The sequence below is a fragment of the Actinoplanes sp. NPDC051851 genome, assembly GCF_040681165.1.
Classification (GTDB): domain Bacteria; phylum Actinomycetota; class Actinomycetes; order Mycobacteriales; family Micromonosporaceae; genus Actinoplanes.
In genome coordinates this window covers 57,672-115,342 of sequence record NZ_JBFAYF010000028.1, presented here as the reverse complement: position 1 = coordinate 115,342, position 57,671 = coordinate 57,672, and the positions used below count along the sequence as shown (strand labels likewise).

General features: G+C 72.0%; 49 protein-coding genes (2 of these 49 cut by a window edge). 14 read left to right on the top strand and 35 right to left on the bottom strand.

The features are described from left to right. Positions 1-4,065, bottom strand: the 5' portion of a protein-coding gene (gltB, locus tag AB0M08_RS25610; protein WP_364497974.1) for a glutamate synthase large subunit. The gene continues 489 nt to the left of window position 1, outside the view; the window shows 4,065 of its 4,554 coding nt (coding positions 1-4,065); the start codon lies at positions 4,063-4,065; its stop codon lies beyond the left edge, outside the window. A 210-nt stretch (positions 4,066-4,275) separates the two neighbouring features. Between gltB and AB0M08_RS25605 the strand changes: the two genes are divergently transcribed. After that, positions 4,276-5,142, top strand: a complete 867-nt coding sequence (locus AB0M08_RS25605) for a GNAT family N-acetyltransferase (RefSeq protein WP_364497971.1) — start codon at positions 4,276-4,278, stop codon at positions 5,140-5,142. 286 nt (positions 5,143-5,428) lie between these two features. Here AB0M08_RS25605 and AB0M08_RS25600 read toward each other — a convergent pair whose 3' ends face one another. Genes AB0M08_RS25600 through trpC form a run of 6 tightly spaced genes read right to left on the bottom strand, consistent with a single transcriptional unit; the run spans position 5,429 to position 11,575 of the window. Then, the gene (locus AB0M08_RS25600; protein WP_364497968.1) at positions 5,429-6,619 is read right to left on the bottom strand and encodes an NAD(P)/FAD-dependent oxidoreductase; all 1,191 of its coding nucleotides are present in this window, start codon (positions 6,617-6,619) and stop codon (positions 5,429-5,431) included. A 33-nt stretch (positions 6,620-6,652) separates the two neighbouring features. Next, complete coding sequence (lgt, locus tag AB0M08_RS25595; RefSeq protein ID WP_364497965.1) at positions 6,653-7,984, bottom strand: prolipoprotein diacylglyceryl transferase; 1,332 nt, start codon at positions 7,982-7,984, stop codon at positions 6,653-6,655. A 51-nt stretch (positions 7,985-8,035) separates the two neighbouring features. Beyond that, the gene (locus AB0M08_RS25590; protein WP_364497963.1) at positions 8,036-8,686 is read right to left on the bottom strand and encodes a pyridoxal 5'-phosphate synthase; all 651 of its coding nucleotides are present in this window, start codon (positions 8,684-8,686) and stop codon (positions 8,036-8,038) included. Further along, positions 8,686-9,483, bottom strand: coding sequence for a tryptophan synthase subunit alpha (gene trpA / locus AB0M08_RS25585; protein ID WP_364497960.1), 798 nt, complete (start codon positions 9,481-9,483; stop codon positions 8,686-8,688). The genes AB0M08_RS25590 and trpA overlap by 1 nt, the downstream gene beginning before the upstream one ends. After that, a complete protein-coding gene (trpB, locus tag AB0M08_RS25580; RefSeq protein WP_364497957.1) occupies positions 9,480-10,721 on the bottom strand; it encodes a tryptophan synthase subunit beta in 1,242 nt (413 codons plus the stop codon). The genes trpA and trpB overlap by 4 nt, the downstream gene beginning before the upstream one ends. Continuing rightward, positions 10,718-11,575, bottom strand: a complete 858-nt coding sequence (trpC, locus tag AB0M08_RS25575) for an indole-3-glycerol phosphate synthase TrpC (RefSeq protein WP_364497954.1) — start codon at positions 11,573-11,575, stop codon at positions 10,718-10,720. The genes trpB and trpC overlap by 4 nt, the downstream gene beginning before the upstream one ends. Positions 11,576-11,895: 320 nt before the next feature. On the opposite strand from trpC, the gene AB0M08_RS25570 reads away from it, so the two are divergent. Further along, positions 11,896-12,183 (top strand): hypothetical protein, encoded by a 288-nt coding sequence (locus tag AB0M08_RS25570; protein WP_364497951.1) that lies wholly within the window; start codon positions 11,896-11,898, stop codon positions 12,181-12,183. Positions 12,184-12,325: 142 nt separating this feature from the next. Here the strand turns inward: AB0M08_RS25570 and AB0M08_RS25565 are convergent, their stop codons facing one another. Genes AB0M08_RS25565 through hisI form a run of 3 tightly spaced genes read right to left on the bottom strand, consistent with a single transcriptional unit; the run spans position 12,326 to position 14,909 of the window. Then, positions 12,326-13,048 carry a Trp biosynthesis-associated membrane protein gene (locus AB0M08_RS25565; RefSeq protein WP_364497948.1) on the bottom strand — a complete coding sequence of 241 codons (723 nt, stop codon included), beginning with the start codon at positions 13,046-13,048 and terminating at the stop codon, positions 12,326-12,328. Next, the gene (locus AB0M08_RS25560) at positions 13,045-14,553 is read right to left on the bottom strand and encodes an anthranilate synthase component I (RefSeq protein ID WP_364497945.1); all 1,509 of its coding nucleotides are present in this window, start codon (positions 14,551-14,553) and stop codon (positions 13,045-13,047) included. The genes AB0M08_RS25565 and AB0M08_RS25560 overlap by 4 nt, the downstream gene beginning before the upstream one ends. Then, positions 14,550-14,909, bottom strand: coding sequence for a phosphoribosyl-AMP cyclohydrolase (hisI, locus tag AB0M08_RS25555; protein ID WP_364497942.1), 360 nt, complete (start codon positions 14,907-14,909; stop codon positions 14,550-14,552). The genes AB0M08_RS25560 and hisI overlap by 4 nt, the downstream gene beginning before the upstream one ends. Positions 14,910-15,118: 209 nt before the next feature. Here hisI and AB0M08_RS25550 point away from each other — a divergent pair, with 209 nt between their 5' ends. Then, a complete protein-coding gene (locus tag AB0M08_RS25550; RefSeq protein WP_364497939.1) occupies positions 15,119-17,209 on the top strand; it encodes a hypothetical protein in 2,091 nt (696 codons plus the stop codon). A 156-nt stretch (positions 17,210-17,365) separates the two neighbouring features. Here the strand turns inward: AB0M08_RS25550 and AB0M08_RS25545 are convergent, their stop codons facing one another. Further along, positions 17,366-18,091 carry a DUF2470 domain-containing protein gene (locus AB0M08_RS25545; protein WP_364497936.1) on the bottom strand — a complete coding sequence of 242 codons (726 nt, stop codon included), beginning with the start codon at positions 18,089-18,091 and terminating at the stop codon, positions 17,366-17,368. 70 nt (positions 18,092-18,161) lie between these two features. On the opposite strand from AB0M08_RS25545, the gene rpsD reads away from it, so the two are divergent. After that, positions 18,162-18,770 carry a 30S ribosomal protein S4 gene (rpsD, locus tag AB0M08_RS25540; RefSeq protein ID WP_364497933.1) on the top strand — a complete coding sequence of 203 codons (609 nt, stop codon included), beginning with the start codon at positions 18,162-18,164 and terminating at the stop codon, positions 18,768-18,770. A gap of 131 nt (positions 18,771-18,901) precedes the next feature. Here rpsD and AB0M08_RS25535 read toward each other — a convergent pair whose 3' ends face one another. Together AB0M08_RS25535 and AB0M08_RS25530 are read right to left on the bottom strand one after the other, a co-directional pair. Continuing rightward, positions 18,902-20,662 carry an ABC transporter ATP-binding protein gene (locus AB0M08_RS25535; RefSeq protein ID WP_364497930.1) on the bottom strand — a complete coding sequence of 587 codons (1,761 nt, stop codon included), beginning with the start codon at positions 20,660-20,662 and terminating at the stop codon, positions 18,902-18,904. Then, complete coding sequence (locus AB0M08_RS25530) at positions 20,659-22,428, bottom strand: ABC transporter ATP-binding protein (protein WP_364497927.1); 1,770 nt, start codon at positions 22,426-22,428, stop codon at positions 20,659-20,661. The genes AB0M08_RS25535 and AB0M08_RS25530 overlap by 4 nt, the downstream gene beginning before the upstream one ends. Before the next feature lie 135 nt (positions 22,429-22,563). Here AB0M08_RS25530 and AB0M08_RS25525 point away from each other — a divergent pair, with 135 nt between their 5' ends. Both AB0M08_RS25525 and AB0M08_RS25520 read left to right on the top strand, forming a co-directional pair. Then, entirely contained in the window at positions 22,564-23,175 is a 612-nt protein-coding gene (locus AB0M08_RS25525) for a TIGR03085 family metal-binding protein (RefSeq protein WP_364497924.1), read from the top strand. Between the two features lie 65 nt (positions 23,176-23,240). Next, entirely contained in the window at positions 23,241-24,524 is a 1,284-nt protein-coding gene (locus tag AB0M08_RS25520; protein ID WP_364497922.1) for an amino acid permease, read from the top strand. On the opposite strand, the gene AB0M08_RS25515 is transcribed toward AB0M08_RS25520, so the two are convergent. Beyond that, the gene (locus tag AB0M08_RS25515; protein WP_364497919.1) at positions 24,426-25,826 is read right to left on the bottom strand and encodes a PLP-dependent aminotransferase family protein; all 1,401 of its coding nucleotides are present in this window, start codon (positions 25,824-25,826) and stop codon (positions 24,426-24,428) included. The two genes, AB0M08_RS25520 and AB0M08_RS25515, sit on opposite strands and share 99 nt — an antisense overlap. Positions 25,827-25,917: 91 nt before the next feature. On the opposite strand from AB0M08_RS25515, the gene AB0M08_RS25510 reads away from it, so the two are divergent. The 4 genes from AB0M08_RS25510 to AB0M08_RS25495 all read left to right on the top strand — a co-directional run bounded on the left by AB0M08_RS25510 (position 25,918) and on the right by AB0M08_RS25495 (position 29,879). Continuing rightward, a complete protein-coding gene (locus AB0M08_RS25510; protein WP_364497917.1) occupies positions 25,918-26,133 on the top strand; it encodes a hypothetical protein in 216 nt (71 codons plus the stop codon). A 78-nt stretch (positions 26,134-26,211) separates the two neighbouring features. Further along, positions 26,212-27,423 (top strand): MFS transporter, encoded by a 1,212-nt coding sequence (locus AB0M08_RS25505; protein ID WP_364497914.1) that lies wholly within the window; start codon positions 26,212-26,214, stop codon positions 27,421-27,423. Positions 27,424-27,573: 150 nt separating this feature from the next. Next, positions 27,574-29,397 carry a long-chain fatty acid--CoA ligase gene (locus AB0M08_RS25500; RefSeq protein ID WP_364497911.1) on the top strand — a complete coding sequence of 608 codons (1,824 nt, stop codon included), beginning with the start codon at positions 27,574-27,576 and terminating at the stop codon, positions 29,395-29,397. A gap of 32 nt (positions 29,398-29,429) precedes the next feature. After that, on the top strand, positions 29,430-29,879 hold the full coding sequence (locus tag AB0M08_RS25495) for a pyridoxamine 5'-phosphate oxidase family protein (protein WP_364497908.1): 450 nt from the start codon (positions 29,430-29,432) through the stop codon (positions 29,877-29,879). A gap of 20 nt (positions 29,880-29,899) precedes the next feature. Here AB0M08_RS25495 and AB0M08_RS25490 read toward each other — a convergent pair whose 3' ends face one another. The 4 genes from AB0M08_RS25490 to AB0M08_RS25475 form a co-directional block, all read right to left on the bottom strand. Beyond that, complete coding sequence (locus tag AB0M08_RS25490) at positions 29,900-32,842, bottom strand: hypothetical protein (RefSeq protein ID WP_364497905.1); 2,943 nt, start codon at positions 32,840-32,842, stop codon at positions 29,900-29,902. Then, positions 32,830-33,828: a hypothetical protein gene (locus tag AB0M08_RS25485; protein ID WP_364497902.1), complete on the bottom strand. Its 999-nt coding sequence runs from the start codon at positions 33,826-33,828 to the stop codon at positions 32,830-32,832. The genes AB0M08_RS25490 and AB0M08_RS25485 overlap by 13 nt, the downstream gene beginning before the upstream one ends. Before the next feature lie 35 nt (positions 33,829-33,863). Continuing rightward, a complete protein-coding gene (locus AB0M08_RS25480; protein WP_364497899.1) occupies positions 33,864-34,844 on the bottom strand; it encodes a hypothetical protein in 981 nt (326 codons plus the stop codon). A 152-nt stretch (positions 34,845-34,996) separates the two neighbouring features. Beyond that, the gene (locus AB0M08_RS25475) at positions 34,997-36,451 is read right to left on the bottom strand and encodes a PLP-dependent aminotransferase family protein (protein WP_364497896.1); all 1,455 of its coding nucleotides are present in this window, start codon (positions 36,449-36,451) and stop codon (positions 34,997-34,999) included. A 243-nt stretch (positions 36,452-36,694) separates the two neighbouring features. Between AB0M08_RS25475 and AB0M08_RS25470 the strand changes: the two genes are divergently transcribed. The 3 genes from AB0M08_RS25470 (at position 36,695) to AB0M08_RS25460 (ending at position 39,937) form a co-directional block, all read left to right on the top strand. Further along, positions 36,695-37,123 (top strand): hypothetical protein, encoded by a 429-nt coding sequence (locus AB0M08_RS25470; protein WP_364497894.1) that lies wholly within the window; start codon positions 36,695-36,697, stop codon positions 37,121-37,123. 92 nt (positions 37,124-37,215) lie between these two features. After that, complete coding sequence (locus AB0M08_RS25465) at positions 37,216-38,721, top strand: DUF262 domain-containing protein (RefSeq protein WP_364497891.1); 1,506 nt, start codon at positions 37,216-37,218, stop codon at positions 38,719-38,721. Then, complete coding sequence (locus AB0M08_RS25460) at positions 38,711-39,937, top strand: type II toxin-antitoxin system HipA family toxin (RefSeq protein ID WP_364497889.1); 1,227 nt, start codon at positions 38,711-38,713, stop codon at positions 39,935-39,937. The genes AB0M08_RS25465 and AB0M08_RS25460 overlap by 11 nt, the downstream gene beginning before the upstream one ends. Positions 39,938-39,976: 39 nt before the next feature. On the opposite strand, the gene hisF is transcribed toward AB0M08_RS25460, so the two are convergent. The 8 genes from hisF to hisD form a co-directional block, all read right to left on the bottom strand. Further along, entirely contained in the window at positions 39,977-40,738 is a 762-nt protein-coding gene (hisF, locus tag AB0M08_RS25455) for an imidazole glycerol phosphate synthase subunit HisF (RefSeq protein WP_364497886.1), read from the bottom strand. Continuing rightward, a complete protein-coding gene (locus tag AB0M08_RS25450) occupies positions 40,735-41,619 on the bottom strand; it encodes an EamA family transporter (RefSeq protein ID WP_364497883.1) in 885 nt (294 codons plus the stop codon). Before AB0M08_RS25450 ends, hisF begins: the two co-directional genes overlap by 4 nt. Before the next feature lie 76 nt (positions 41,620-41,695). Further along, the gene (priA, locus tag AB0M08_RS25445; RefSeq protein ID WP_364497880.1) at positions 41,696-42,421 is read right to left on the bottom strand and encodes a bifunctional 1-(5-phosphoribosyl)-5-((5-phosphoribosylamino)methylideneamino)imidazole-4-carboxamide isomerase/phosphoribosylanthranilate isomerase PriA; all 726 of its coding nucleotides are present in this window, start codon (positions 42,419-42,421) and stop codon (positions 41,696-41,698) included. Positions 42,422-42,514: 93 nt separating this feature from the next. Continuing rightward, complete coding sequence (locus AB0M08_RS25440) at positions 42,515-42,832, bottom strand: hypothetical protein (RefSeq protein WP_364497877.1); 318 nt, start codon at positions 42,830-42,832, stop codon at positions 42,515-42,517. Beyond that, positions 42,829-43,452 (bottom strand): imidazole glycerol phosphate synthase subunit HisH, encoded by a 624-nt coding sequence (hisH, locus tag AB0M08_RS25435; protein ID WP_364497874.1) that lies wholly within the window; start codon positions 43,450-43,452, stop codon positions 42,829-42,831. The genes AB0M08_RS25440 and hisH overlap by 4 nt, the downstream gene beginning before the upstream one ends. Beyond that, positions 43,452-44,063: an imidazoleglycerol-phosphate dehydratase HisB gene (hisB, locus tag AB0M08_RS25430; protein WP_364497872.1), complete on the bottom strand. Its 612-nt coding sequence runs from the start codon at positions 44,061-44,063 to the stop codon at positions 43,452-43,454. The genes hisH and hisB overlap by 1 nt, the downstream gene beginning before the upstream one ends. Further along, a complete protein-coding gene (locus AB0M08_RS25425; protein WP_364497869.1) occupies positions 44,060-45,136 on the bottom strand; it encodes a histidinol-phosphate transaminase in 1,077 nt (358 codons plus the stop codon). The genes hisB and AB0M08_RS25425 overlap by 4 nt, the downstream gene beginning before the upstream one ends. 1 nt (position 45,137) lies before the next feature. Next, the gene (gene hisD / locus AB0M08_RS25420) at positions 45,138-46,442 is read right to left on the bottom strand and encodes a histidinol dehydrogenase (protein ID WP_364497867.1); all 1,305 of its coding nucleotides are present in this window, start codon (positions 46,440-46,442) and stop codon (positions 45,138-45,140) included. Between the two features lie 146 nt (positions 46,443-46,588). On the opposite strand from hisD, the gene AB0M08_RS25415 reads away from it, so the two are divergent. Next, positions 46,589-47,293 (top strand): LON peptidase substrate-binding domain-containing protein, encoded by a 705-nt coding sequence (locus AB0M08_RS25415; RefSeq protein WP_364497864.1) that lies wholly within the window; start codon positions 46,589-46,591, stop codon positions 47,291-47,293. Here the strand turns inward: AB0M08_RS25415 and AB0M08_RS25410 are convergent. The 9 genes from AB0M08_RS25410 to AB0M08_RS25370 all read right to left on the bottom strand — a co-directional run. After that, complete coding sequence (locus AB0M08_RS25410) at positions 47,208-48,092, bottom strand: hypothetical protein (RefSeq protein WP_364497861.1); 885 nt, start codon at positions 48,090-48,092, stop codon at positions 47,208-47,210. The genes AB0M08_RS25415 and AB0M08_RS25410 overlap by 86 nt on opposite strands. Before the next feature lie 30 nt (positions 48,093-48,122). Next, positions 48,123-51,662 (bottom strand): DNA polymerase III subunit alpha, encoded by a 3,540-nt coding sequence (gene dnaE, locus AB0M08_RS25405; protein WP_364497858.1) that lies wholly within the window; start codon positions 51,660-51,662, stop codon positions 48,123-48,125. A 36-nt stretch (positions 51,663-51,698) separates the two neighbouring features. Beyond that, complete coding sequence (locus AB0M08_RS25400) at positions 51,699-53,180, bottom strand: AAA family ATPase (RefSeq protein ID WP_364497855.1); 1,482 nt, start codon at positions 53,178-53,180, stop codon at positions 51,699-51,701. A 187-nt stretch (positions 53,181-53,367) separates the two neighbouring features. Continuing rightward, a complete protein-coding gene (locus tag AB0M08_RS25395) occupies positions 53,368-54,375 on the bottom strand; it encodes a hypothetical protein (RefSeq protein WP_364497853.1) in 1,008 nt (335 codons plus the stop codon). A gap of 17 nt (positions 54,376-54,392) precedes the next feature. Next, a complete protein-coding gene (locus AB0M08_RS25390) occupies positions 54,393-55,277 on the bottom strand; it encodes an RluA family pseudouridine synthase (RefSeq protein WP_364498028.1) in 885 nt (294 codons plus the stop codon). Between the two features lie 41 nt (positions 55,278-55,318). Beyond that, positions 55,319-55,843, bottom strand: coding sequence for a signal peptidase II (gene lspA, locus AB0M08_RS25385; RefSeq protein WP_364497851.1), 525 nt, complete (start codon positions 55,841-55,843; stop codon positions 55,319-55,321). 41 nt (positions 55,844-55,884) lie between these two features. Beyond that, complete coding sequence (locus tag AB0M08_RS25380) at positions 55,885-56,301, bottom strand: TraR/DksA family transcriptional regulator (protein WP_364497848.1); 417 nt, start codon at positions 56,299-56,301, stop codon at positions 55,885-55,887. Positions 56,302-56,585: 284 nt separating this feature from the next. Next, a complete protein-coding gene (locus tag AB0M08_RS25375) occupies positions 56,586-56,906 on the bottom strand; it encodes a DUF167 domain-containing protein (RefSeq protein ID WP_364497845.1) in 321 nt (106 codons plus the stop codon). Between the two features lie 13 nt (positions 56,907-56,919). After that, positions 56,920-57,671, bottom strand: the 3' portion of a protein-coding gene (locus AB0M08_RS25370) for a hypothetical protein (RefSeq protein ID WP_364498031.1). The gene runs 268 nt beyond the window's last position; only the last 752 of its 1,020 coding nucleotides appear in the window; the start codon falls outside the window, past its right edge — the gene reads right to left on this strand; the stop codon is at positions 56,920-56,922.

Genomic DNA, 57,671 nt, shown 5'->3' with positions numbered 1-57,671 from the left:
GGCGATGATGTTCTCCTCGGCGACGAACGGCGCGTCCTCGGCCGGGCGGACGATCACCCGCCCGCCGGAGAGGCCCTTCGCGACGTAGTCGTTGGTGTCGCCGATCAGCCGCAGGGTCACACCGCGCGGCAGGAACGCGCCGAACGACTGGCCACCCGTACCCCGCAGGGTGAAGGAGATGGTGTCGTCGGGCAGGCCGTTGCCGCCGTACCGCCGGCTCACCTCGCCGCCCAGCATCGCGCCGACGCTGCGCTGGTCGTTGCGGGTGCGCAGCTCGCCGCGGACCGGGACGCCCTCGGTCAGGGCCGGCTGAGCAAGCGCGATCAGCTCGTTGTCGAGCGCCAGGTGCAGGCCGTGGTCCTGCGCCACCACGCCGCGCCGGGACGCGCCCTCGGGCAGCTCGGGGACGTAGAGCACCGGGGCAAGGTCGAGGCCCTTGGCCTTCCAGTGGTCCACCGCCGCCGCCACGTCGAGGATCTCGGCGTGGCCGATCGCCTCCTCGATGGTGCGGAAGCCCAGCTCGGCGAGGAGCTCGCGGACCTCCTCGGCGAGGAAGAGGAAGAAGTTCTCCACGAACTCCGGGCGGCCGGTGAAGCGCTCGCGCAGCACCGGGTTCTGGGTGGCGATACCGACCGGGCAGGTGTCCAGGTGACAGACGCGCATCATCACGCAGCCCGAGACGATCAGCGGCGCGGTGGCGAAGCCGAACTCCTCGGCACCGAGCAGGGCCGCGATGACCACGTCCCGGCCGGTCTTGAGCTGGCCGTCGACCTGCACGGTGACCCGGTCCCGGAGCTTGTTGAGCAGCAGCGTCTGCTGCGCCTCGGCCAGGCCCAGCTCCCACGGGGTGCCGGCGTGCTTGAGCGAGTTCAGCGGGGACGCGCCGGTGCCGCCGTCGTGGCCGGAGATCAGGATGACGTCGGCCTTGAGCTTGGCGACGCCCGCCGCCACCGTGCCGACGCCGATCTCGGAGACCAGCTTGACGTGCACCCGGGAGGCCGGGTTGACCATCTTCAGGTCGTGGACCAGCTGCGCGAGGTCCTCGATCGAGTAGATGTCGTGGTGCGGCGGCGGGGAGATCAGGCCGACGCCCGGGGTGGCGTGCCGGGTCTTGGCGATCCACGGCCACACCTTGTTGCCGGGCAGCTGGCCGCCCTCGCCGGGCTTCGCGCCCTGCGCCATCTTGATCTGCAGGTCGTCCGCGTTGACCAGGTATTCGCTGGTCACGCCGAAGCGGCCGGAGGCGATCTGCTTGACCGCGGAGCGGCGCTCCGGGTCGTACAGCCGCTCCACGTCCTCGCCGCCCTCGCCGGTGTTCGACTTGCCGCCGAGACGGTTCATCGCGATGGCCAGCGTCTCGTGCGACTCGGCGGAGATCGAGCCGTAGCTCATCGCGCCGGTGGCGAACCGCTTGACGATCTCGCTCGCCGGCTCCACCTCGTCGAGGGGGATCGGCTCGCGGTCGGGGGTGAAGCGGAACAGGCCGCGCAGCGAGCCCGCCGCGCCGGCCAGCTCGTCGACCTTGCTGGTGTACCGCTTGAAGACGTCGTACTGCTTGCTGCGGGTGGCGTGCTGCAGCAGGAAGACGGTCTCCGGGTTGAAGAGGTGGATCTCGCCCTCGCGGCGCCACTGGTACTCGCCGCCGACCTCGAGCCGGCGGTGCGCCCGCTCGGCCTGGTTCGCCGGGTACGCCTTCTCGTGCCGCGCCTTGACCTCGGCGTGGATCCCGTCGAGACCGACGCCGCCGATCCGCCCCGAGGTGCCCGCGAAGTAGCGCTGGAGCAGCTTGTTGTCCAGGCCGACGGCCTCGAACACCTGCGCGCCGCAGTACGAGGAGACGGTCGAGATGCCCATCTTCGACATGATCTTCAGGACGCCCTTGCCGAGCGCCTTGACGTAGTTGCGGACCGCCTTGTGCGGGTCGAGCCCGGTGAGCGGGCCGGTCGCGATCAGGTCGTCCACGCTCTCGAACGCGAGGTACGGGTTGACCGCCGCCGCGCCGAAACCGATCAGCGTCGCGGCGTGGTGCACCTCGCGGCAGTCCCCGGCCTCGACGATCAGCGCGACCTGGGTCCGCGTCTGCTCCCGGACCAGGTGCTGGTGCACCGCGGCGGTGAGCAGCAGCGACGGGATCGGCGCCAGGTTCGCGTTGGAGTCGCGGTCGGACAGCACGAGGATGCGTACGCCGTCCTCGATCGCCTCCGAGACGTGCCGGCAGATCTGGGTGAGCCGGGCCTTGATACCGGCCGCGCCGTCCCGCAGCGGGTAGAGGCCGGAGACCCGGACCGCCTTGAAGCCGGGCAGGTCGCCGTCGTCGTCGATGGAGAGCAGCTTGGCCAGCTCGTCGTTGTCGATCACCGGGTACGGCAGCACGATCTGCCGGCAGCTCGCCGGACCCGGCTTGAGCAGGTTGCCCTCCGGGCCGATGGTGGCGGCCAGGCTGGTGACCATCTCCTCCCGGATGGCGTCCAGCGGCGGGTTGGTGACCTGCGCGAACAGCTGGTGGAAGTAGTCGAAGAGCAGCCGCGGGCGGGTGGAGAGCGGCGAGATCGGGGTGTCCGTGCCCATCGAGCCGAGCGGCTCGGCACCGGTCCGCGCCATCGGCGCCACCAGGATCTTCAGCTCCTCCTCGGAGTACCCGAACACCTGCTGGCGGCGCGTCACCGAGTCGTGCGTGTAGATCACGTGCTCGCGCGGGGGCAGGTCGGCCAGCTCGATCAGCCCGGCGTGCAGCCAGTCCGCGTACGGCTCGGCGGCGGCCAGCTCGGCCTTGATCTCGGCGTCGTGCGCGATCCGCCCGGCGGCCGTGTCGACCAGGAACATCTTGCCCGGCTGCAGGCGGCCCTTGGCGACGATCCGGCCCGGCTCGAAGTCGATCACGCCGGCCTCGGAGCCGAGCACGACCAGGCCGTCCTCGGTCTGCCACCAGCGGCCGGGGCGCAGGCCGTTGCGGTCCAGCACCGCGCCGATCAGGGTGCCGTCGGTGAACGCGACCGCGGCCGGCCCGTCCCACGGCTCCATCATGCTGGCGTGGAAGCGGTAGAAGGCACGCCGCGCCGGGTCCATGCCCGGGTCGTTCTCCCACGCCTCCGGGATCATCATCAGCACCGCGTGCGGCAGGCTGCGGCCCGCCATGTGCAGCAGTTCGAGGACCTCGTCGAAGCTCGCCGAGTCGGACGCCTCCGGCGAGTTGATCGGGAAGAGCCGCTTGATGTTGCCGGGGATGTTCGGCGACTGCAGCAGCGCCTCGCGGGCGGCCATCCAGTTCTTGTTGCCGCGGATGGTGTTGATCTCGCCGTTGTGGGCGATCATCCGGTACGGGTGCGCCAGCGGCCACGACGGGAAGGTGTTCGTCGAGAAGCGGGAGTGCACCAGGGCGATCGCGCTGCTCACGCGCTCGTCGGTCAGGTCAGGGAAGAACTCCGGCAGCTGCTCCGGGGTGAGCATGCCCTTGAAGGTGATGGTCCGCGAGGAGAGCGAGGGGAAGTAGGCCGGGACGCCGCGCTGCGACGTCTCCCGCTCCGCCTGCTTGCGGATGCAGAACGCCACCCGGTCCAGCTCGAGGCCGGAGAGCTGCTCGCCGGCCGGTCCGGCCGGGGAGTCCACGAGGCGGTGCGCGGCCAGGAACACCTGGCGGACCGCGGGACGGGCGTCCTCCGCGGTGGCGCCGAGGTCCGCCGGGTTCACCGGGACGTCGCGCCAGCCGAGCACCTCGCCACCCTCGACGAGGGCGTACTTCTCGAAGACCTTGACCGCGCGGGCGGCCTCGTCCTCGTCGGTCGGCAGGAAGACCAGACCGGTCGCGTAGTGGCCCGCCGCGGGCAGCTCGAAGCCGGTGACGGCGCGGTAGAACTCGTCCGGGACCTGAATCATGATCCCGGCGCCGTCGCCGGTGTTCTGCTCGGCGCCACGCGCGCCCCGGTGATCCAGCCGGATCAGTGCCGACAGGCCCTTCGCCACCACGTCGTGGCTTCGACGGCCGTGAATGTCGGCGACAAAGGCCACGCCGCAGGCGTCACGTTCGTACGCCGGGTCGTACAACCCCTGGGGGTGCGGATATGCCACCGGGCCTCCTGTCGTCTCTGGTGTTTCATTTCAAGGTCGGGACGACGTCGGCCCTGCAAAGTCTCTTGAGTCTACGTTAAGAGACACCGATCTCCGCCAGGTGCGGATTGATCACACCTGGCTACGGGGCCACTCACTGTCACGTCGGACTCGGCTTCGCGTGGACGAACTGAATAGCACAGCCGAGACGGTGCCCGGTAGTCTCGCGCGATGGCGCGAGCGGATTTTGACCTCTTCGACCGGCTCGAACGGTTCTACGACACTTTGCCCCGCCGGTGGTCACGGACCGAGGAGATCGGTTCGCTGGTGCTCTTCATTCGCGAGGGCGAGGGTTGGCCCTACTATGCCCGCCCCCGGCCCGGTTCACCCACGCCGACCGCCGCGGATCTGATCGAGACCCGCAGACGGCAGCGTGAGCTGGGCGTTCCCGAGGCGTTCGAGTGGGTGCACGAGAACAGCCCGGACCTGCTCGCGGTGGCCCGGTCGGCCGGCCTCGAGGTGCTGCTCGCGCCGCTGCTGACCCTCGATCCCGCCGCGCTCCTCCCGGAGTTGCCGATCCCGGACGCCGCCATCCGTCCCGTCGATCCCACCGGCCCCACGTTCGCCGCCGACCTGGCCGCCGCCCGCGCCGTCGCCCGGCTCGGGTTCGCCGCGCCCGCGTACGCCTCCCCGATGGAATCCGCCCTGGTCATCGACGTGGCTGGCCCCACCGAGCGGGATGCCGCGACCGCGCCGGGCATCGCCGGGCCGGACCTGGAGGCGGCCCGGCGGCAGCTCACGTCCGGCGACTACGAGACGCTGATCGCGGCATCGCCGGAGGCGGGCGTGCTGGCGGCGGGGACCAGTCAGCGCGCCGGGGACGTCGCCGAGATCGCCGGGGTGGCCACGCTCCCCTCGGCCCGGCGCCGGGGTTACGCCTCCCAGCTCACCGCGACGCTCGCCCGCCGGGTCCTGGCCAGGGGCGCCCACCTGGTCTTCCTCTCCGCCGGAGACGACGATGTGGCGCGCCTCTACACCCGTGTCGGGTTCCGCCGGGTGGGCACCGCGTGCATCGCCGAACCGGCCGCGACCCTCTGAGAGGCGTCCGCCGCCTGCGGCGCGATCTGCTCACACTTCCCAGATTATGGTACGCGGTAAGGAGCTCTTCGCCGAGCATCCATTACCGAATCGGGGCCCTCGGCTAGTGGAGTAGGCCCTCCGCACGGGGTAGTCACGTGTATCGAACGGGTGAAATCACCGTGAAGAACGATCACGGATCCCCGACCAGACCGATTTCGCACACTGAACGTGCACGCGTATTCGCTCGGCCGTGGCATTTCTTACTCACCCGTCTTCGTCACACGGCTCTCTTTCCCCGCCGTCCCTACTCCGGCGGTGTCCAATCCGAGACCGGGTCCAGGGTGCGGCCGAGCATCCGCGGGCGCATGTGGTTGAGCGCCGCGTCCCGGGCCCGCAACGCCAGCCGCCCACGGGCCTGCACCACCGCCGACATCCGCCGGTTCTGCCGCACCACGCTGGTCGTCCGCGGGTGCCGGGTCCGGCTGTAGGTCTCGACCGCCGCGGTCAGCGCGTCACCCGGCGCCGCGCCGGCCATCAGCGCACGGAGCGTCGCCGCGTCCTCGAAGGCCAGGCAGGCGCCCTGACCGAGATGGTGCGGCATGGCGTGCGCCGCGTCGCCGAGCAGCACCACGCCACCCGGACCGGACGGGAACCCGAAGCTCCGGGGCAGCGGCCGCAGCTCACGGACGCCCTGCGGGACCAGCTCCTCGGGCCGGGTCACCGCGAGCAGCTCGCCGACCGGCTCGTGCCAGCCGTCGAACCAGCGCCGCAGCAGGGCGAGCTGGGTGGCCGGCGGCTCGGGCCGGGCGGCACCGGCGGCGGTAGCCACCCAGTAGACGCCGCCCTTGCCCGCCGCGTGCGGGCCGAGTGGGATGGAGACGAAGCGGTACCCGGCGCCGAGCGTCTCGCCGCCGAGCGCCGCCTCCGCGGAGAGATCCGGTACCCGGTAGCCGGGGATCACCGCCTGCCAGGCCGCGAACCCGGAGCTCACCGGCGCTGCCTCGGGTGCCAGCGCGGCGCGGATCCGGCTGTCGATGCCGTCCGCCGCGACCAGCAGATCGGCCTCCAGCACGGTACGGCCGTCGCTGACCGCGGGACGCCGGCGGGCGCCGGTGCGGACGGTGGCCGCCTCGAAGCCGGTGCGGACCTCGGTGTCGCCGAGGCCCGCGACCAACGCGTCGTACAGATCCTCCAGGTGCACCACGGCCGGGACCGGGCCGTTACCGCCGGACCGCGTCCGGGGCGCGACCAGCCACTGGCCGTCCGGGCGGCGGATGCCACCGTCGGGCAGCGGTGAGGCGATCGCCGACCAGCCGCCGTCCGGGTCGAGCGAGTCGAGCGCGCGACGGCCGTTCGGCCAGAGCACCACCGCGGTGGGCGGCGCGACGATCCGCTCGGCGCGTTCCAGCAGCGTCACCCGCCAGCCGGTCCGTGCCAGCCCGCCCGCCGCGGCCAGTCCGGCCATCCCGGCGCCGACGACTATGGCTGTCCGCATGATCCGCCCGCCTCCCCGTCCCGGGCCCTCGCGTCAGCGCTCGTCGGACGGCCGGACGGCACCGGCCTGCTCGGCGGCGTCGCCCTCGGCACCGGCCGGCGTGGTCACGCTCTCTCCGGCCTCGGCCTTCTCCTCGGCCTTCTCCTCGGCCTTCGCCGTGTTCTCCGACTTCTCCGGCTCGGCCTCGGTCTCCACCGGCTCGGTCTCCACCGGCGCGGTCTCCTCCACAGCCGCCACCGGCTCGGGCTCAGGCGCGGCCTCGGGCTCGGCCGTCACCGGCTCGGCCTCGGGCTCGGTCTCCTCCTCGACGGCAGGCGTCTCCACGACCGCCGGGGGTTCGACGACGGCGGGTGCCGCGGCGGCCACCGGGGCCAGGATGCCGGTGCGCTGGTAGTCCAGGAACTGTTTCTCGCTGACCACCTGGTACGCCGTCGGCATCGCCCGCCCGGTCTCCTCGCCGCCGGTCACGTCGACCTTCGACACGTCGCTCTCGGCCGCCGGCTCCGGCGCGGTCTCCGGCGCGTCGACCGGGACCACGTACTCCCGGGGGCCGCGGACCACGACGAAGTAGATCGCCGAGGCCACGAACAGGATGATCGCGGTGAAGACGTTGAGCCGGATGCCGAAGAAGTGGTTCGCCTCGTCGGTGCGGAGCATCTCGATCCAGGTGCGGCCCGCCGTGTACGCCATGATGTACAGCGCGAACGCCCGCCCCTTGCCGAACTTGAACTTCCGGTCCAGCGCCCAGACCAGCCCGGCCGCGCCGAGGTCCCAGATCGCCTCGTAGAGGAAGGTCGGGTGGTACAGGTCCGGGCGGGTCACCGGCTCGCCGTCGATCATCGTGGCGTGGCCCGGGTTGGACGAGTCCATCTCGTGCACCTGGAGACCCCAGGGCAGCGTGGTGACCTTGCCGTACAGCTCGTTGTTGAACCAGTTGCCGAACCGGCCGATCGCCTGGGCCACCGGGAGCGCCGGGGCCAGGGCGTCGGCGAAGACGCTCAGCGGCAGTCCGATCTGCCGGGCCGCGATCCACGCGCCCACCGCGCCGCCGGCTACCGCGCCCCAGATGCCGAGGCCGCCCTCCCAGATGTAGAAGGCGCGGATCGGCTCACCACCCGCGCCGAAGTAGTCCTGCGGTGAGGTGATCAGGTGGTAGATCCGGGCGCCGATGATGCCGGACGGCACCGCCCACACCACGATGTCCAGCGACACCCACGGCGCCACTCCCCGGTGACGCAGCCGTTGCTCCATCAGGAGGGTGGCCGCCACCATGCCGGCGATGATGCAGAGCGCGTACGCACGGATCGGGAACGGACCCAGGTGCCACACCGAAGTGGTGGGGCTGGGGATGAGGGCGAAGTTCACGGGTGCACACGCTACCGTCGCCGGGCGAGTTCGCAATGCCCAGGTTGGCCCTCAGGGCCAGAGGCGTTCCCGGATCCATCCGGCGCCGTCGCGGCGGTACCGCAGGCGCACGTGCCGGCGGGACGCGTCGCCCTGCCAGAACTCGGCGCCGACCGGCTCGACCAGGTAGACCGTGTGGCCGGGCGCGACCGCCTCCGGGTGCTCGCGGAGCGTCTCGGCGGCCTTCAGGAGTGCCCGTTCGAGGTCCTCGGGATCGCCCAGGACGGCGCTCTGCGGGCTGGCCAGCGAATTGATCCGGGAGGCGTCGGAGCGGGCCAGGAACTCGGCGGCCGAGAACTCCGCGGTCTCCGCTCGCACCACACCGCGGATCCGTACCTGGCGCCCCTGCTCGCGCCAGTGGAAACCGAGCGAGGCGACCGGGTTCGCGGCCAGCTGACGGCCCTTCTCGCTGGTCCGGTCGGTGGCGAACCACCAGCCGCGACCGTCCGCCTCCGTCAGCATCAGCACCCGCTGGTCCGGCAGGCCGTCCGCGTCGACCGTGGCCAGGCTCATCACGTGCGGCTCGCGGACACCCGCCGCGACGGCCTCGGCGAACCAGGTCAGGAAGAGCTCGTGCGGCGTGGCCGGGGCATCCGTGGGATCGAAGCGCGGTAGCTCGCCGGCGAGGACCGGGAGGCCGCGCGTCAGCCCACGGATGCTCATCAGCGCTGCCGGACGCCCTCGGCGAGTTCGGCGCTGAGCGCGCGCAGTCGGTCCAGCCCGGTGGACCGGTCGGGCGCCTCCAGCACGCAGCGGATCAGGGCGCTGCCCACGATCACGCCGTCGGCGAAGGAGGCCACCTCGGCGGCCTGCGCGCCGGTGCCGACGCCCAGCCCGACACCGATCGGGATCGACGGGTCGGCCTTGCGGATCCGTTCGACCAGCTCGGGCGCCTGCGAGGAGACCGCAGTACGGGCACCGGTGACGCCCATCAGCGCGGTCGCGTACACGAAGCCCCGGCAGTTGGCGAGGGTCATCGCGAGCCGCTCGTCGGTGGAGCTCGGCGCGACCAGGAAGGTCCGGTCGATCCGGTGCCGCTCCGACGCCTCGATCCACTCGGCGGCCTCGTCCGGGATCAGGTCGGGCGTGATCAGCCCGGTGGCCCCGGCCGCGGCGAGGTCGCGGGCGAACGCGTCGACGCCGTACTTCTCGATCGGGTTCCAGTAGGTCATCAGCACGACCGTGGCCCCCGCGGAGGCCACCGCCTCGATGATCTTCAGGGTGTCCCGGGTACGGACCCCGGCGGCGAGCGCGATGTCGCTCGCCTTCTGGATCACCGGGCCGTCCATCACCGGGTCGGAGTAGGGCAGCTCGACCTCGATCACGTCACAGCCGGCCTCGTGCATCGCGATCATCTGCTCGATGCTGTGGTCGACCGTCGGGAAGCCGGCCGGCATGCAGCCGACCAGCACCGACCGGTTCTCCGCCTTCGCCTTCGCGAAGGTGTCCGCGATACTCACGTGTTCTCCCCGGGGACGACGGCCTCGACCTGGTCCAGGATCCCGAAGTACGCGCCCGCCGTGTGCACGTCCTTGTCGCCGCGCCCGGACAGGTTCACCACGATGGTCGGGGTCCGGCCCAGCTCCTCGCGCAGCCGCGGGGCGATCTTCGCGACGCCGGCGAGGGCGTGCGAGCTCTCGATCGCCGGGATGATCCCCTCGGTCCGGCAGAGCAGCTGGAACGCCGCCATCGCCTCGTCGTCGGTGACCGGCTCGTAGGAGGCCCGCCCGGTGTCGTGCAGCCAGGCGTGCTCCGGGCCGACACCCGGGTAGTCCAGGCCGGCCGAGATCGAGTGCGACTCGATGGTCTGGCCGTCCTCGTCCTGCAGCAGGTAGGTCCGGTTGCCGTGCAGCACGCCGACCGAGCCGCCGGTGATCGACGCCGCGTGCCGGCCGGTCTCCACGCCGTCGCCGCCCGCCTCGAAGCCGTACAGCCGTACGCCCTCGTCCGGGACGAACGCGTGGAAGATGCCGATCGCGTTGGAGCCGCCGCCCACACAGGCCGCGACCGCGTCCGGCAGCCGGCCGATCTGGTCCAGGCACTGCTGCCGGGCCTCGACGCCGATGCCGCCCACGAAGTCCCGGACCAGCTCCGGGAACGGGTGCGGACCGGCCGCGGTGCCGAGCAGGTAGTGCGTGGAGTCCACGGTGGAGACCCAGTCGCGCAGGGCCTCGTTCAGCGCGTCCTTCAGCGTCCGCGACCCGTTGGTGACCGGCACGACGGTGGCGCCGAGCATCCGCATCCGCGCCACGTTCAGCGCCTGGCGCTCGGTGTCCATCTCACCCATGTAGACCACGCACTCGAGGTCCAGCAGGGCGGCCGCGGTCGCGCTGGCCACACCGTGCTGGCCGGCGCCGGTCTCGGCGATCACCCGCGGTTTGCCCATCCGCTTGGCGAGCAGGGCCTGTCCCAGCACGTTGCGCACCTTGTGGGCGCCGGTGTGGTTCAGGTCCTCCCGCTTGAGCAGGATCTCGGCGCCGAGCTTCGCGGAGAGCCGCCTCGCCGGATAGAGCAGCGACGGGGTACCCGCGTAGTTCAGCAGCAGGTCCTGGAACTCCGCCTGGAACGCGGGGTCCGCCTTGGCCGACCGGTACGCCGCCTCCAGCTCGTCCAGCGCCTTGATCAGCGCCTCCGGGACGAACCGGCCGCCGTAGCGCCCGAAATGCCCGGCCAGGTCGGGCAGGGTGGGCGCAGTCATCGGACCGGCCTCGGCGTCGCCGGGTGGTTACCGGCGTTGACCAGCTCGGCGACGGCGTCCCGCGGCGACTTCTGGGTCACCAGGCCCTCGCCGACCAGCACCGCGTCGGCACCCGCCGAGGCGTACCGGATCAGGTCGTGCGGCCCGCGCACCCCGGACTCGGCGATCTTCACGACGTTCTGCGGCAGCCCCGGGGCGATCCGCTCGAAGACCGACCGGTCGACCTCGAGGGTGCGCAGGTCACGGGCGTTGACGCCGATCACCTTCGCGTTCGCCTCCAGGGCGCGGTCCGCCTCCTCCTCGTTGTGCACCTCGACGAGGGCGGTCATGCCCAGCGACTCGATGCGCTCCAGGAGGCCGACGAGCGCGTTCTGCTCCAGCGCCGCCACGATCAGCAGCACCATGTCCGCGCCGTGCGCCCGGGCCTCGTGCACCTGGTAGCTGGAGACCACGAAGTCCTTGCGGAGCACCGGGATCTTGACCGCGGCGCGCACGGCGACCAGGTCGTCCAGCGAACCGCCGAACCAGCGGCCCTCGGTGAGCACGCTGATGCAGCGGGCACCGCCCGCCGCGTACTCCCCGGCCAGCTCGGACGGGTCGGGGATGTCGGCGATCGCGCCCTTCGACGGCGACGCCCGCTTGACCTCGGCGATCACCGCCACGCCCGGCTTGCGCAACGCCGCGTACGCGTCGATGGCCGGCGGCGCGGCCGCCGCCAGTTCACGCACCTTCTCCAGCGGCGTCTTCGCCTGACGCGCCGCTACGTCCTCGCGCACTCCGGCGAGGATCTCTTCGAGAACGTTCTGCGGCCGTGCGGGTCCGCCACTGCCCGCTTCCGCCTGATCGGATGTCACGTAATGACTCCCCTCTCCGGGTGTCTTCGGCCCGATGCTAGGAGGTCCGGCCGGTCTCCCGCCTCCCGGGGGTATGGCGCGCCTCACGAGGTGGACTGGGGCATAATGCCAGGCTGCCCGGTCCGGCTGTCACCTCGCTCACAGCGGCTGACCCCATCCTCCCCGTGCGAGCAGGGGTCCTTCCACCGATCGGCCGATACCACTACGCGTTGACGGTCACGTCACCGTGCGGAAATACGACTCGGCCATGCTGTGCCTCGGGCAGACTTGTCCACGGCGTCGACGACGCCGCCACCCGGACGATGATGCGGAGTCGACCAATGGCCACTTCTCAGCTCAACCAACCGGTGGGTTTCGCCGAGGTCTCCCGGACCCTGGTCGCCATCGCCGCCGAGGTCGTCACCGGCGTGCAGCGCGCGGTGGTCGGTCCCTCGAACGTCCGTACCGCCCGGGACAACGCCTGGTCCGCCATCCTCGCCGACCGGGCCCGCGCCGCCGCCCGCGAGGAGACCAGCCGCGCCGTCGCCGCCATCGTCGCGACGACCCCGCACCGCCCGGCCCCGATGGCCCGCCACGCCCACAAGCGCGCCATCGCCACCGCGGCCTGACCGGCCCGCACTCCGGAGCGGCTCAGATCCCTCCTCGGCACCCCGGCCGCGCCGCGCACGCTTCTTGGCTGGCGTTCAGGGGTGTGTCCGGGGCCCCCAGACACCCCTGAGGACCAGCCAGGAAGCGTGCGGCGGGGCAGTCTCAGGCGGTGGGGTCGTCGCCGCGGTCGAGGGCGTCCCACGTCGAGCGGTTGTCGGGGGGACGCAGATTCACCGGGGGCACCCCCGTCGTCTCGCGCGGGTGGCCGCTCTCCCGGGACACGTCGAAGGGGACCGGGGTGGCGACGTCGGGGCGGGCGGAGGACGGGGTCGCCGGGGCCCGGTCGTACCGGGAGGACATGCCGGACCAGAGATGGCCGTGACGCGCGGCGAGGAGACCGCCCGCCGCCACGGCCGCGCCGCCCAGGACCGTCGCGAACGGCCAGAAGTACGCGCCGGCGCCCGCCGAGCCGGCGTCGAGGGAGACGCGGGCCAGCACGGCGCCCGCGATGATCCCGGCGCCGGCCAGCGTGAGCAGGACGCCCAGGACGCGCCGCAGCAGTCCCTGGGTGGCGAGCAGCGCGCCCGCGCCGGCCAGCGCCACCACGGCTATCCCGACCAGCCAGGGCTGGTTGTCCGCCCCGGTCTGCGGGGTGTCCAGGTCGGTGAGGCCGGTGCGGTGCTCGACGGTGAGGGACCACGTCCGGGTGACCGCGTAGAACGCCAGCCCCGCCCCCACGAGGCAGCCCAGCACCGCCGTGGCGTGCGCCCGGCGCGCGCCCGGGCCGCCCGCCGCCGGCGGAACGGAGCCGGACGCGGCGGCGAGGCCGGGGTCCGCGGCGGGACCGGGTGCCGGGGTGTGGCCGGGGCGCGGGGGGACGGTCATCGGGCCGCGCGCAGGGTCTCGGCGGAGGCGATGGCGGCCAGGACCGCGGCGGCCTTGTTGCGGGTCTCCTGCTCCTCGGCGGCCGGGTCGGAGTCGGCGACGATGCCCGCGCCGGCGCCGACGTACGCCACGCCGTCCTTGATCAGGGCGGTGCGGATGGCGATCGCCATGTCCATGTCGCCGGCGAAACCGAAGTAGCCGACCGTGCCGCCGTAGAGGCCGCGGCGGGTCGGCTCCAGCTCCTCGATGATCTCCATGGCGCGGACCTTGGGCGCGCCGGAGAGGGTGCCCGCCGGGAAGGTCGCGGCCAGGGCGTCGAAGGCGGTGCGGTCCGCGCGGAGCTCGCCGACCACCGTCGACACGATGTGCATGACGTGGCTGTAGCGCTCGATCCGGGCGAACTCCGGCACCTCGACGCTGCCCGGCTCGCAGACCCGGCCCAGGTCGTTGCGGCCCAGGTCGACCAGCATGACGTGCTCGGAACGCTCCTTCGGGTCGGCGAGCAGCTCGGCGGCGAGCGCGGCGTCCTGCTCCGGGGTCGCGCCCCGCCAGCGGGTGCCGGCGATCGGGTGCAGCAGCGCGGTCCGGTTGGCGCTCACCTTGAGGTGCGCCTCCGGCGAGGAGCCGACGATGTCGAAGTCGTCGAAGCGGAGCAGGTACATGTACGGGCTCGGGTTGGTCGCCCGCAGCACCCGGTAGACGTCGAGCGCGTTCGCGTCGGTGGGGCGCTCGAAGCGCTGGCCGACCACGATCTGGAAGCACTCGCCGGCCCGGATCGCCTCCTTGGCCTGCTCGACCGACTTCTGGAAGTCGCCGGGGGCGGTCCGGCTGACCGGCTCGCCGGCCGTGAGGCGCTCGACCGTGGAGATCATCGGCGGGGTGGGGCGGGAGAGTGCGGTGGTCATCGCGTCCAGCCGGCCGACCGCGTGGTGGTACGCCGCCCGGCGCGCCGTCTCGTCCGCGCCCTCGGCGAGCACGGCGTTGGCGACCAGCAGCGCCGAGCCCTCGTGGTGGTCGAGGACGACCAGGTCGGTGGCGAGCATCATGCCGAGCTCGGGCAGCGGCACGTCGTCCGCCGTGGTGGCCGGCAGGCGCTCGAAACGGCGGACCAGGTCGTAGCTGAGGTAGCCGACCATGCCGCCGGTCAGCGGGGGCAGTCCCGCGTCCGGCTCGCCGCCGCCGGTGAGCGCCGCGACCGTCTCGCGGAGCGCCACCACCGGGTCGCCGTCGAGCGGTACGCCGTCCGGCGGGGTGCCGAGCCAGGCGGCCTCGCCGTCCCGCTCGACCAGGGTGGCGGCGCTGCGGACCCCGATGAACGAGTAGCGCGACCAGGCCAGGCCCTGCTCGGCGGACTCCAGCAGGAACGTGCCGGGTCCACCGGCCAGCTTGGTGTAGACCCCGACCGGCGTCTCGCCGTCGGCCAGCAGTTTGCGGGTGACCGGGACGACCCGCCGGGTGGCGGCGACGAACTCGGCCTCGCTGGGGAAGGTCGCTCCGCTGGTCACTTCGCCTCCACGGGCAGCTCGTCGGTGAAGCAGGTGTGGGTGCCGTTGTGGCAGGCGGCACCGGTCTGCACCACGGTGACCAGCAGCGCGTCGCCGTCGCAGTCCAGCGCGACGCTCGTGACGTGCTGGTGGTGACCGGAGGTCTCGCCCTTCACCCAGTACTCCTGGCGGCTGCGCGACCAGTAGGTGGCACGGCCGGTGCTGAGCGTACGCCGCAGCGCCTCGTCGTCCATCCAGCCGAGCATGAGCACGTCGCCGGTGCCGGCCTCCTGCACGACGGCGGCGACGAGTCCGTCGGGGGTGCGCTTGAGGCGGGCGGCGATCGCGGGGTCGAGGGTCGTTCCTGGTTCGGGCACGGTGTCAGATTCTCGCGCATCGCCGGGCGGCTCTGCCACGACCCGGCCCGCGGCGCCGTCCAAGACCCACTTCGCGCGGGGGTCCCCGATCCGGTAACCGGGGATGTGCCGGGACAGATCTGCCGGTACCGTCGGCGGGGCGCCGCCGTACCACCGCACTTTTCGGCGCCCGCCGTCCGTGGGCGCGCTCGCGACGGGAGTGGTTGACCATGGACCCGACGTCCAGCCCCGACAACACCCGGCCCTCGCCCGGCCTCGCCCGCTTCTGGCAGGTCCGGCCGGAGCCCGGCAGACCGGAGATCAACGGACCGGAGACCCCGGTGCAGGGAGGCGGGCCGGGGCTCGAGGTACAGGGAGACGGGCCGGAGAGCACGGTGCGGGGAGAGACGCAGGGGAAGCCGGAGCACGAGGTCCCGGAGGCCCGCCCGCCCGCCGCGGCCGAGAGTGGGGCCGAGATGGTCGCCCTCGGGTCGCGCCGGGTCGTCGAGCCGCTGGAGGTCCCCTTCCCGCCGCTCCCCACCGACCTGCTGACCGGTTCGTCGCTCGCCTTCGGCCGTCCGGTGCCGGTGTTCACCCCGGTCGCCTCGGCGGACCGGAACTCCGGCGGGCCGCCCGGGCCGTCCGGCAGAGGCCCGGAGCCGGACGACCCGTTCGGGCTCAACCGGGCCGCCGCCCAGGGCCGGGCCGACCGGCCCGGCCCGCACCCGCCCCGTATCCGGAGCAGCGATTCTGATCACTCGGACCGTTCGGACCTCCGGCCCGACTTGCCAGGGGACGTAGAGTCCCATGAGCCCGAAACCGGTCCGGCCTCCTTCGGGGGGTTCCGGCTCGGTGGCAACGGGCGGTTCCTCTTCGGCGGTCGTGGCCCCTCGAACCCGCAATCCGGGATCAACGGCCGGGCCGCCGTGGTGGGACCTGCGGATACCGAGGCCGCCGAGCCTCACCTCGCCGGCCCACCCGCCGGTGCGGAAACGCCCGGCGGGGACGCCGACGGCGCGCAGCCGGCGGAACAGCCGGTGGCCGCGCAGGAGGCCGCCGACGCGGCGGGACCACCCGACGAGAACGGACGTGACGACATGAACGGACGGGCAGTGGCGCCCGGGTACGCGCAGGCCGGCGACCCGCCCGGCCTCGACGAGACCCCGGCCGGCGCCCAGGAGGCCCGCGACGAGACCCCGGAGCGGCCGGAGGGCCTGCTCCCCTCGGCCGGCCTGCTCCCCTCGGCCGGATGGCCCACGGTCGCGGTCCCGGTCCTCGGCACCCCGCCGACCTCGGGCGTACCGGCCGGGCCGGTCTCCGGCGGGCCGATCGCGCCGATCTCGCCCGGGTTCGCGCCGAACCCGTACGTCGCCTCCGACTTCACCCCGGACCACCCGGCCGGCACCATGGACCCGGTCTCCGGCCTTCCCGAGCAGCAGGTCCCGGTCGCCGCCGAGGAGCCGGTGGCCGTCACGCCCGCCCCGGCGCCCGCCGACCCGGCCGGTTCCGCACCGATCTCGCCGGCCGCACCCTTCTCCCCCGCCGCGCCGCACTCTCCGGCCGGACCGCACTCGCCCGCCGGACCGTTCTCCGCCGCGGCGCCGCCGACCGGCACCGCGCAGGTCCCGTTCCCGCCGATGCCGCCGCTGCCCGGCGTGCAGATCCCGGGCAGCCGCCCGCCGCTCGAGCAGCCGGTGGCGCCGGAGACCGGCTTCGCGTTCGGCTCGCTGGCCGCGACCGGCTACAGCCTGGGCCGCGCGCCCGACGCGTTCGGAGTCGCCTCGGTCAGCCCGCAGAACGGCACCGGGCTCCCCGCTCTGCCGGAGTTCACCCCGTTCCCGACCTCGGGCGGCGCCACCGTGACCGGTCCGGCCGAGGCCGGCGTCACCGAGCTCACCGTCGGCAACCGGCTGGGCCTGGACACCGGGGAGATCCTGCGACCGGCGGCGATCCGCCGGTCGGCCAGCCTGGAGGACGCCGAGCCGGTCCGCCGCCCGGGTGGCCGCGCCACCGTGCCGGCCGAGCCGGAGTTCGCCGAGGACGAGGAGATCGCGCACCGCACGGTCTGGGACGAGGACGCCGCCCGGCACTTCCGGGCCGCCTGGCACGAGGTGAAGGCGGAGTTCGTCGACGACCCGGTGACCGCGCTGACCCGCGCGCACGACCTGCTCACCGACGCGGTGAACGAGCTCACCGAGGTGCTGCTGGCGGAGCGGGACGACCTGGACCCGCTGCGCGGCACGGACACGCCGGACACCGAGAGCATGCGGATGGCCATGCGCGGGTACCGGGAGTTCCTGGAGCGGATCCTCTCCCTGTAAAGAGCTTCATCCATACGGAAAGGCGGGCAGCCCCGGCACGGGCTGCCCGCCTTTCTCATGTGCTCTGCCCACCGCGGCACCGGAGGGCAGGGCAGCGGGGTTCCATCGCCGACGGCGGCAGAAGGAGGCGACGGAACCCCGGGCTCAGGGGAGCGATCAGGCGGCGCACCGCCGGCAGAGGATCGGGTGCAGCAGGTGGGCCAGGTCGTGGCGGTCGGCGACCGGCCGCGGGAAGGCCAGGCGGGCGCTGCGGCCGCCCATCCGGACCAGGAAGCCGTAGCGGTCCAGGCGTACCACCCGGGGGTCGTCGTCCGGGCGGGCGGCCTTGCCGAGCTGGCGGCGCACGTAGTCGCTCATCTCCGCCGTGTGGTGGTCGGCCAGGTCCGCGATCAGGTCGAACTCGACGGCGCGCAGCGGGTCCGGGCTGGCCTCGGCGTAGTCGTCCGGGTCGATCTCGACGAGGCACTCGTTGCGCTCGTAGCGCACCTCGGCCACGTCCATCCGGTAGAGCGCCTGCCCGCTGCCCACGTCGAGCAGGTCGCCGCAGGCGTCGGTCTCGGCGTAGTCGAGCGCGGCGGCCCGGGCCTCGTCACCGTCGAGCCGGCTCGCCCACCCGGAGACCCAGACCCGGCCCAGCGACGGCGAGGAGGCCATCGGCGGGACGTCCCGGATGTCGAGGACCAGCGCGGTGTCGTCGTTGCCCGGCTGTGGTTTCAGCGCGGTCGCGAGCGTTCCCTCGGCCGGTACGAGGAGCAGCGGCCGCCCCTGCGCGTCGGTCACATGCCTGATCGGAATCGGTCCCGGGTGGCAGGCGATGTGCGAGACGGCGGGCAGGTGACCGGCGGCGAGGGTACGCGCGATCTCGGCGGGACTGGGTTGCATGACGAGCACCTCCGGGCACCGGTTAGGCTTACCTAAGTTAGGCAAGGCTAACCGTAACAGGAGATCCGCGTTGAACAACTCTCGACCCAAAGCCAAGCTCTCCAGGGCGCTCGGCATCCCGCTGACCCGCAAGTGCGTGAAGTACTTCGAGCGGCGGCCGTTCCCGCCGGGCGTGCACGGCCGTGGCCGGCGCAAGAGCTCGGACTACCAGGTCCGTCTGCTGGAGAAGCAGCGTCTGCGGCACCAGTACAACATCAGCGAAGTCCAGATGCAGGCCGCGTACGACGCCGCCCACAAGGCCGAGGGCAAGACCGGCGAGACCATGGTCACGCTGCTGGAGCGCCGCCTCGACGCGACGGTGTTCCGGGCCGGTCTGGCCCGCACCATCTACCAGGCCCGCCAGCTGGTGGTGCACGGTCACTTCACGGTCGACGGCAAGAAGGTGGACCGGCCGGGCTACAAGCTCAAGCCGGGCCAGGTCGTCGAGGTCCGCGAGTCGAGCCGGGCGAAGCCGCCGTTCCAGATCGCGGCGACCGGCGCGCACATCGACGGCCCGACCGCGCCGTACCTGTCCACCGTGCTCGAGGAGCTGCGGACCACCGTGGTCCGGAACCCACAGCGCTCGGAGATCCCGGTCCTCTGTGACGAGCAGCTCGTCGTGGAGTACTACGCCCGGTAATCCCGGTAATCCCGGGAAGCTCGTGCATCGCTGAGATGGCGGGCCGCTCGCCGCGGTCTTCCCGTACGGGGAGGCCGCGGGGAGCGACACACCATCTCACCGGCCGCGGCGAACCGCCGCATCATGGCTGGTCAGCGGGTTTGTTCAAGCCAGCTGGCGTAGAGCTTCGCGTAGATCGAATCCGGCTCGGCGACCAGCCGGGAATGCGGGCCGCGTTGCACGACGCGGCCCGCGTCCACCACGATCACCTCGTCGGCGGACTCGGCGGTGGAGAGCCGGTGCGCGATCGCCACCGTGGTCCGGCCGCGGGTGACCAGGTCGAGGGCGTGTTGCAGGCGCACCTCGGTGGCCGGGTCCACCGCGCTGGTCGCCTCGTCCAGCACCAGCAGGTCCGGGTCCGCGACGTACGCCCGGACCAGCGCGACCAGCTGCCGCTCCCCCACGCTGAGCGCCTCCCCGCGCTCGCCCACCGGGGTCTCCAGGCCCTCCGGCAGACCGGCGAGCCAGTCCGCCAGACCCAGCTCGGCGAAGGCCGCCCGCAGTTGCTCCTCGGTGAGCGACGGCTCGGCGAAGCGCACGTTCTCGGCGATCGTCGCGTCGAAGAGGAAGCCGTCCTGCGGCACCATGACGACCCGCGAACGCAGTGATGAGAATCGGACATCGGTGAGCGGCACCCCGCCGAGTAGGACCTCGCCCTCCGCCGGGTCCATCAGCCGGGTCAGCAGCTTCGCGAACGTCGTCTTGCCGCTGCCGGTCTCGCCGACCACGGCGAACTTCTTCCTGGCGTCCAGCGTCAGATCCACGTCCGAGAGCACGAGAGGGCCGCCCGGGTAGCGGAACGAGACGTCGCGGAACTCCACCGAGAGCGGGCCGTCGGGCAGCGCGACGCCCCGGTCGTCCGGGTCGGCGACGTCCGGCAGCACGTCGAGGACGTCCAGGATGCGGCGCCAGCCGGCCACCGCGTTCTGCGCGTCGTTGAGCATGTCGGTGGCGATCTGCACCGGCTGGATGAAGAGCGTGACCAGGAAGAGGAACGCGGTGAGCCGCCCCACGGTCAGGTCGCCGTCCACCCCGAGCAGCGTGCCCACCACCACGACGCCGGCGAGGGCCAGCCCGGCACCGATCTCGCCGCTGGAGAAACTCGTCACACTGGTCCGGAGAGCCGTCTGCTGCGCCTCCCGGAGTCCTTCGATCGCGTCGTCCAACCTCTTCTCGGTACGACCGGAGACCCCGTACGCCCGGATCACGGAGGCGCCCACCACGCTCTCCGCGATCGCGCCGAGCATCACGCCGGTGCGCTCCCGGGACGCCTTGTAGACCGCCGCCAGCCGCTTCTGGAAGAGCCGGATCACCCCGACCGCCGGACCGAAAGCGATCAGCGTCACGAGCGCAAGCTGCCAGGAGTAGACGAACATCACCACCGACGAGACGATCAGCTGCCCGGACGCGAGCAGCAGCTGCATGCCGCCGGTCTGCAGGAACTGGGAGATCTGGTCGACGTCGCCGGTCACCCGGGAGACCATCGAGCCACGCCGCTCGGACTGCTGGTGCAGCATCGAGAGGTCGTGGATGTGCCGGAACGTCCGGGTCCGCAGGGCGCCGAGCGCGGTCTCGCTGACCGTGAAGAGCCGCCGGGTCATCAGGTATCCGCAGAACGTGGAGACCACCAGCGCGGCCAGCGTGATCATCACCACCTGCACGACCACGCCGAGGTCGGGACCGCCGGGCGCGTTCACCCCGTGGTCGAGGCCCTGCTGGACCGCGATCGGCACCGCCACACGGCCGGACATCTGCAGGACGGCCAGCACGATCGTGCCGCCCAGCCCGGTGCGCAGCTCCGGCGAGAGCGCGAGACCGCGCCGGACCGTGGCCAGGGTGCCCTCGCTGCTCACTGCTCCGCCTTCTCGTACGCCGTGACCAGTTCCCGGTACCCGGGCTGGGCGTTCATCAGCTCGGTGTGCGTGCCGGTCGCCACCACCCGGCCGCGTTCCAGGTAGACCACCTCGTCGGCGAGCGCGATGGTGGCCCGCCGGTACGCCACCACCAGGATCGACGCGGCCGAGTCCGGTCCGCGCAGCGCGCCCAGGATGGCCGCCTCGACCCGCGGGTCGACCGCGCTGGTCGCATCGTCCAGCACCAGCAGCCGGGGCCGGCCGGCCAGCGCCCGGGCCAGCGTGATCCGCTGCCGCTGCCCGCCGGAGAGCGAGGTGCCCCGCTCGCCGACCGGCGTGTCCAGCCCGTGCGGCAGCCCGCCGACGAACGTCCCGGCCTGGGCCAGGTCGATCGCCGTGCGGACCGCTGCGTCGTCCACGCCCGGCCGGTCCAGCGCGACGTTGCCGCGCACCGTGTCGTCGAAGACGAACGGGATCTGCGGTACGAGCGCGGCGGCACCCGCCAGCGCCGCGAGCGACAGGTCGGGCAGCTTCACCCCGTCCACGCCGACCGTGCCGGACTCCGGGTCGACCAGTCGGACGGCGAGTGAGGCGATGGTGGACTTGCCGGAGCCGGTCGCGCCGACCAGGGCCACCGTGCGGCCCGCCGGGACGGTGAAGCTGACGTCGTGCAGGACGCGGGGGCCGTCGAGGTAGCGGTGACTCACCCGGTCGAAGCGGAGCTCGGCAGCACCGGTGCCGTCCAGCGCGGAGTTGCCGTACGCCAGATCGCCCTCCGCCGCGAGGACGGCCTGGACCCGGTCCCATCCGGCGACGCTGCGCGGCAGCTCGGCGACCACCCAGCCGATCGCGCGCACCGGGAAGGCCAGCACGGTGAAGAGGAACGCCACGCTGACCAGCTCGTCCACGCCGATCGCGCCGCTGCGCAGCCGCCACGCGCCGAGCAGCAGGACCGCGAGGGTGCCGAGGCTGGGCAGCGCGTCCATCAGCGGGTCGAAGAGACCGCGCAGCCGGCCCACCGCGATCAGCGCGTCACGCAGCTCGGTGACGAAGACGCCGAACCGCCGCGACTCGTCCGCCTCCCTGCCCATCGTCTTGACCACCAGGGCGCCGTCGAAGCTCTCGTGCGCCACCGCGCTGACCTTGGCCCGCATCCGCTGTGCCCGGATCTGCCGCGGCGACATCCGGCGCGAGTAGACGAAGTTGAGCAGGAAGAGCGAGGGGAAGACGGTGACGCCGACCATCGCGAGCACCCAGTCGGTGAGGAAGAGCGAGACCAGCGCGGCGACGATCATCACGATGGTGCCGACCGCGAACGGCAGCGGCGCGATCGGTACCCAGGCGGCCTCCACGTCCGAGCTGGCGTTGGAGAGCAGCTCCCCGGTGGCGTGCCGCTGGTGCCAGGCGGGCGGCAGCGCGAGGTAGCGCCGGGTGACCGCGCGACGGTACCGCGCCTGCATCCGGAACTGCATGAAACCGGCGCCGAGGCGACGGCCGAAGATGCTCGCCACCCGCAGGCCGCTGATGCCCAGGAAGACCACGGCGATCAGGGCCAGCTCGGCGGCGCTCACCCGATGCTCGGTGAGGGCCGGCACCACGATACGGCCGGTGACCGCGCCGACGAGGTAGGAGTTCGCAATGATCAGCAGCCCGAAGAGACTGCTGCCGATCACTCCGTAGGTGAAGAGGCGCGGCTCCAGGCGGATCGCGTGGCCAAGCACTCGCAGACCCCGTCCGAGCACGTCACGGCTGGTACTGCTCCGCATTTCCTACCTGACTGGTAAGCGTTGACCGGTAGTTCCGGCCTTACCGATCCCATCCTGCCGAACGAGACGGCGACACCCCAGTCGTTTACATTGTGGCCACGATTACACCGAACCTCCAGCGACTATCATCGACCGATGAACGAGTATGCCCGCCAGGAGCGGCGGCTTCTCGCCGACCTCCTGCTCAGCGAGGGGCCGGACGCACCGACGCTCTGCACCGGCTGGACCACCCGTGACCTGGCCGCCCACCTCGTCACCCGGGACCGCCGGCCGGACGCGGCGCTCGGCATGGTCGTGCCGGCCCTGGCGGACTTCGGCGAGCGGGTGCGCCGGGAACGCGGCGCCCTGCCCTACCCGGAGCTGATCCGGCAGGTGCGCACGCCGCCCGCCTGGAGCCCGGTGAGCAACGCGCTGACCGACGGCCTGGTGAACACCATGGAGTTCTTCATCCACCACGAGGACGTACGCCGGGCCCGGCCGGGCTGGGAGCCGCGTCCCCTGGAGGCCGGGCAGCAGGCCGCGCTCTGGCGCACCGTCAAGCTCACCTCCCGGGTCGCGCTGCGCCGGCTCGGCATCGCCGGCGAGGTGGCCGCGGCCGGCTTCCCGCCGATCCGCACCGGGCCCGCCCCGCAGGTACGGATCACCGCCGACGTGGGCGAGCTGGCGCTGTACTTCTCCGGACGGCAGCGCGCCGCCCGGGTGACCGTGGAGGGCGACCCGGCTCTCGTCGAGCGGCTGAGCCTCTGATCGGCCCACCCAACCGGGCCCGGATTGGCACAGGGAGCGGCCGGATCCGCTCATAACTTGTGAGCGTGACTCGTCTCTCCGTATCCCAGGGGGCCGCGCTCTCCACCGGCGCCGTGCTCGGCACCGGTCTGATCGCCCTGCCGGCGCTGGCCGCCGCGGCCGCCGGTCCCGCCGCGCTGGTCGCCTGGCTCGCCCTCATCCTGCTCTCCGCGCCGCTGGCCTGGACCTTCGCCGCGCTCGGCGCCCGTTTCCCGGACGGCGGCGGGGTGGCCACCTACGCCGGGCGGGCGTTCGGCCCGCGGGTCGCGGCCGCGGTCGGCTGGTGCTTCTACTTCGCGGTGCCGCTCGGCACCCCGGTCGCCACCGGCTTCACCGGCGGGTACGCGGCGGCCGTGGCCGGTGGCGGCCGTACCACCGAGCTGGTCACGTTCCTGCTGGTCACCGCGGTGGCCTTCGCGATGAACTGGTTCGGTCTGCGGGTCTCCGGACGGGTCCAGCTCGTGCTCACCGGGGTGCTGACCGCCCTGCTCGTGGTCGCCGTGCTGGCCGCGCTGCCGCACGTGGACCCGGGCAACCTGACCCCGTTCGCGCCGCACGGCTGGGCCGGGATCGGCGCCGCGACGGCCCTGCTGGTCTGGGCCTTCGCCGGCTGGGAGGCGCTCTCCTCGCTCTCCCACGAGTACCGGAACCCGCGCCGCGACGTACCCCGGGCCACGCTCATCGCGGTCGCCCTGGTCGGCGTCCTCTACCTGGCCGTCGCCGGGGTGAGCGTGCTGGTCCTGGGCCCGGCGCTGGCGGAGAGCCGGGCGCCGCTCGCCGACCTGCTCGCCGTCGGGCTGGGCGGGCCGGCCCGGCAGATCACCGCGGTGATCGCGATCGTGCTCACCCTCGGCGCGGTGAACGCGTACTACGCCGGGGTCAGCCGGCTCGGGGCGGCGCTGGCCCGGGACGGTGCGCTGCCGTCCCGGGTGTTCGGGGGCCGGCGCCGCTCCCTGGCCTTCATCTTCCTCGCCAGCGTGGGCTGCGCGCTGCTGCCGATCGGGCTGCACACCTCGACGCTGCTGGTCACCGGCTGCTTCACGCTGGTCTACGTGATCGGGACGGCGTCCGCGCTGCGCCTGCTCCCGCGTGGCTGGCCGAAACTGATCGCCGGCACCGCGTTCGTCGCGGTACTGGGACTGCTCTGGCTGAACGGGTGGCCGTCGCTGCTCAGCCTGGGATTCGCCGCGGGGGCGCTGGCCTACCAGGCGCTACAGCAGCGCCGTCAGCGTGGCCAGGCCCTCGTCGAGCAGGTCCGGGTCGACCGCTCCGAAGCCGATGACCAGGCCGTCGACGTCCGTACCGTATGACCGCAGGTCCTCGACGGCCACGCCGGCCGCCCGCGCACCGGCCAGGATCCGGGCCGGTGCCGGGCCGCCCGGGCGCAGCAGCGCGGTGACGTGCAGCCCGGCCGCCGAGGGCAGCAGCTCCAGCCGGGGCTGCCCGGCCAGCGCGGCGACGATCCGGGCGTGCCGGTCCGCGTACGCCCGCCGCGCCCGCCGTACGTGCCGGGCCAGCTGCCCCTCGTCGATGAAGCGGGCCAGCGCCGCCTGGATCGCGGCCGGGCCGTACCCGTCGGAGAGCTGGCGGGCCGCGACCAGCGCCGGGCGCAGTCCGGGCGGGGCGAGCACGAAGCCGGTCCGCATCGCGGGCAGCATGCTCTTGGAGAACGTGCCGACGTAGAGCACCCGGTCCCACCGGTCCAGCGAGCGCAACGGGTCCAGCGGCCGCGCCGAGAAGCGGAACTCGCTGTCGTAGTCGTCCTCGACGATCGCGGCCGGGCGGCGCCGGGCCCAGTCCAGCAGCTCGCGGCGGCGGCCCGCGCTCATCGCCCGGCCCAGCGGGAACTGGTGCGACGGCGTCACGTAGACCACCCGGGCGTGCCCGGGCAGCGCCGACACCACCAGGCCCTCCTCGTCGACCGGCACGCCCACCACCCGCGCGCCGAGCGAGGCGAAGAGCCGCCGGGCGGGCGGGTAGCCGGGCTGCTCCACCGCGGCCACGTCGCCGGGCTTGAGCAGCACCCGGCCGATCAGGTCGACCGCGTGCTGGGCGCCGTTGGTGACCACCACCTCGTCCGGCCCGGCCCGCAGTCCGCGCGAGTGGCCCAGGTAGCGGGCGATCGCGGCGCGCAGCGCGGGATGGCCGGAGGGTTCCGGGTAGGTGCCCGGCCCGTTCGCGCGCAGCCGCAGCTCGGCGGCGACCAGCCGGCGCCAGGTGTCGAACGGGAAGAGCCGGGCGTCCGGGATGCCGCTGCGGAGGTCGACGCGGGGCGCGGGCCTCTCGCCGCTCGACGGCTCGGGCGTGAACGACCAGTCGGCACGCGGCCGCAGCGGATCCGGCGCGACACCGGAACGCCGGTCCGGCGGGGCGCTGAAGGCCACGTACGTGCCGGCGCCGACCCGGGCGGTCAGGTGCCCCTCGGCGGCCAGCCGCTCGTACGCGACGGCCACGCTGCCCCGGGAGACGCCCAGGTCAGCGGCGAGCGTACGGCTGGCGGGCAGCCGGTGCCCGGCGGGCAGCCGGCCGTCGGTGATCGCCGCGCGCAGCGCCCGGTACACCGCCGCGCTCGTCCCGCCGGGGCCGCCGGCGATCTCGATGACCAGGTCCACGGCATCACGGTATAGACAATCCGGTATACCCGGTGACACCCGGTCACGCTTACGCTCACACAGAGCGTCCACATCGACCGGAGGGAAGAAGATGGTGATCCGACGTGGCGGATTCCCGGCGACCGCCGTACTGGCAGTAGTTCTCGGGGGAGGCCTGGCCGCGGGCCTGGGTGCGAGCGTGACCACGCTCGCCGACGAGGAGACGACCGATCCGGGCGTGTCCCTGCTGATCGAGGACCCGGGCGTGTCCGTCTCCCTGCTGACCGAGGACCCCGGCGTGTCCCTTCTCAACCCCATCGCCGCCTGACGACCGCGGTGGCCGGCCCCGGCGGGCCGGTCACCCTCTCGCCGGCCTGTCGTGTACGTCCGGAGGAGCTCCTCGCAGGTGAACAGTCTCTGGCGGAACCGTGAGTTCAATCTGCTCTGGGCCGGCCAGGCACTCTCCGACCTCGGCTCCACCGTCGCCACGCTGGCCGCGCCGCTGCTGGTGCTGGCGATCACCGGCTCGGCCGTGCAGGCCGGGCTGGTCGGCACCGTGGGCCTGATCGTCCAGCTGATCTGCCGTCTGCCCGCCGGGGTCCTCACCGACCGGGTGGACCGCCGCCGGGCCCTGCGCGCCTGCGACGCCGTCCGCGTCGTCGCGTACGCGATCCTGACCGCGGCCGTGGCGACCGGCAACGCCGGGCTCGCCCTGATCATCGCGGTGGTGGCGGTGGACGGCGCCTGCGTGACCCTCTTCGACACCACCGAGCGCGCCGCGCTGCGCAGCATCGTGCCGGCCCCGCAGCTGCCCGATGCGATCGCCCGCAACGAGGCCCGGGTGTACGGCGCCTCGCTCGCCGGTCCCCCGCTGGGCGGCCTGCTCTTCGGGCTCGGCCACGCCTGGCCGTTCCTCGGCAACACCGTCTCGTTCCTGGCCTCGCTCGCCGGGGTCAGCATGATCCGCAAACCGCTCCAGGAGAAGCGCGTGGAGCCCGCCGCCGGGCACGCCGCCGCGCTGGCCGAGGGCATCCGGTTCGTGCTGACCGAGCCGTTCCTGCGGGCGGTGCTGCTGATCGCCGCGCCGCTGAACTTCGCGATCAACGGCGCCATCTTCGCGATCATCCTGAACCTGCAGCGGCACGGCACCCCGCCCGGCGTGATCGGGCTGACCGAGACCATCGTCAGCGCGGGCGGGCTGGCCGGCGCGGTGGCCGCCCCGGCGATCCAGCGCCGTCTGCCGCTGGCCCGGCTCGTTCAGCTGCTCTGCTGGACCACGCCGGTGGTGCTGGCGCTCAGCGCGGCGCTCGCGGAAAGCCTCGCCGCCGCGGTGCCGGTGGCGATCGCGGTGGCGGTCGGCCCGGCGATCAACGCGGCGCTCTTCGGCTACCAGGCCGCGATCACCCCGGACCACCTGCAGGGCCGGGTGGTCAGCGTGGTCTTCGTGGCCGCCAAGTCGGTCGCGGTCAGCGCTCCCCTGGTGGCCGGGTTGCTGGTCACCGCGTGGGGCGGCTCGCCCACCCTGCTGTTCTTCGCCGCATCGGTGCTGATCTCCGCGGGGACGGCCACGGCGGGGGCGGGGATCCGTACCATGAAGGCTCTTGAAGCGACCGCCTAGCGCGAGCGGAGCACGGAGATCTCCGGCCGGAGAGCCGCGCGACTAGGATTGATAGTTGCCGGGGCGCTCTAGCCGTGCTGCCGCACTGGCATTACCCTCCGGTAACAAAGACGTTACCTACCCTCGGTCCTTGGTTGAAGGCGGCGCCCGATGGCTCTTGAGGTTCCCTACCGGTCGATCCCGGACATGCTGTTCCAGCGCGTGGCCAAGACCCCGGACGCGCGGGCGTTCGCCGGGCCGAACGCGACCGACGACGGCATGGACTGGCTGAACTGGCGCCAGGTCGGCGAGCGGGCCCGGGCGATCGCCGCCGGCCTGCGCGAGCTCGGCGTCGGCCTGGAGGACCGGGTCGCGATCCTCTCCGGCACCCGCCTGGAATGGGTCCTCGCCGACCTCGGCATCAACGTCGCCGGCGCCGCGGCCACCACGGTCTACCCGACCACCGAGCCGGAGGACACCGCGTTCATCGTCTCCGACTCCGGGTCCAAGGTGCTCATCGCCGAGAACCCGAAGCAGGCGCTGAAGATCGCCGGCAGCGAGTCCAGCGTGACCACGGTGGTGCTGATCGACGGCCCCGCCGACGCCGGCGCGACCCCGCCGCAGATCACCCTCGCCGAGCTGGAGGAGCGGGGCGCCGCAGCGCTCCGGCAGCAGCCCGGCCTGATCGACGGGATCGTCGAGCAGCTCGGCCCGGAGAACGTGGCCACCCTGATCTACACCTCCGGCACCACCGGCCGCCCCAAGGGCGTCGAGCTGCTGCACCGCGGCTGGACCTGGGAGGGCGTGGCGCAGGACCACCTCGGCCTCTTCTCCCCCACCGACCTGCACTACCTCTGGCTGCCGATGGCGCACGCGTTCGGCAAGACGCTGCTCTGCGGCATCGTGCACGTGGGCGTGCCGACCTACGTCGACGGCCGGGTGGACAAGCTGATCGACAAGCTCGCGGTGATCCGCCCGACGCTGATGTGCGCCCCGCCCCGGATCTTCGAGAAGGTCTACAACAAGACCGTCACCAGCGGCCTGAGCGGCGGCGGCCTGAAGCCGAAGATCTTCAGCTGGGCGGTGGCCACCGGCAAGCGCAAGGTCGCCCTGGAGCAGGCCGGCAAGCCGGTTCCCGCCCTGCTCACCGCGGAGTACGCGGTCGCCGAGAAGCTCGTCTTCTCGAAGCTGCAGGAGAAGCTCGGCGGCAACCTGCGCGTGCTGGTCAGCGGTTCGGCCGCGCTGAGCCGCGAGATCGCCGAGTTCTTCGCCGCCGCCAACCTCCCGATCCTGGAGGGCTACGGCATGACCGAGGCGTGCGCCGGCAACTTCGTGAACCGCCGCGGCCGCCTCAAGATCGGCTCGGTCGGCGAGGCGATCGGCGACATCGAGGTACGCCTCGACACCGACGGCGAGGTGCTGCTCCGCGGCGCCCCGGTGATGCGCGGCTACCACAACCTGCCCGAGGCGACGAAGGAGGCGTTCACCGAGGACGGCTTCCTGCGCACCGGCGACATCGGCGAGCTCGACGCCGACGGCTACCTGCGCATCACCGACCGCAAGAAGGACCTGGTCAAGACGTCCGGCGGCAAGTTCATCGCCCCGTCCGCGATCGAGGGCGCGTTCAAGGCGGTCTGCCCGTACACCTCGCAGGCCATCGTGATCGGCCAGTCCCGCAACTTCGTCACCATGCTGATCTCGCTCGACGAGGACGCGATCGCCGGCTGGGCGGCGCAGGGCCCGCTCGCCGGGAAGTCCTACGACCAGATCGTCGCCGCCCCGGAGACGCACGCCCTGGTCGAGGGCTACATCAAGGAGCTGAACGACCGGCTCAACCGCTGGGAGACGATCAAGAAGTTCACCATCCTCCCGCGCGACCTCAGCATCGAGGCCGGCGAGATCACCCCGTCCATGAAGATCAAGCGCCGCAGCGTGGAGACCAACTTCGCGGCCGAGATCGACAAGATGTACGAGGGCTCGCTCGCCCAGCTCTGACCGGGCCGTCCGGGGCCCCTTAGAGTGATCGCATGGAGGAGCCCCGGAGCGCGGCACAGCGGAAAGCGGACATCCTGGCCACGCTCGGCGCGCCGGTCGCCGACGTGTGGGTGGCGACCGCCGACGGGGACCGGCCGTTCCTGGTGCCGCTGACGATGGCCTGGATCGACGAACGGATCGTCCTGGCCACCGGCACGGACACCCCGGTCGCGCGGAACCTGGTCGCCCGCCGGCGGGCCCGGGTCGCGGCCGGGCACACCCGCGACGTCGTGATGATCGACGCGGTGCTGGAGGAGGTTCACCGGGCCGACCGGGCGGAGCGGATCGGGGCCGCCTACGTCGCCCAGAACGACTGGGACCCCCGCGCGTCCGGCCCGGGATACTCCTTCCTCGTGCTGCGGCCGGAGCGCATCCAGGCCTGGCGCGAGGTGAACGAGCACCCCGGCCGCACCCTGATGCGCGACGGTGTCTGGCTGGTCTAGCCTGTGTTTCGGAGCCCGGGCTAGTAGGAGCCGGTCACCCGGTAGGTCACCGTGCCGGTGTACACGCCCGCCTTCTGCAGGTGGTCGACCTTGAGGCGGTTGGTGACCGAGACGGTGTCCCCGCCGACCGTGGTCGGCTTGGTCGCGGTCACCGCGGTCTCCCCCGCCGAGGTGTACCCGGCGTACGCGCCCGCCGTCCCCGCGAAGGAGCCGGCCCCGCTCACCCCGACCGTGTAGCCGAAGTGCCCCGCGGTGAACGACGACGCCGGGCTCGCCAGTCCGCTGGAGACCGCGCTCAGCGTCCCCGCCGTCCCGGTCAGCGCCGTCCCGGCGATCGTCAGCGAGTACCCCCTGGTCGCGTCGGTGTGGACGTTCACCGCGGAGACCAGCGTGGTGTCGGCCCGCAGGAACGGGTCCACATAGATCACCTGCTGGGCAGGCGCGGTGACCGTGGCGTCCGGATTCGGCAGGACCAGGACCGCGGACGCCGTGCTGAAGTACACCGCGCCGGAGGAGGAGACGTCGATGCCGCCTCCTCCGGACGTACGCGAAGTGATGGTGCTGTAGTAGAAGTTGCTGGAGGCGGTGTTGGTGAAGCCGGCGACCGAGAGGTACATGTGCCGTCCGGCCGGCACGGTCACGGGCGAGCTCAGCGTGTAGGTCAGCGTGCTCCCGGAGAGGGTCACCGTCCCGGTCTTCGGCAGGTGCACGGCGCTGACCAGGTAGAGACCGGAGCCGCTCGCCGCCGCCGGCACGGTGATCGTGACGCTCCCGATCGTCGCGCCGGTCCGGGCCACGAACTCCCAGCCGTAGATCACCCCGGTCGCGCCGGCCGTGGCGTCCGAGACCCAGAAGTACGCGCCCCCGGTCTCCACGGCGATCGAGCGCACCCGCAGCTCTCCCGCGTTCGGGAAGTACAGCGTGCCGGACGAGTCGAACGCCATCCGCCCCGGCGTGTGGATCCGGGCCGAGGTCGCCGCCGCCGCGCTGCCGTCGCCCGCCCAGGAGTAACTGTTGTACTTGCCGGCCAGGTGGTGGATCACCCCGTGCTTGTCGACGCGGCGGATCACACTTCCGCCGTACGGCGCCGCGGTCGAGTCCCCGTCGGCGATGTACAGATTGCCGTCCGCGTCGGTCTCCAGCCCGTCCGGCGAGTCGAGCACGGCCGCGGTGGCGAGCCCGCCGTCCCCGGCGTCCGACAGCGGCGAGGAACCCGTCCCGGCCACCGTGGTGATCACGCCGTTGCGGATCCGGCGGACCACGTGGTTGCCGGTGTCCGCGATGTAGACGTCCCCGCTGTGCTCGTCGACCTTGACGTCCCGCGGCCCGTTCAGCTTGGCGCCGGTGGGTGCGCCGCCGTCCCCGGAGTACCCGGACGTGCCGGTGCCGGCCACCACGCTGATCGCGGTGCCGTTCATCATCAGGATCCGGTTGTTGCCGGTGTCCGCGATGTAGATCCGCCCGCTCGCGGTGACCGAGACGCCCCACGGCGAGCTGAGCAGCGTGGTGGCCGCGACGCCGGTGGTCGTCGAGCCGGACGTGCCGGTGCCGGCCACCGTGCCGATCACGCCGCCGGAGACCCTGCGGATCCGGTGGTGCCCGGTGTCCGCGATGTAGACCGCACCGCCGGAGTCGACCGCGACGTCCTGTGGCGTGGAGAGGTTCCCGCTGGTCGCGGCGCCGCCGTCGGTCGCCGTGGTGCCGCCGGTCAGTCCGGTTCCGGCGAACGTGGTGATCACTCCGGCGGAGACCGTACGGACGAGGTTGTTCCCGGTGTCGGCGATGTAGAGCCCGTTCGAGGAGTCGAACGCCACCCCGCCCGGCCGGTAGAGCTGCGCGTCGGTGGCCGGGCCGCCGTCCCCGCTCTGTCCCCACCAGCCGTTGCCGCCGACCGTGGAGATGTTCCCGCCGGGGATGAAGCTGCGGACGCCCCAGTCCTTCGCACCCGCGTCGCTGATCTGGTCGCCGCCCTGGGAGACGTAGAACCGCCCGGTCGACGCGTCCTCGACCAGGTCGGTCGGGTGGTCCAGGGTCGCCGAGGTCGCCGCGCCGCCGTCGCCGCCCATTCCGGCGGTCCCGGTGCCCGCGATCGTGCTGATCGTGCCGCCCACGGTGAACCTCCGGATCCGGTTGTTCGCCGAGTCGGAGATGTAGACGACGTCCGAGGAGTCGATGACGATGCCGCGCGGGCAGTTCAGGCCGCTCGCGGTCGCCAGGACGCCGTCCACCGCCGTACCGGAGATCAGCGTGCTGTTCCCGGCCACGACGGTCTTCGAGGCGCCGGCCGAGGTCCAGCGGTAGACCACGTGGTTCTGGCAGTCGGTGACGTAGACGTTGCCGGCGCTGTCGAACGCGATGTTGCTGGGCCGGTTGAGCCCGGAGGCGAACGTGGTGACCGTGCCGCCGGAGTACTTGAGCACCTTGCCGTTGTAGGTGTCCGCGATGAACCCGTCGCCGGAGGAGTTGAACGCCACGCCCTGCGGGTTGTTCAGGCCGCTGCTGATCGGTGAGCTCATGATGCCGGTGCTCATCGTCACCTTGCGGATCTTGTTGTTCAGCTGGGCCGCGATCCAGAGGTCACCGGCGGCGTCCACGGCCAGGTCGGCGGGGGTGTTGATGCCCGCCGAGGTGGCCGCTCCGCCGTCGCCGTTGCTGTTGTTCGCGCCCATGCCGGCGATCACCGAGGTGAGCCCGGTGCTCAGCGTGATGCTCCGGACCACGTTGGCGAAGATGTCCGCGACGTAGAGGACCGTACCCGCGGCGTTGAGTGCCAGGCCCCGCGCGCCCATCGCGATCGCGGTGGCCGACTTGGCGTTGGCCCCCGGTCCACCGGCGACGGTGGCCAGGTCCCCGGCGTTGGCGGCCCGCGCCGGGGTGGCCGCCACCAGCTGCCCGGCCAGGAGCACCAGGACGCAGATCAGCGCGGCCCGGGTACGGGTACGGGCACGGGTCAATCGGCGCATGCGGACGCCCGGCGTCGCCACGTCTGCCGGTGCCTCCCCTTCCGGTCACGGCGTTCGGCGGCCAGCAGCAGCCGGCGCCGCCGCAGCCAGTAGAGGTAGCCGCTGAGCGCCACCGCGACCGCGCCGAGCAGGATGAGGGTGAGCCACGGGATGATCAGGATCGACCGGCCGTCGCCCTCGGCCATCTGCAGGATGCCGCTGCCGCTGCCGTACAGGACCTGGGCCTGCGGGCGGGCGATCAGGAAGAGACCGTGCGCCGTGTACTCGTACTCCAGGTGCCGGGTGGTGCCGGACGGGAAGAGCTCCATCTGGTCGGTGGCCTGGAACGTCCCGACGTTCTCCTTGGTCAGCGTGGAGTCCACCTTGACCTGGCCACGGCCGAGCGCGGCCGCCTCACCGACGTTGCTGACCCGGAACTCGCCGCGGAACGTCGAGCCGAGGTGGATCCACGAGGTGTCGTCGACCGTGACGGCCATCTTCCGGTCCCGGGAACCGGGGATCTCGACGGTGAGCAGCGCGCCGATCTGGTGGTAGACCTTGACCGCCGCGGACGCGCCGCTGGGCTGGGCCTCGACCACGAACCCGATCAGGTAGATGTCCGGCAGCAGCCCGGCCGGCCGGTGCAGGCTGACCGGGACACGCTGGTAGGTGCGCGCCGCGAGCTCCAGCGAGGACGGGAAGGTGGCCGTCTTCGACCAGACGCCGTCCGCCTGGTCGGAGAACTCGACCTGGCCGTCGTCCTTCGCCGTCACGCCGGTCGCCCGGATCGCCACGGTGAGCGCCTGGTCGCCGTTGTTCGCGATGGTCAGCTGGGTGTCGACGTCACCGTTCGCGTCCGGTTCCAGCCGCTCCGCCGAGGTGCTGACCGAGAAATCGGCCGCGGTCGCCGCGGCGGCCACCGGTGCGGCGAGTGCGACGGCCGGGCCCGTGCCGGCCACGACCAGGGTCGCCGCCAGGGTCGCGGTCAGAGCGGTCAGCCTGCGCACCGGTGGCCCCTTCCTTGCCTTCTTCGGGTACGGGTTCAGTAGCTCGGCGTCACGGAATAGGTGATGCTGGCGTTGTAGTCGTCGGCCTTGAGCAGGTAGTCGACCTGCGCCCGGTTCCGGAGCGTGATCGCGTCACTGTTGGTCGGCCCGGTCGAGGTGTAGATCGAGCTGGACCAGGTGCCCGCCGTGTACCCGGCGTACCCGGTGCCGATCTGCCCCTGCACCGACCCGCTGCCGCTGGAGCTGGTGCTGGAGTGCACCGTGTAGCCGAAGGTGTCCGCGCCCGGCGAGGAGTTCGAGCCGGCCACCGTCCCGCTGACCGCGCCGAGCGTGCCGCCCCGGTTCGCGCCGAGCGGCTGGTGGTTGATCTGGGTCCGCAGCGTGTACCCGTTCGCCGCGTTGGTGGCCACGGTCAGCGCGACGTCGTGGGTCTGCGTCTGCAGCGCGCTCACCGACGGGTCCATCACCAGCCCGAACGTGGTGGTGTCGCTGCTGAACGCGGTCGACTGGGCGACCACCACCTTGACCGCGGTGGAGGTGTCGTTGATCGCCACGGTGTTGCTGGTGCCGCTGTCCAGCGTCGCGGGCCCGCTCACCTCGGTCGTCACCACGCTGCTGTACGAGTTCGCGGTGGAGGTGTTGGTGAAGCCGTCCAGCGAGATCAGGACCCCGGTGCCCGCGGCGACCGAGGCGGGCGTGGTCACCGTGAAGGTCACCGTGTTCGTGCCGGTGTTCAGGCTGGCGGTGCCGGTGCTCAGCCCGTACAGGTCACCGACGGTGAGCGAGGCGCCGGTGGTCCCCGAGGGCACCGACATCGTCACGTCCGCGATGGTGCCGGTGGTCGCCGTGGTGAAGGTCCAGGTGTACCGCACGCTGCTGGTGCCGGGCTGCGGCTGGGACACGGACCAGCCGACCGAGGAGAGCGCCGCGGCGTACGCGGGCGCCGCCACGGCGAGCGTCGCGACCGTCGCGACCGCGGCGGCGGCAGCGATCCGGCGTTTCGCGGTGAGCAGCATGAGGACTCCGTGGGGCCGTGGGGAAGGACTCGCGTTCCCATCGGCGAGGAAGATCCGCACCTGAGATCATCGACGCGGCCTCCTCCCCCGGCCCCGGCGGAAACGAGCCTCACGGTCCTGGCCGAACCACCGCATGGCCGCGCCGGGCGGGCTCAGGCGATGACGGCCGGGGTGCGCCACGTGGGGCGGGGGGCCCGGTCGAGGTCGTGGCGGACCGAGGCGATCCGGCGGACGGCCTCGGTGAGGTCGTCGGCGGCCAGCGTGAAGGGCAGCCGGAGGAAGCGCTCCAGGGTGCCGTCCAGGCCGAACCGGGGGCCGGGCGCCAGCCGGACGCCGACCTCCTCGGCGGCCCGGGAGAGCGCGCTGGAGATCGGCCCGTCCATCTCGGCCCAGAGCGTCACGCCGCCGGCCGGGACGGAGAAGCGCCACTCGGGCAGCATCTCGCGCAGCGCGGTGACCAGGGTGTCCCGGCGGAACCGCAGCTGCGCCCGGCGGGCCTGGACGATCTCCGTACTCTGCTGCAGCAGCCGGACCGCGACCAGCTGCTCCAGCACCGGGCTGGCCATGTCGACACCGACCCGGATCGCGGCGAGCCGCTGCACCATCGGGGCCGACGCGCGCACCCAGCCGATCCGCAGGCCACCCCAGTACGGCTTGCTCATCCCGCCGATCGACATCACCCGGGAGTGCCGGTCGAAGGCGGCCACCGGCGGCGGCATCGCGGTGTCGTCCAGCGGCAGCTCCACGAAGGACTCGTCGGCCACCAGCTCGGTCCCGGTGGAGTGGGCGGTGGCGACCATCCGCTCGCGCAGCTCGGCCGGCATCAGGTGCCCGGTCGGATTGTGGAATTCCGGGATCACGTACGCCAGACGGGGCCGGGTCTGCCGCAGCGCCCCGAGCAGCAGCTCGCCGTCCCAGCCGGTCGCGGTGTCCATGCCGTGCGTGCTGATCCGGGCCCGGCGGGCGGCGAGCGCGGCCAGCGCGTTCGGATAGGTGGGCGTCTCCACCAGCACCGGCGCGCCGGCCGGGACGGAGAGCCGGAGCACCAGGTCGAGGGCCTGCTGGGTGCCGCTGGTGATCAGGACCTGCTCGGCCGAGGTGGGCACACCGCGCTCGGTGTAGCGGTCCGCGATCGCCGCGCGCAGCTCGGCCAGGCCGGTCGGGTGGTAGCCGGCACTGCCCAGGTAGCGCGGCAGGTCCTCGGCGGCGGCCCGGGCGGCGCCGACCAGCTCGACCGGGGCGGCGGAGGCCGCCACCCCCATGTCGATCATGTCGAGGTCGTCGTCCGGGGTCCAGAGCCCGGAGGTGGCCACCCGATGGCCGGTCGGCAGGGTGGTCCAGCTCCCGGCGCCGCGGCGGCTGGTCAGGTGGCCGGATTCGCGGAGCGCCCGGTACGCCGCCGAGACCGTGGTCCGGCTGATCCCCAGGGCTTCGGCGAGCTCCCGTTCGGCGGGGAGGCGGACACCGAGGGCCAGCCGCGCGTCGGCGAGCAGACCCCGGACGGCGGCGGCCAGAGCGGCGTAGTCGGGGCTCTTGTGCCGGCCGGGCAGGGAATGCCACCGGCCCAGCAGACGGGCCAATTGGTCACCGCGTACCGACGTTGTCATAGCCACCTCCGTGGATTGGCACTTTATCATCGAGGAATTGGCATCGGCCCCGGTCAAGATGTGATCTGCAACTTGCACATACCGCACAGGGGTGCGAATCCCGAACATTGGGACGCGCCGACCCCGAAGTACGGCATATGCGGTTCCAGTCCGGTTAAGACCCGTATTGCGGGTGGTCACGAGCCGGTGATCATCCGGACACATTCGCTTCCGGGCGCGCTCATGGCACGGCATCATTGCGGCATGGGGGTCGGCGGCTGGAACTGGAACGACGCGTGGGTCTTCGTCTCCGCGGTCATCGCCGAGCGCCTCGAGCGTGACCGGGCGATGCACGCGGCACTGCCGGTCACCGGAGCGACGCTCGCCGATCTGCTGGCCGCGGCCGACTTCCTGCACCACAGCGTGCCGAGCCGCGACGACCTGCAGGAGGCGATCCGCCGCCTCTCCGGCGCCGGCCTGCTCACCGTGGAGGACGACATCATCGAGGTCGCCCCGGCCGGCGAGCAGCTCTGGCGCACCCGCCCGTTCAGCGGCCTCTCCTCGGCGGTGATGACCCTGCAGGCCCAGCTCAACCGCGCGAGCCAGCCGGGCTACACCGACTGGTCCCTCGACGACCAGACCTACAACGCCGCCGTCCGCGAGTACAGCCTCCGCCTCGCCGACGGCCGCTGACGCCACCGCGGTGGCGTCGACCGCGCACAGCCGCGCGTACGGTTAGATATGCGGAGGGGAATGCCGTCCAGCAACGATTCGGGGTGAAACCGATGGCCCGACCCGGAACGGCGCCATTCACCCTGACCGTCGCGGAGACACTTCGCCTGATCCGCGACGGCCGCTTCCGGCCGTACGCATTTCATCGCCCGTTCGCCTGGACGTCCCAGCAGAGCGTTCCCTTCTTCGAGAGCATCATCGCGGGACTTCCGACGGGCACGATAGTCGTCACCGAAGGACCGGCCGAGGCGGAACGCATCCAGTTCGGCAGCATCGGCATCGATGCGACCGCGGATCCCCTCGCCCTGTGGGTTCTCGACGGTGTCCAGCGTCTCAGCACGCTGGCCGGGGCACTGCTGGGCGATGACTCAACGCCGGCCTCCCTCCGACTCGTCTACGACGTGGAGACAGAGTCGGTAACCGAGCGCAAAGCCGGCACGACGCTGCTGTCGCATCAGTTGCCGCTCGACGCGCTCAACGACACCCACAGGTTCACGGCCCGGCTTCTCGACCTCGAGGCATACAGCACCGACGCGGTCGAGCGGGCGGTGGACGTCCGGACACAGATCCTCAACTACCCGCTTCTCCTGGTAAGGATGTCGGGAGTCTCCTCCGAGTCGGCCGCCGAGGTGTTCGTCCGGCTCAACGCGAACGGCGTCGCGCTCAGTCGCGCAGACCTGTTCCACGCCCGGCATCCCCGCACCGATGAAGACTCGGATATCGATCTGCGCGCCATCGCCGACCGGCTCGCAGGCATGGGACTCGGCCGGTCCTCGGAGAATGTCGCGCTCGACATCATCCAGATGTCCGGCATCACTGAGAATGACACCGAGAGCCGGGCACCGAACCTGACGAACGCCCTCACGAAGGCCACTGACTGGCTGCGCGACGAGGCCGGCATCCCGCACCTGTCCCTCTGGCAGCCGCACGCCAATCATCTACCCACGCTGGTCAGGTTCTTCCAGCTGAATCCGTCCGCTTCGCCCCGAGCCCGGATTCTTCTGCGCCGCTGGCTGTGGCGAGCGATGACGAGTCCCCGGCACAGCACCTCTAGATACGCGGGGGCGCTGCTCCACGGCGAAGACTCCGCGGACGCTGCCCGGCTGCTTCGCCATGTGCCGTCCAAGGCTCCGGCCAACGGCCTCATCGCCCAGATCAGCAAACCGCTGGCGCTGGCCGCCCTCGGTCCTCGTTCCTTGGCGACGGGTGCTCTCCTGCCTCTCTCCGATCTGATGGCGGAGCACGGCCACGACGTGTCGCACCTCCTCGCCGGTGTTCCGATTCTGTCGGCGCCCGACGACGGCGATGTGGAGAGCCTCATCGACACGATCGACGATCCTGACCTGCTGGCCTCGCATGCCCTCTCCGCCGAACTGGTGGAGACCCTGAAATCCGGGGACGTCGCCGCCTTCCGGAAGGGGCGGAAGCGACTTCTGGGTGATCTCCTACGGCCCGTTGTGGCCCGCTACGCCGAGTGGGGCGCCTCGGACCGGCCCGCCATCAGCGCCCTTCTCGTCACGGACGACGTTCCGGGAGGGGACCTGGTGCATGTCGGCTGAGCGCCCGCTGCGTCTACTCGTCAACCTTCACGACGTCACCGTCGGCGAGATGACGCTGCAGAAAAACGCCATTCAGTTCACCCCGGACACTCATTACCTCGAAACACAGCCGCGACATGTGCTCGGCCAGACGTTCGAGGACGACCCCACGCGGACCAGATCGAGTCGGCAACGACTGACGCCCTGGTTCTCGAACCTGTTGCCGGAGAAAGCCGGTCCGCTACGCGAGATCGTTGCTCGCCAGCTGGGTGTGCATCCCGAGCGCGAATTCCACCTGATAGCCGGATTAGGGCACGATCTTCCTGGAGCCGTGACCCTGGTACCCCTGGATGACTGGGATCCCGTCGACGAGTCGGACGACGCGCCATCGGGACAGGACGGTCTGGAAGGCGTACGACTCAAGTTCTCCCTGGCCGGTATCCAGCTCAAGCTGTCCATGCTGCGTGATCGTCGCGGTCTCACCTTTCCGGCGACGGGTGAGGGCGGAAACTGGATCGCCAAACTCCCGTTCCACGAATTCAGCCAGGTTCCCGAGAACGAATACTCCATGATGACCTGGCTGAAGGAGTCAGGAGTGGATGTGCCCACCATCGAACTCCTCCGGGCCGAGGATGTAGGTGGGATTCCGGAAGGCCTGATCGATCCCGGCACCAAGGTCTTCGCCATCGAGCGGTTCGACAGGACCGACGACGGACGCCGCCACATCGAGGACTTCGCACAGGTCTTCGACGTCTATCCCGAAGAGAAATACCGGCACGCGAACTACGAATCGATCGGAAGGGTCCTCCTGAGCCTGGCCGGCGAGAACGCTGTTCGCGAGTTCGTTCGCCGGCTGGTCGCCGCGGTCCTGATGGGCAACGGCGACGCTCACCTCAAAAACTGGTCCCTGATCTACGACAATGATCGGAAGGCCACCCTCAGCCCGGCATACGATTTCGTGTCCACGGTCGTCTACAAACCGTTTCGGGCGGACACCCTCGCGCTGAACCTCAACCGGTCGAAAGACTTCAAGGCCGTCACACCGGCGACCTTCGAGCAGTTCGGCACGCGAATCGGCTACCCACGTCCGGAAGACCTGGTCGACGTGGCGGCCGCGTTCGCCGCATCGATGCGTACGACCTGGTCCCGGCTCGCACGCGATCTTCCGTTGTCCGAGGATATGGCCGCTCTGATCAATGCGCGCCTGCGCGACCTCCCGTTGGCTCGGGCGGTCTGAAACCGCGCCCACGGCCGTACCGGAAAAGGCACGGAATCGTCAGCGGACCGGGGTGCCCGCGCCGCGCAGGCTCTCCTTGACCTGACCGATCGTGAGCTCGCCGAAGTGGAAGACGCTGGCGGCCAGGACCGCGTCGGCGCCGGCCTCGACCGCCGGGGCGAAGTGTTCGACCGCGCCCGCGCCGCCGCTGGCGATCACCGGGATGTCGACCACCGCGCGGACCGCGCGGATCAGCTCCAGATCGAAACCGGACTTGGTGCCGTCGGCGTCCATCGAGTTCAGCAGGATCTCGCCGGCGCCCAGCTCGGCCACCCGGGCCGCCCAGTCGACCGCGTCCAGGCCGGCGCTGCGGCGTCCGCCGTGCGTGGTGACCTCCCAGCCGGACGGCTGGTCGGCGGCGCGGCGCACGTCGAGCGAGAGGACCAGCACCTGGTTGCCGAAGCGCTCGGCGATCTCCCTGATCAACTCCGGACGGGCGATCGCCGCGGTGTTCACGCCCACCTTGTCGGCGCCGGCCCGCAGCAGCACGTCCACGTTCTCCGGCGACCGCACGCCACCGCCGACGGTCAACGGAATGAAGACCGATTCCGCGGTACGCCGTACGACGTCGAGCATCGTGCCCCGATCGTCCGAGGAGGCGGTCACGTCGAGGAAGGTCAGTTCGTCGGCGCCCGCCGCGTCGTAGGCCGCCGCCAGCTCGACCGGGTCGCCGGCGTCGCGGAGGTCGAGGAAGTTGACGCCCTTCACCACCCGTCCGGCATCCACGTCCAGGCAGGGGATCACACGCACCGCGACCGTCATGCCTCCACCCTAGCCAGTGTCAACGCCTGCTTCGGCGCGGCCCGGAGCAGTCCCAAAAGCACGCCGCCGACGACCAGGACGCCGCCGATCACGTCGACCGCGTGCACCGGCTCGCCGAGGATCAGCGCGGCCGACGCGATGCCGAAGAACGGGACCAGCATCGAGAACGGGGCGACCGTGGCGGCGCCGTACCGGCGGATCAGGTAGCCCCAGACGCCGAACCCGGCGAGCGTGGAGAGCAACGCGATGTAGAGCAGGGCCAGCACCGCCTCGGTGTCGATCGAGCGGAACGCGGCCAGGTCGGCGGCGGGGCCGTCGATCAGCAGGGAGAGCACGAGCAGCGGTCCGGCGGCGAGCGCGCTGACCCAGACCATGAAGCGCAGGGTGTCCGGCGGGGAGGCCCTGCGGGTGGCCACGTTCGACAGGCCCCACGCCACCGCGGCGCCGATGACCAGCAGGAAGGCCGGCAGGTTCGCGCCCATCCGGGTGGCGACCAGCAGTACCCCGCTCGCCGCCACCACCAGGCCGGCGATCTGCACCGGACGGGGCCGCTCGCGCAGGAACAGGGTGGCGAAGAGCATCGTGAAGATCGCCTGGCTCTGCAGCACCAGCGAGCTGAGCCCGGCCGGCATCCCGGCGGCCATCCCGGCGAAGAGCAGCGAGAACTTGACCACGCCGAGGATCAGGGCGACCGCCGCGACCCAGCGCCAGGGCACCTGCGGGCGGCCCACGAAGAGCAGCGCGGGGAAGGCGGCGAGGGTGAAGCGCAGGGCGGAGAAGAGCAGCGGCGGGAAGTGATCGAGACCGGTTTCGATCACGACGAAGTTGACGCCCCAGACCGCCGCCACGGCGACGGCGAGCGCGAGGTCACGCGGTTTCATGGATGCCAGCGTGTCCCGCGCCCACCGTTAAGCACCAGCGAAAATTGCTACATCCAGGATGTAGCAAGCCTTAACTTCAGGCCGCGGCGAGAGCGGCCAGGGCCTCGCGGACCGTGAAGGCGCCCGCGTAGAGCGCCTTGCCGGCGATCACGCCCTCCACGCCGATCGACTCGAGGGTGGCCAGCGCCTGCAGGTCCTCCAGCGTCGAGACGCCACCGCTCGCGATGATCGGCTTGTCGGTAGCCGCGCAGACCTCGCGGAGCAGGTCCAGGTTCGGCCCGCGCATGGTGCCGTCCTTGGTGATGTCGGTGACCACGTAACGCGACGCGCCGGCCTTGTCCAGCCGGGCCAGCACCTCGTACAGGTCGCCGCCCTCCCGGGTCCAGCCGCGGGCGGCCAGGGTACGGCCCCGGACGTCCAGGCCGATCGCGACGCGGTCGCCGTACTCGCCGCAGATCCGGTCGCACCACTGCGGGTCCTCCAGCGCCGCGGTGCCGATGTTGACCCGCTGCGCGCCGGTGGACAGGGCCCGGGTCAGCGACTCGTCGTCCCGGATGCCTCCGGAGAGCTCCACCTTGACGTCGAGGCGGCGCACCACGTCGGCGAGCAGCTCGGCGTTCGAGCCCCGGCCGAACGCGGCGTCCAGGTCGACCAGGTGGATCCACTCGGCGCCGTCGTTCTGCCAGGCCAGCGCGGCTTCGAGCGGGTCACCGTACGCGGTCTCCGAGCCGGCGGCGCCCTGGACCAGGCGGACCGCCTGACCGTCGGCCACGTCGACGGCGGGCAGCAGTTGCAGGGTCACGTGGATCTCTCTCCTTGATCAGACTTCATGAACGGCGGCGATCAGACTTCACGAACGGCGGCGATCAGACTCAGGAACGGCGGTGATCGGACTTCAGGAACGGCGGCCGAGCACGATGACGACGAGCGCCGGTACCGCGAGAACGAGTAGCACGGTGAGCAGGATCCGCAGCGCGGGCTCCGGCACGAAGAGCCAGACCGCCGCGATGGCGATCAGCGGGACGACCACGATGCCGACCCGCTGGTTCCGGCTGCGGCGGTACAGCCGCCCGTTACTGGGCAGCGACACCTTCGGCGGGGTGGTGATCCGCCGCAGGAACGCCCGGCGCTTCCGGCGACGGGCGCGGGCCGCCTTCTCCCGCTCCTCGACGACGAGCCGCTCGGCCCGCCGCCGCGCCCGCTCCTTACTCACCCTAGACCGGTGACCCAGTTGCTGAGCAGCGCAAACCCGGCGTCCGAGGACTTCTCAGGATGGAACTGGGCGGCGCTGAGAGCGCCGTGCTCCACCACGGCCGCGAACGGCAGGTCGTGCGCCGCCGTGGTCACCTTCGCACCGGCCCGGGACAGCGCGTCCAGGTCCTGTGCCGCGTACGAGTGGACGAAGTAGAACCGGGTGCCGGCGCCCGCGTCCGCGAGCAGCTTGGAGCCGAACGGCACGGTGACCGTGTTCCACCCCATGTGCGGGATCCGCTCGGCGTGCAGCCGGGTGACCGAGCCGGGCAGCAGCCCCAGGCCCGCGGTCTCCACCCCGTGCTCGACGCCGGACTCGAAGAGCACCTGCATGCCCACGCAGATGCCGAGCACGGGACGGCCGGCGGTGACCCGCTCGGCGATCACCGGGCCCGCCTTCAGCTCCTCGATCCCGGCCATGCACGCGGCGTACGCGCCCACGCCCGGCACCACCAGGCCGTCGGCCTCGGCGGCCAGGCCCAGGTCGCCGGTGACGGTGACGTCCGCTCCGGTACGCGCCACCGCCCGCTCCGCCGACCGGAGGTTCCCGGAGCCGTAGTCCAGGATCACCACGGACGGCATCAGAGGACGCCCTTGGTCGAGGGCAGCGACCCCGCGTTCCGGGGATCGATCTCGACGGCCTCGCGCAGCGCCCGGGAGAACGCCTTGAACTGGGCCTCGACGACGTGGTGCGCGTCCGGGTGACCGCCGGGACGGCAGGCGCGCAGCACGTCCACGTGCAGGGTGACCTTGGCGGCGTGGCCGAACGCCTCGAAGATGTGCCGGGTCATGCTGGTCGCGTAGACCGGCCCGATGTACGGCACCAGCAGCGGCTCGTCGTGCACCACGTACGCCCGGCCGGAGAGGTCGACCGCGGCCCGGACCAGCACCTCGTCCATCGGGATGGTGGCCGAGCCGTACCGGCGGATGCCCCGCTTGTCGCCGAGCGCCTGGGTGAAGGCCTCGCCCAGCGCGATCGCGGTGTCCTCCATGGTGTGGTGCGCGTCGATCTCCAGGTCGCCCTCGGTACGCACCGTGAGGTCGAACCCGCCGTGCTTGGCGAGCTGGTTGAGCATGTGGTCGTAGAAGCCCACGCCCGTGTTCAGATCACCCTTGCCGGTGCCGTCGAGGTCGATCTCGACGAGGACCTTGGTCTCGTTGGTGACACGGTCGATCCGCCCGGTACGACTCATGACAGGATCTCCTCAGCGGCGTTCAGGAAGGCGGTGGTCTCGGACTCGGTTCCCGCGGTGACCCGCAGCCAGCCCTTCAAGCCGACATCGCGGATCAGCACCCCACGGTCGAGGAACTGCTGCCAGACGGCCTTCTGGTCGTCGCCGACCGCGAAGAGCACGAAGTTGGCGTCGGAATCGGCGACCTTCAGGCCACGCTCGCGCAGCGTGCTGACGATCCGGTCGCGCTGCTCCTTGATCGCCTCGACGGTGGCGAGCAGCGCCTCCCGGTGCACCACGGCGGCGCGCGCGGCGGCCTGGGTGATCGCCGAGAGGTGGTACGGCAGCCGGACCAGCTGCACCGCGTCGACCACCGCCGGGTCGGCGGCGAAGTAGCCGAGCCGCCCACCCGCGAAGCCGAACGCCTTGCTCATCGTCCGGCTGACGATCAGGCGCGGGTGGCCGGGCAGCAGCGCGAGCGCGTTCGGCGTGCCGGGCCGGGAGAACTCGATGTAGGCCTCGTCCACCACGACCATGCCCCGGGCGGCGGCCAGCACGGCGTCGACCACGGCCGGGTCCAGGGCGGTGCCGGTCGGGTTGTTCGGCGAGCAGAGGAAGACCACGTCCGGGTCGTGCCTCTCGATCTCGGCGACCGCGGCCTCGGGGCTCAGCCCGAAGTCGGGGTCCCGCAGCGCGCCGATCCACTCGGTGCCGGTGCCCGCCGCGAGCAGCGGGTGCATCGAGTAGGACGGGCCGAAGCCGAGCGCCGTGCGACCCGGTCCGGCGAACGTCTGGAGCAGCTGCTGCTGCACCTCGTTCGACCCGTTGGCGGCCCAGACGTTCGCGGTGGTCAGCCCGTGGCCCAGGTAGGCGGCGAGCTCGGTGCGGAGCGCGATCGCGTCCCGGTCCGGGTAGCGGTTGAGGTCACGCAGCTCGGCCTGGACGGCCTTGGCGATCTCCTCAACCACGTCCTCCCGCACCTGGTACGAGTTCTCGTTCGTGTTCAGCAGCACCGGGACGTTCAGCTGGGGTGCGCCGTACGGCGACTTCCCCCGCAGATCGTCCCGGATCGGAAGATCGTCAATGGTCGTCATGTCAGAACCGGGCCTTCACAGCGTCACCGTGCGCGGGCAGGTCTTCGGCGTTGGCCAGGGCCACCACGTGCCCGGCGACGTCGCGCAGGGCCGCCTCGTCGTACTCGATCACGTGGATGCCGCGCAGGAACGACTGCACGGAGAGCCCCGACGAGTGCCGGGCGCAGCCGCCGGTCGGCAGCACGTGGTTGGAGCCGGCCGCGTAGTCGCCGAGCGACACCGGCGACCAGGCGCCCACGAAGATCGCCCCGGCGTTGCGCACCCGCATCGCCCACTCCCGGGCGTCCCGGGTCTGGATCTCCAGGTGCTCCGCCGCGTACGCGTCCACCACCGCGAGACCCTGCTCCAGGTCGTCGACGAGGACGACGCCGGACTGCTCGCCGGTGAGCGCGGTGCGCACCCGCTCCTCGTGCTTGGTCGCCGCCACCTGCACGGCGAGCTCGGCCTCGACCGACTCGACCAGCGCGAGCGAGTCGGTGACCAGCACGCTCGCGGCGAGCGGGTCGTGCTCGGCCTGGCTGATCAGGTCGGCCGCGACGTGCCGCGGGTCGGCGGTCTCGTCGGCCAGAATGGCGATCTCGGTCGGCCCGGCCTCGGCGTCGATCCCGACCGCGCCCCGGAGGAGCCGCTTCGCCGCGGTCACCCAGATGTTGCCCGGCCCGGTGATCACGTCGACCGGCTCGCAGCGGTCGGCCTCGTCCACGCCGTCCGCGCCGTAGCCCAGCATCGCGATCGCCTGCGCGCCACCGACCGCGTAGACCTCCTCGACGCCGAGCAGCGCGCACGCCGCGAGCACCCGGGAGTCCGGCAGACCGCCGTTCTCCACCTGCGGCGGCGAGGCGACGACCAGCGCGTCGACCCCGGCCTCCTGGGCGGGCACCACGTTCATGACCACGGTGGACGGATAGACGGCCAGGCCGCCGGGGACGTAGAGCCCGACCCGGCGCACCGGCAGCCACCGCTCGGTCACCGTGCCGCCGTCGACCACCGTGGTGGTCACGTCGCCGCGCTTCTGGTCGGCGTGCACCTTGCGGGCCCGCTTGATGATCTCCAGCAGCGCCGCCCGGACCTCGGGGTCGAGCGTCTCGACGGCCTCCGCGATCGCCGCGGCCGGCACCCGCAGGCGCTCCAGCGTGACGCCGTCGAACCGCTCGGTCGCCTCCCGGATAGCACTGAAGCCATGCTCATGGACCGCCTCGACGACCGGGCGGATCCGCTCGACGGCCACGGAGACGTCGAGCTGGGCACGGGGCAGCAGTCCGCGCGGGTCCCTCCGGGAGCCGCGCAGGTCGATCCGATTCAGCACGTGCCCAGTCTAGGCCGCCGGGTGGGGGCGCCCGCGAGCCCGTTTCCCCGGGCCCAGGCGTTGAGACGCGACCGGGTGGCGGTACGGCGGGTGGCCGGGCGGATCCGGTGGGTTGACCAAGGTCAGGTGGCGGCTAGGCTGAACGCGTGAGCGATCGGCTGCCGGTCTTCCCGCTGAGCACGGTGCTCTTCCCCGGTCTGGTGCTGCCCCTGCACATCTTCGAGGAGCGTTATCGCGCTCTCGTGCGGGAGCTGGTGGCACGGACCTCGGAGGAGCCCAACGAGTTCGGCGTGGTCACGCTGCGCCGGGGCAGCGAGGTCGCGGAGAACGACGACGGGCCCGAGCCCACCCCCGCCGCGGTGGGCGCCGACGATCTCTACGACGTCGGCTGCACCGCCGAGCTGCGGCACGTGACCGAGCTGCCGGACGGGCGGTTCGACATCATGACCGTCGGGCGGCGCCGGTTCCGGGTGCTGAGCGTGGAGCAGGGCGAGAAACCGTACCTGACCGCCGAGGTCGAATGGCTCGACGACGAGGCCGAGCAGGACCCGGCCGCCGTCCTGCTGCGCCCCCGGGTGCTCGCCGCGTTCCGCGCCTACCTGGAGTTGCTGCGGCCGAACACCGAGGTGCTCGACCAGGTGCCGGACGACGCGACCGTGCTCTCGCACCTGGTGGCCGCGACCGCCCAGCTCACCCTGGAGGAGCGGCAGATGCTGCTGGCGACGCCGGACACCGCGAGCCGGCTCCGGGCCGAGCTGCGGTTGCTCAACCGCGAGGCCGGTCTGCTGGCCCGGGTGCGGGCGGTGCCGGTGCCGCTGTCGGATCTGGCTCGCCCGGCAAGCCCGAACTGACCGGCGCCTCCCCCTCGGGACGGCCGCCGCCGACAGCCTCGGCCACGACCTCATCGCCCACGACCTCATCGCCCACGGTCTTGTCACCCATCGTGACATCGCCCACGGTGCCATCGCTCTCGACGACGTCGCCCTCGATCGGGCCACCCGCGGCGATCTCGTGGTTGGGGCCGTAACCCGGGTGTGCGCCGGGCAGGTCCAGGTCGGGGTCGTTGGACCAGCCGGCCAGCAGGGTGAGCACGATCGCGGCGGCGAACGCCGGGACCAGCTTCGGGCCGGTGGCGTGCAGCTGCGGCGGGGCGAGGTAGGTAGCGCCGTGCGTCACGGCGGCCCGCCAGTCCGCGTACGCGTCCCGGCCGATCATCTCGCCGACCGCGCCGGCCACCCAGCGACCGGCCACGAAGGTGCCGCCGATCACGCCGATCAGCAGCGCCGGGCCCCGGTCGCGGCGCAGCAGCAGCCAGGCCAGGATCGCGGCGAGCAGGCCGAAGCCGAGACCGAGCAGGGTGAACCAGCCGTCCGCGGCGATGTACTGCTCCGGGGACGGGTCGTTGACGACGATGCCGCTGTCGGTGGCGATCACCGGGACGTCCGGCGCCAGCCACGCCCAGAGCAGCCCCAGCGGCACGCCGAGCAGCGCGAGCACCGCCGCGCTGCCCAGGGCGACCACGAGCTGACGCTGCCACGGCCGGTGACTGCCCGGCTCCAGCACCTTCCACCACGGCCGGCGCGGCGGTTCGGGCGCAACCGCGTACGGCTCGGGCAACTCACCGGCGACTATCGGGTCCTCTGGTTGCACCCTGCGATCCTTCCAGATCCGCCCGCGGCCTCAGGCGACGGCCGCCGGACCGAGGATCGACTTGAGATCGGCGCGCAGCGCGGGTGTCGCCGACACCCGCGCCGCGAGCAGCCGGACGATCGTGGTCTTCTTGCCGTTCTGCAGGTGCACGTGGACCTCGCTCTCCCCGGAGTGCCGGCCCAGGATCTCCTTGAGCTCGCCGATCAGCGGCGGGTTCACCCGGGTGACCGGCATGGTCAGCACCACCGGCTTACTGTCCGGGTTATGCGAGATGTCCGGTATGGACATGTCCATCGCCATGATCCGCGGGGTGTCGTCGCGCCGGTCCACCCGGCCCTTGACCACCACGATCGCGTCCTCGGCGATGTACTGCCCGACCAACTCGTACGTGTTCGGGAAGAAGAGCGTCTCGACGCCGCCGGCGAGGTCCTCGACGGTGGCCGAGGCCCACGCCCGGCCCTGCTTGGTGATCCGGCGCTGCACCCCGGTGAGGATGCCGGCGATGGTGACGATCTGGCCGTCCTGGACCGAGCCCTCCTCGTTCAGCGCGGCGATGCTGATGTCCGCGTGCGACTGGAGCACCTGCTCCAGTCCGGCGAGCGGGTGGTCGGAGACGTAGAGGCCGAGCATCTCGCGCTCGAAGGTGAGCTTGTCCCGCTTGTCCCACTCGCTGTCGCCGATGGTCGGCATCGCCACCGTCCCGCCCGCGCCCCCGCCGCCCTCGGTGTCGCCGAACGCACCGAAGAGGTCGAACTGCCCGGCCGCCTCGTTCCGCTTGATCCCGGCGTACGCGTCGATCGCCTCGGCGTGCACCGCGAGCAGGCCCTTGCGGCTGTGCCCCATCGAGTCGAACGCGCCCGCCTTGATCAGCGACTCGATGGTCCGCTTGTTGCAGGCCACCGCGTCCACCTTCGACAGGAAGTCGTAGAAGTCGGCGTACTCGCCCTTCTCCTTGCGGCAGCGGGCGATCGCCTCCACCACGTTGCCGCCGACGTTGCGGACCGCGCCGAGGCCGAACCGGATGTCCTTGCCGACCGGGGTGAACGGGCCGGCCGACTGGTTCACGTCCGGCGGGAGCACCTGGATGCCCATCCGGCGGCACTCGGCCAGGTAGACCGCCATCTTGTCCTTGTCGTCGCCGACGCTGGTCAGCAGACCGGCCATGTACTCGGCCGGGTAGTGCGCCTTCAGGTACGCCGTCCAGTAGGAGACCAGGCCGTACGCGGCGGAGTGCGCCTTGTTGAACGCGTAGCCGGCGAACGGGACCAGGACGTCCCAGACCGCCTGGATCGCCTCGTCGGAGTAGCCGTGCTCCCGGCAGCCCGCCTGGAACGGCTTGAACTCCTTGTCGAGGATCTCCTTCTTCTTCTTGCCCATCGCGCGGCGGAGCAGGTCGGCCTGGCCGAGGCTGTAACCGGCGAGGATCTGCGCGGCGCGCTGCACCTGCTCCTGGTAGACGATCAGGCCGTAGGTCGGCTCGAGGATCTCGCGCAGCGGCTCCTCCAGCTCCGGGTGGATCGGGGTGATCTCCTGGAGCTTGTTCTTGCGCAGCGCGTAGTTGGTGTGCGAGTCGACGCCCATCGGGCCGGGACGGTACAGCGCCAGGACGGCGGAGATGTCCTCGAAGTTGTCCGGCTTCATCAGCCGCAGCAGCGACCGCATCGGCCCGCCGTCGAGCTGGAACACGCCGAGCGTGTCGCCGCGGGCGAGCAGGTCATAGGAGGGCTTGTCGTCCAGCGGCAGGGCCAGCAGGTCGAGCGGCGCGCCGTGGTTGAGCTCGATGTTCTTGTTGGCGTCGTCGATGATGGTCAGGTTCCGCAGGCCGAGGAAGTCCATCTTCAGCAGCCCGAGCCCCTCGCACGTGGGGTAGTCGAACTGCGTGATGATCACACCGTCGGAGGCGCGGCGCATCAGCGGGATGTGGTCGATGATCGGCTCGGCGCTCATGATGACGCCGGCGGCGTGCACGCCGGTCTGCCGGATCAGGCCCTCGATGCCGCGCGCGGTGTCGATCACCTTCTTGACGTCCGGGTTCTGCTCGTAGAGCGAGCGGACCTCACCGGCCTCGTTGTACCGCTTGTCGTCCTTGTTGAAGATGCCGCCGAGGGTGATGCCCTTGCCCATCACGTCCGGCGGCATCGCCTTGGTGATCTGGTCACCCACCGAGTACGGATAACCCAGCACCCGGGCCGAGTCCTTGATGGCGGCCTTCGCCTTGATCGTACCGAAGGTGGCGATCTGGGCGACCTTGTCCTCGCCCCAGCGGTCCGTCACGTACTTGATGACCTCGCCGCGCCGGCGCTCGTCGAAGTCGATGTCGACATCGGGCATCGAGATGCGCTCGGGGTTGAGGAACCGCTCGAAGATCAGCCCGTGCGGGATCGGGTCGAGGTCGGTGATGCCCATGGCGTACGCGATGAGGGAGCCGGCGGCGGAGCCACGGCCCGGACCCACCGCGATGCCGTTGTCCTTCGCCCACTGGATGAAGTCGGCGACGACCAGGAAGTACGCCGGGAAGCCCATCGAGATGATCACGCCGAGTTCGTACTCGGCCTGGGTGACGTGGCCCTCCGGGATGCCGGCTGGGAAGCGCTTGCGCAGGCCCTCGAAGGCGACGTGCCGGAAGTACTCCTCCTCGGAGTAACCGTCCGGGATCGGGAACCGGGGCATCAGGTTCTTGAACTCGAACATCCCGGCGATGTCCACCTTCTCGGCCACCAGCAGGGTGTTGCGGCAGCCCTCCTGCCAGGCCTCGGAGGAGTCGACGGCGCGCATCTGGTCGGCCGACTTCACGAAGTAGCCGTTGCCGTCGAAGCGGAACCTGTTCGGGTCGGCGATGTTGCTGCCGGTCTGCACGCAGAGCAGCACGTCGTGCGCCTCGGACTGCGCCTCGTAGGTGTAGTGCGAGTCGTTGGTGACCAGCGGCGGGATGTTCAGCTTCTTGCCGATCTCCAGCAGGCCGTCGCGGACCCGCTTCTCGATCGAGAGACCGTGGTCCATGATCTCGAGGAAGTAGTACTCCCTCCCGAGCGCCTCCTGGTACATCGCCGCGGACTTCAGCGCCTCGTCGAACTGGCCCAGCCGCAGCCGGGTCTGCACCGCGCCGGAGGGGCAGCCGGTGGTGCCCATGATGCCCTCGGCGTGCTCCGCGATGATGTCGAAGTCCATCCGTGGGTACTTGCCAAGCTGGCCCTCCATGGAGGCCCGCGAGTTGAGCCGGAAGAGGTTCTTCAGGCCGACCGCGTTCCGCGCCCACATGGTCATGTGCGTGTACGCACCGTTACCGGAGACGTCGTCGGACTTCTGCTCCGGCCGGCCCCACTTGACCCGGCTCTTGGTCAGCCGCGAGTCGGGCGCGACATAGGCCTCGACCCCGATCAGCGGGGTGATCCCGGCGTCCTTGGACTGCTTGTACATCTCGAAGGCGCCGTGCATGTTGCCGTGATCGGTGATCGCCGCGGCCGGCATGCCGAGCCGCTTCGCCTCCCCGATGAGTTCCTTGATCCGGGCGGCTCCGTCGAGCATTGAATACTCTGTGTGCACATGCAGGTGCACGAAGGAGTCTGACACCCGGGCCCCCTCTTCTGTTGGACGAGGCTGCCGAGCTTACTCCGCGAACGGCTCCAGCATCACCGACGCGGCACGCAGCCACGCCTGCCGGGTCTCCGGCTGAAGGTCCGCGTATTCGATCGACGAACCGACCTCCAGGGCCGGGTCGTAGGGCACCACGGCGACCGCGCGGGTCCGGGTCGCGAAGTGCTTCTTGAAGTCCTCCAGGAGCGGCAGGTGCCCCGGCGACGGACACGAGATCAACGTCACGGCGTTCGCCACCATGTCGCCCATCCCGCTCTCGTCGAGCACGTCGAGCATCCAGTCCGCGGTGAAGGCGGCGTCCTCCCGGGGCACCGTGGTGATCACCAGCTGGTCGGCCATCCGCATGACCGTCTGCCAGTTCACGCTCTCCACGTTGTTGCCGGTGTCGACACAGATCACGTCGTGCGTGCGCCGCAGCAGGTCCATCACCCGGCGCACGGTGCCCTGGTCGAGCCGCTGGGCGAAGCGCGGGTTCTCCTCGCCGGCGAGCACGTCGTACGAACCGTCGGAGGCGTGCCGCAGGTACGCGTCCAGCTCCTGCAACAGCGCGTCGCCGTGCAGGTTCTCGATCCGGAGCAGGTCGGCGAGCAGGTGCTTGATCGTCCGGGCGTGCCGGGCGCTGCCGGCCCGGAGGCCGAGCGTGCCGCGGAGCTCGTTGTCGTCCCAGGCCAGCACGCCGCGGCCGCGGACGCTGCCGATGGTCGCCGCGGCCAGCACGGTCGCGGTGGTCTTGTGCACGCCGCCCTTGGGGTTGGCGAACGCCAGCACCCGGGGCTGGCCGAGCTTGCGCCGCATCACCGAGACGGCACGCTCCATGCCGTCGTCGACGTGGGTCTGCCGCCACTCGATCCGGGCGCCACTGGGCGCGGCGGGCGGGACCGCGGGCACCGCCCGGGGCACCGCGGTGGCCGGGGGCGGCGCCTGGGCGGGCGGCGAGACCGGGCGGACCGGCGGCTGCTGCGGGGGCGCGCCCGGGGGCGACGCATACGCCTGCGGGGCGTAGTAGCCGTTCGGCTGCGGCGGCTGCACCGGCTGGGCGGGCGCCGGAGGGTACGCCGGGCCGGGCGGCGCCGGCGGGTAGCCGTTGCGCGCGGGCGGCGGGGGCGGTGCGGCCGGCTGCGGGCCGCGGGCCGGCGGGTCGAAGTAGGTGGCCGGCTGCTCACGGTTCTGCCAGCGGGGGTCCAGCGGGTTGACCGGGCGCTGCGGCATCGGGCGCTGCGCCTCGAAGCCCTGCTGCGGGTCCGGCGCGCGGCGCGGCGTCTCGTACCCGTTGCGCTGCTCCAGCGGGTTGACCGGGCGGCCGCCGACCTGCGCGGAACCGCGGCCCGGAGGCGTGGTCTGGCCCCACTGCTGCTGCGCGGGGGCCGCCTGCTCCTGCTGCGGCTCCTCGGCCGGCTCCTCGCTGCGCCCGCCGTGCCGGGCCCGGTCGAGTAGGGCCCGCCAGCGCGGGGTTGGTTCCGCAGGCCGGCCCCAGCCGGTCTCGGTCCCGTCCACGGCTCGTCCTCTCTGCGCCTACCCGACGTCGATCCCCGGCGGGTCACCCCGCCCATGACAGGCTACGGACGAGAACCCTATTCGGGCCACCGCCCGGGTGCCCATCCCCCTGTCGTTCTTGATCACATGACGGCACGCTGGTCGTGCACGTGCATTCACCCGAAACGTTGTCACGTACGGGAGTGGGCTACTGCCCGGACACGCTGCTGGATGCCTCCGCGGAGGCGTCGGAACCGTCGTGAACTGGACTCACATCCACCGACGAGGGTACGGCAACCGGCGTCCCGGACGGCAATCCGGCGGCGGCCGACTCTCCGGCGTACGGCGTGAGTGAGTCGGATGTCACAGGACTCCCGATCGACGACGGTAACCGCGACGGCATGCCCGAGGCAACGCCCGCGACCCCGTTCGGCACCGGCGTCGCCGACGGATCGTCGGTGATCGTGCCCTGCTCCTCGGGGAGCGGCGGCCGGAACTCGGTGTGGTCCAGACTGCGCACCTCGGGGGCGGGGTCCACCGACCGTACACCGGCGCGGAGGGCGAGGCTCACGAGCGCGGCGGGCTGGGCGCGGACCACGGCGGCGAAGAGGCACGCGCATCCCCGCCGGTACGCCACCGCCTCGGCGGCCGCCGTCGCCGCGGCCGTGCCGTACGCCTCCCGCAACCGCTTCTGGCTCTTCCCGGTGCCGTCGGCCGCCCGGGCCAGCCGCAGGTAGTCCGCCTGCTCCTGATCCCTGACCAGGGCCGCCGCCAGCATCCCGGCGGTCACGTCCTCGGGCATCCGGTAGACCGGGAGCAGCGTCACCTGGGTCCGGGTGTCCGGCAGCGGTACCCGGGCGTACACCTGGGCCACCCCGGCACCCGCCAGCAGGGTGCTCAGGCCGCCGACCGGCACGTACTCCCGGAAGCTGACCAGCGCCCAGGTGGCACCGGCGGCCGGGGCCGAGGGATCGGTGAGCGCCTCCAGCTCGTTCCGTGCGGCGTCGAGGTACCCGTCGACGGTCTGGCCCTCGACCACACCGACCCGGACCACATCACTGTCGGTAGCGGTCTCCGGACGGGAGTGACCGGACCAGATCACGCCGAGCATCAGCGTGACGGTAGCGGCCAGCGCCACCCCGGTCATGGCGTGCAGCCGGAGCGAACCGCCCGCGTACCTGACGAGGACCGTACGCAGGCGATGCGCGGGGCCCACGTGTCACTCCTCGGCCGTCAGCCGGCGTCCTCCAGGACGTCCAGCGCCTGTTTCAGGTCGTCAGGGTAGTCGCTGACGAACCGGACCTCATCCTGCGTACGGGGGTGGAGGAAGGCCAGTTCCCGGGCGTGCAGCCACTGGCGGGTGAGCTTCAGCCGGGCGGCCAGCGTGGGATCCGCGCCGTACTGCAGGTCACCGACGCAGGGGTGGCGCAGCGCCGAGAAGTGCACCCGGATCTGGTGTGTACGCCCGGTCTCCAGCTTCACCGCGACCAGGCTGGCGGACCGGAACGCCTCCAGCGTGTCGTAGTGCGTGACGCTCGGCTTGCCGCTCGACATCACCGCGAACTTGTAGTCGGCGGTCGGGTGCCGGTCGATCGGCGCGTCGACGGTGCCGCGCAGCGGGTCCAGGTGGCCCTGCACGACGGCGTGGTAGCGCTTGTCCACCTCGCGCTCCTTGAACGCCCGCTTGAGCAGCGTGTACGCCGTCTCGGACTTGGCGACCACCATCAGTCCGGTGGTGCCCACGTCGAGGCGGTGCACGACGCCCTGCCGCTCGGCCGCGCCGCTGGTCGCCACGTTCTGGCCCATCGCGGCGAGCCCGCCGATCACGGTCGGCCCGGTCCAGCCGGGGCTCGGGTGGGCGGCCACGCCGACCGGCTTGTCCACCACCACGATGTCGTCGTCGCTGTAGATCACGGTGAGCCCGTGCACCGGCTCCGGCACCAGCGAGGGCGGCGCGGCCGGGGCCGGCAGCGTCACCTCCAGCCAGGAACCGGCGACGACCTTCTCCGACTTGAGCCGGGGTACGCCGTCGACCAGCGCGTCGCCCGCCTCGACCAGGGTGGCCGCGGCCGTGCGGGAGAGGCCGAAGAGCCGGGAGACGGCCTGGTCCAGACGCATGCCGTCGAGGCCGTCCGGTACCGGAAGGGAACGCTGGCCGCTCACGCGGTCTCCTCCTTCGTGGCCGGGGTCTCGGACTCGGCCTTCTTGGTGATGCGGCTGCCGTCGCGCTGACGCCCGGTCAGCTCCAGCAGCACGGCGAGGCAGACGCCGACCGTGAGGCAGCTGTCCGCGATGTTGAAGACGGCGAAGTGCTCGCCGTTCGGCCCGAAGGCACTGATCATGTCGACCACGTGCCCCCGGAACGGGCCGGGCGCCCGGAAGAGCCGGTCGGTGAGGTTGCCCAGCGCGCCGCCGAGCACCAGCCCGAGCGCGACCGCCCAGGGCACCGAGCGCAGCCGGGTCGCCATCCAGCCGATCCACCCGATCACCACCAGGGTGATCACCGGGAAGATCCAGGTGTACGTGCTGCCCATGCTGAACGCCGCCCCGCTGTTGCGCAGCAGCGACAGGTAGATCAGTCCGCCGAGGATGCGGACCGGCTCACCGGGCGTCAGGTGCTCGGTGGAGAGGTGCTTGACCCACTGGTCGACCGCGAGGGCGATCAGTGCGGTGGCACCCAGCACCGCGGCCGCGCGCGGGGCGAACCGGGAGGCCTTGTCGGCGTTCAGCGTCGTTCCTCCAACTGCTTACAAGAGACACAGAGCGTGGCGGAGGGGAAGGCGGCCAGCCGTTCGACCGGAATCTGGTTACCACACCGCTCGCACCAACCGTAGTTGCCCGACCCGAGCCGCTCGACGGCGCGTTCCACCTGTGTGATCCGCTCGAGCAGGTTGTTGGCCAGCGTGATCTCCTGCTCCCGCTCGAACGTCTTGGTGCCGGTGTCGGCCTGGTCGTCCCCGGCCGAGTCGGCGAACCGCTCGCGCTGCAGCTCGGTGATCTCACTGAGCACGTGATCGTACTCGGCCTGCAGCTCGGTGAGCCGCCCGACCAGCGCCACCCGGATCTCCGCGGTCTCCGCCTCGCTGCGCGTCCGCCCCTCGGCGGTCGTCCCACTCGGCCGGGTGCCGGTTGCCTTGACCATCGTCGCTCCCTCGGCCGCGCGCGGCGCGGCGATCAGCGGTCCTCGGATTCGTCACCGGCCTCGCCGGCCGGCGCGTGCTCCCTGTCGTATGTACGTGCCCGGCCTGCAAAAACGGCGCGGCCGAAATGCGCCGCGCACCCGATGAGGCTGGCAAGGATACCCACCGTGAGGTGTGCCGACACTCCCCTTCGGCCGGGCACCTCCCGACAAACCGGGATGAATGAGCACCCCGGGCCATCGAATACACGACGATACACCCCCGGTCACCCTCGCATCACCCGTTGTCAACCAGCTCCGCCGCCCGGCCCGTCCCGCAGGGCGGACAGCCGCTGCTCGATCTCGGCCACCGGCGCGTCCACGGTGAAGACCTTGTCCCGGCTGGTCGCGCCGATCCGGAGCGACACCCCGGCGGGCCGGACCCCGAGCGCGCCGGCCAGCGCGCGCCGGACCGCCTCGGTCGCCCTGCCGTCCACCGCGGGCGCGCCCACCGCGACGATCAGGGCCGGTCCGTGGGGTCCCGGATAACAGCCGCCCACCCGGGTACGCCCGGCTCCGGGCCGGACGCGTACCGGCACGGACACCCCGTCCTGCTCCCGTTTCGGCATCGCCGGCCGGCGCTCAGTGGTGGGCCGCGGCCGCGACCAGGCGGTCGACCGGGCGGCACAGGCCACACGGGCTGAAACCGAGCTCGACCGCCTCGTTCGCGGGCAGCGGCTCGGTGAGCCGGCCGACCAGGTGCGGGCAGTCGGCCACGTGGTAGCGCGGGCGGCCGTCCACCACCACGACCTCGGCGTCGAGGCGGGCCACCAGCACGGCGTCGGCGGGACGGACCGCCTGGGGCAGCGGCTCGTCGTCCGGGTCGTCGGCGTCCGGCTCGCCGAACTCGTCGGCCTCCGGCTCGACGGCGCTCTCGCCGACCGCCTCCGGGGCGCCCGGGCGGCGCCAGGACTGGTCCTCGCCGGGGCTGCGGGCGTCGCTGATCGTGGACGAGGCGACCGCGTAGTCGGCGGGGGATTCGTCCGTCAGGTGTGTTCGCGCGTCACGTGCACCGGCGGCGTACGCGTGCTCCCCGGCGCCCGGATAGACGTCCGCGCGGGCCTCTCCGGGCCCGTCGTGGAAGGCCGGTTCATCCGGCACCGGGTAGGCGGTGGGTGCCTCGTCCGCGGCGCGGCCGGCGGGAGAACCCGAGGAATCCTTGACATCGGCTTGATCCGCTGCGGCCCGCGGCACGTATACCTGACCGGAATCGCCGGGGACGGGGAAATCGGGCTCCGTGACCGGCGGTGCGAAGCCGACCGGATCGGTCTGCCGCATGGGGTCTGCGGCGTAGGGCGAACCGGCGGAGTAGTGCGAACCGGTGGTATCCGCTG

Excerpts from the sequence above, each read along its gene's own strand:
- AB0M08_RS25605 (WP_364497971.1), top strand. The coding sequence starts at position 4,276 with ATGGCGCGAGCGGATTTTGACCTCTTCGACCGGCTCGAACGGTTCTAC.
- AB0M08_RS25600 (WP_364497968.1), bottom strand. The coding sequence starts at position 6,619 with ATGCGGACAGCCATAGTCGTCGGCGCCGGGATGGCCGGACTGGCCGCG.
- AB0M08_RS25590 (WP_364497963.1), bottom strand. The coding sequence starts at position 8,686 with ATGAGCATCCGTGGGCTGACGCGCGGCCTCCCGGTCCTCGCCGGCGAG.
- trpB (WP_364497957.1), bottom strand. The coding sequence starts at position 10,721 with ATGACTGCGCCCACCCTGCCCGACCTGGCCGGGCATTTCGGGCGCTAC.
- AB0M08_RS25570 (WP_364497951.1), top strand. The coding sequence starts at position 11,896 with ATGGCCACTTCTCAGCTCAACCAACCGGTGGGTTTCGCCGAGGTCTCC.
- AB0M08_RS25565 (WP_364497948.1), bottom strand. The coding sequence starts at position 13,048 with ATGACCGTCCCCCCGCGCCCCGGCCACACCCCGGCACCCGGTCCCGCC.
- AB0M08_RS25550 (WP_364497939.1), top strand. The coding sequence starts at position 15,119 with ATGGACCCGACGTCCAGCCCCGACAACACCCGGCCCTCGCCCGGCCTC.
- AB0M08_RS25545 (WP_364497936.1), bottom strand. The coding sequence starts at position 18,091 with ATGCAACCCAGTCCCGCCGAGATCGCGCGTACCCTCGCCGCCGGTCAC.
- AB0M08_RS25530 (WP_364497927.1), bottom strand. The coding sequence starts at position 22,428 with ATGCGGAGCAGTACCAGCCGTGACGTGCTCGGACGGGGTCTGCGAGTG.
- AB0M08_RS25525 (WP_364497924.1), top strand. The coding sequence starts at position 22,564 with ATGAACGAGTATGCCCGCCAGGAGCGGCGGCTTCTCGCCGACCTCCTG.
- AB0M08_RS25510 (WP_364497917.1), top strand. The coding sequence starts at position 25,918 with ATGGTGATCCGACGTGGCGGATTCCCGGCGACCGCCGTACTGGCAGTA.
- AB0M08_RS25500 (WP_364497911.1), top strand. The coding sequence starts at position 27,574 with ATGGCTCTTGAGGTTCCCTACCGGTCGATCCCGGACATGCTGTTCCAG.
- AB0M08_RS25495 (WP_364497908.1), top strand. The coding sequence starts at position 29,430 with ATGGAGGAGCCCCGGAGCGCGGCACAGCGGAAAGCGGACATCCTGGCC.
- AB0M08_RS25490 (WP_364497905.1), bottom strand. The coding sequence starts at position 32,842 with ATGCGCCGATTGACCCGTGCCCGTACCCGTACCCGGGCCGCGCTGATC.
- AB0M08_RS25480 (WP_364497899.1), bottom strand. The coding sequence starts at position 34,844 with ATGCTGCTCACCGCGAAACGCCGGATCGCTGCCGCCGCCGCGGTCGCG.
- AB0M08_RS25475 (WP_364497896.1), bottom strand. The coding sequence starts at position 36,451 with ATGACAACGTCGGTACGCGGTGACCAATTGGCCCGTCTGCTGGGCCGG.
- AB0M08_RS25470 (WP_364497894.1), top strand. The coding sequence starts at position 36,695 with ATGGGGGTCGGCGGCTGGAACTGGAACGACGCGTGGGTCTTCGTCTCC.
- AB0M08_RS25465 (WP_364497891.1), top strand. The coding sequence starts at position 37,216 with ATGGCCCGACCCGGAACGGCGCCATTCACCCTGACCGTCGCGGAGACA.
- AB0M08_RS25460 (WP_364497889.1), top strand. The coding sequence starts at position 38,711 with ATGTCGGCTGAGCGCCCGCTGCGTCTACTCGTCAACCTTCACGACGTC.
- hisF (WP_364497886.1), bottom strand. The coding sequence starts at position 40,738 with ATGACGGTCGCGGTGCGTGTGATCCCCTGCCTGGACGTGGATGCCGGA.
- AB0M08_RS25450 (WP_364497883.1), bottom strand. The coding sequence starts at position 41,619 with ATGAAACCGCGTGACCTCGCGCTCGCCGTCGCCGTGGCGGCGGTCTGG.
- hisH (WP_364497874.1), bottom strand. The coding sequence starts at position 43,452 with ATGCCGTCCGTGGTGATCCTGGACTACGGCTCCGGGAACCTCCGGTCG.
- hisB (WP_364497872.1), bottom strand. The coding sequence starts at position 44,063 with ATGAGTCGTACCGGGCGGATCGACCGTGTCACCAACGAGACCAAGGTC.
- AB0M08_RS25425 (WP_364497869.1), bottom strand. The coding sequence starts at position 45,136 with ATGACGACCATTGACGATCTTCCGATCCGGGACGATCTGCGGGGGAAG.
- AB0M08_RS25390 (WP_364498028.1), bottom strand. The coding sequence starts at position 55,277 with ATGCGTCTGGACCAGGCCGTCTCCCGGCTCTTCGGCCTCTCCCGCACG.
- AB0M08_RS25380 (WP_364497848.1), bottom strand. The coding sequence starts at position 56,301 with ATGGTCAAGGCAACCGGCACCCGGCCGAGTGGGACGACCGCCGAGGGG.
- AB0M08_RS25375 (WP_364497845.1), bottom strand. The coding sequence starts at position 56,906 with ATGCCGAAACGGGAGCAGGACGGGGTGTCCGTGCCGGTACGCGTCCGG.